Annotated in this window: 55 protein-coding genes and 1 riboswitch (1 of these 56 running past the window's edge); of the genes, 17 read left to right on the top strand and 38 right to left on the bottom strand. The window is 55.9% G+C overall.

The genetic code is table 11. From position 1 onward, the window contains the following. Nucleotides 1-170 precede the first annotated feature (170 nt). From AC3G2T_RS20890 to AC3G2T_RS20910, 5 genes are all read left to right on the top strand, one after another. On the top strand, nt 171-860 hold the full coding sequence (locus AC3G2T_RS20890) for a GntR family transcriptional regulator (protein ID WP_488436749.1): 690 nt from the start codon (nt 171-173) through the stop codon (nt 858-860). A gap of 110 nt (nt 861-970) precedes the next feature. Continuing rightward, nucleotides 971-1,714 (top strand): ABC transporter ATP-binding protein, encoded by a 744-nt coding sequence (locus AC3G2T_RS20895; protein WP_488436750.1) that lies wholly within the window; start codon nt 971-973, stop codon nt 1,712-1,714. After that, nucleotides 1,714-2,598 carry an ABC transporter permease gene (locus AC3G2T_RS20900; RefSeq protein WP_488436751.1) on the top strand — a complete coding sequence of 295 codons (885 nt, stop codon included), beginning with the start codon at nt 1,714-1,716 and terminating at the stop codon, nt 2,596-2,598. Before AC3G2T_RS20895 ends, AC3G2T_RS20900 begins: the two co-directional genes overlap by 1 nt. Before the next feature lie 50 nt (nt 2,599-2,648). Next, on the top strand, nt 2,649-3,791 hold the full coding sequence (locus tag AC3G2T_RS20905; RefSeq protein ID WP_488436752.1) for an ABC transporter substrate-binding protein: 1,143 nt from the start codon (nt 2,649-2,651) through the stop codon (nt 3,789-3,791). Nucleotides 3,792-3,924: 133 nt separating this feature from the next. Beyond that, nucleotides 3,925-4,149, top strand: coding sequence for a spore germination protein (locus tag AC3G2T_RS20910; protein WP_474681065.1), 225 nt, complete (start codon nt 3,925-3,927; stop codon nt 4,147-4,149). Nucleotides 4,150-4,293: 144 nt separating this feature from the next. Here AC3G2T_RS20910 and AC3G2T_RS20915 read toward each other — a convergent pair whose 3' ends face one another. The 13 genes from AC3G2T_RS20915 to AC3G2T_RS20975 form a co-directional block, all read right to left on the bottom strand. Then, nucleotides 4,294-4,578 carry a DUF6171 family protein gene (locus tag AC3G2T_RS20915; RefSeq protein ID WP_474681066.1) on the bottom strand — a complete coding sequence of 95 codons (285 nt, stop codon included), beginning with the start codon at nt 4,576-4,578 and terminating at the stop codon, nt 4,294-4,296. A gap of 3 nt (nt 4,579-4,581) precedes the next feature. Further along, a complete protein-coding gene (locus AC3G2T_RS20920; protein ID WP_488436753.1) occupies nt 4,582-6,066 on the bottom strand; it encodes an alpha-N-arabinofuranosidase in 1,485 nt (494 codons plus the stop codon). Nucleotides 6,067-6,977: 911 nt separating this feature from the next. Then, nucleotides 6,978-7,793, bottom strand: coding sequence for a hypothetical protein (locus AC3G2T_RS20925; RefSeq protein WP_488436754.1), 816 nt, complete (start codon nt 7,791-7,793; stop codon nt 6,978-6,980). A 165-nt stretch (nt 7,794-7,958) separates the two neighbouring features. Further along, nucleotides 7,959-8,792, bottom strand: coding sequence for a helix-turn-helix domain-containing protein (locus tag AC3G2T_RS20930; RefSeq protein WP_488436755.1), 834 nt, complete (start codon nt 8,790-8,792; stop codon nt 7,959-7,961). A gap of 10 nt (nt 8,793-8,802) precedes the next feature. Further along, nucleotides 8,803-9,327: a GNAT family N-acetyltransferase gene (locus tag AC3G2T_RS20935; RefSeq protein ID WP_488436756.1), complete on the bottom strand. Its 525-nt coding sequence runs from the start codon at nt 9,325-9,327 to the stop codon at nt 8,803-8,805. A gap of 40 nt (nt 9,328-9,367) precedes the next feature. Further along, complete coding sequence (locus tag AC3G2T_RS20940; protein ID WP_488436805.1) at nt 9,368-10,147, bottom strand: carbohydrate ABC transporter permease; 780 nt, start codon at nt 10,145-10,147, stop codon at nt 9,368-9,370. A gap of 170 nt (nt 10,148-10,317) precedes the next feature. Continuing rightward, the gene (locus AC3G2T_RS20945; protein ID WP_488436806.1) at nt 10,318-11,184 is read right to left on the bottom strand and encodes a carbohydrate ABC transporter permease; all 867 of its coding nucleotides are present in this window, start codon (nt 11,182-11,184) and stop codon (nt 10,318-10,320) included. A gap of 116 nt (nt 11,185-11,300) precedes the next feature. Continuing rightward, the gene (locus AC3G2T_RS20950; RefSeq protein ID WP_474681071.1) at nt 11,301-12,671 is read right to left on the bottom strand and encodes an ABC transporter substrate-binding protein; all 1,371 of its coding nucleotides are present in this window, start codon (nt 12,669-12,671) and stop codon (nt 11,301-11,303) included. Between the two features lie 226 nt (nt 12,672-12,897). After that, entirely contained in the window at nt 12,898-14,442 is a 1,545-nt protein-coding gene (locus AC3G2T_RS20955; protein WP_488436757.1) for a response regulator transcription factor, read from the bottom strand. Next, complete coding sequence (locus AC3G2T_RS20960; RefSeq protein ID WP_488436758.1) at nt 14,439-16,292, bottom strand: cache domain-containing sensor histidine kinase; 1,854 nt, start codon at nt 16,290-16,292, stop codon at nt 14,439-14,441. Before AC3G2T_RS20960 ends, AC3G2T_RS20955 begins: the two co-directional genes overlap by 4 nt. A 104-nt stretch (nt 16,293-16,396) precedes the next feature. Then, nucleotides 16,397-17,623 carry an MFS transporter gene (locus AC3G2T_RS20965; RefSeq protein WP_488436759.1) on the bottom strand — a complete coding sequence of 409 codons (1,227 nt, stop codon included), beginning with the start codon at nt 17,621-17,623 and terminating at the stop codon, nt 16,397-16,399. Nucleotides 17,624-18,545: 922 nt separating this feature from the next. Next, nucleotides 18,546-19,133 carry a DJ-1/PfpI family protein gene (locus AC3G2T_RS20970; RefSeq protein ID WP_488436760.1) on the bottom strand — a complete coding sequence of 196 codons (588 nt, stop codon included), beginning with the start codon at nt 19,131-19,133 and terminating at the stop codon, nt 18,546-18,548. Between the two features lie 50 nt (nt 19,134-19,183). Further along, a riboswitch (ZMP/ZTP riboswitch) is annotated at nt 19,184-19,264 on the bottom strand. A 37-nt stretch (nt 19,265-19,301) separates the two neighbouring features. Beyond that, on the bottom strand, nt 19,302-20,228 hold the full coding sequence (locus tag AC3G2T_RS20975; protein WP_488436761.1) for a LysR family transcriptional regulator: 927 nt from the start codon (nt 20,226-20,228) through the stop codon (nt 19,302-19,304). Between the two features lie 158 nt (nt 20,229-20,386). Between AC3G2T_RS20975 and mdcA the strand changes: the two genes are divergently transcribed. From mdcA to mdcH, 6 genes are read left to right on the top strand one after another with little or no spacing between them, the layout of a single operon-like run. Continuing rightward, complete coding sequence (mdcA, locus tag AC3G2T_RS20980; protein ID WP_488436762.1) at nt 20,387-22,045, top strand: malonate decarboxylase subunit alpha; 1,659 nt, start codon at nt 20,387-20,389, stop codon at nt 22,043-22,045. Nucleotides 22,046-22,048: 3 nt separating this feature from the next. After that, complete coding sequence (locus tag AC3G2T_RS20985) at nt 22,049-22,957, top strand: triphosphoribosyl-dephospho-CoA synthase (protein WP_488436807.1); 909 nt, start codon at nt 22,049-22,051, stop codon at nt 22,955-22,957. Nucleotides 22,958-22,973: 16 nt separating this feature from the next. Then, on the top strand, nt 22,974-23,267 hold the full coding sequence (locus tag AC3G2T_RS20990; protein WP_474681079.1) for a malonate decarboxylase subunit delta: 294 nt from the start codon (nt 22,974-22,976) through the stop codon (nt 23,265-23,267). Further along, complete coding sequence (locus AC3G2T_RS20995; protein ID WP_488436763.1) at nt 23,264-24,973, top strand: biotin-independent malonate decarboxylase subunit beta; 1,710 nt, start codon at nt 23,264-23,266, stop codon at nt 24,971-24,973. The genes AC3G2T_RS20990 and AC3G2T_RS20995 overlap by 4 nt, the downstream gene beginning before the upstream one ends. Then, nucleotides 24,964-25,611, top strand: coding sequence for a malonate decarboxylase holo-ACP synthase (locus AC3G2T_RS21000; protein ID WP_488436764.1), 648 nt, complete (start codon nt 24,964-24,966; stop codon nt 25,609-25,611). The genes AC3G2T_RS20995 and AC3G2T_RS21000 overlap by 10 nt, the downstream gene beginning before the upstream one ends. Then, the gene (gene mdcH, locus AC3G2T_RS21005) at nt 25,608-26,531 is read left to right on the top strand and encodes a malonate decarboxylase subunit epsilon (protein WP_488436765.1); all 924 of its coding nucleotides are present in this window, start codon (nt 25,608-25,610) and stop codon (nt 26,529-26,531) included. The genes AC3G2T_RS21000 and mdcH overlap by 4 nt, the downstream gene beginning before the upstream one ends. 28 nt (nt 26,532-26,559) lie before the next feature. Here the strand turns inward: mdcH and AC3G2T_RS21010 are convergent, their stop codons facing one another. The 4 genes from AC3G2T_RS21010 to AC3G2T_RS21025 all read right to left on the bottom strand — a co-directional run bounded on the left by AC3G2T_RS21010 (nt 26,560) and on the right by AC3G2T_RS21025 (nt 30,129). Beyond that, a complete protein-coding gene (locus tag AC3G2T_RS21010) occupies nt 26,560-27,405 on the bottom strand; it encodes an RnfABCDGE type electron transport complex subunit D (protein ID WP_488436766.1) in 846 nt (281 codons plus the stop codon). A 20-nt stretch (nt 27,406-27,425) separates the two neighbouring features. Next, nucleotides 27,426-28,061: an FMN-binding protein gene (locus tag AC3G2T_RS21015; protein WP_488436767.1), complete on the bottom strand. Its 636-nt coding sequence runs from the start codon at nt 28,059-28,061 to the stop codon at nt 27,426-27,428. Nucleotides 28,062-28,135: 74 nt separating this feature from the next. Further along, entirely contained in the window at nt 28,136-29,437 is a 1,302-nt protein-coding gene (locus AC3G2T_RS21020; protein WP_488436768.1) for a sensor histidine kinase, read from the bottom strand. Next, the gene (locus tag AC3G2T_RS21025; protein ID WP_488436769.1) at nt 29,410-30,129 is read right to left on the bottom strand and encodes a response regulator transcription factor; all 720 of its coding nucleotides are present in this window, start codon (nt 30,127-30,129) and stop codon (nt 29,410-29,412) included. Before AC3G2T_RS21025 ends, AC3G2T_RS21020 begins: the two co-directional genes overlap by 28 nt. A gap of 469 nt (nt 30,130-30,598) precedes the next feature. Here AC3G2T_RS21025 and AC3G2T_RS21030 point away from each other — a divergent pair, with 469 nt between their 5' ends. Then, on the top strand, nt 30,599-31,513 hold the full coding sequence (locus AC3G2T_RS21030; protein WP_488436770.1) for an FAD:protein FMN transferase: 915 nt from the start codon (nt 30,599-30,601) through the stop codon (nt 31,511-31,513). Nucleotides 31,514-31,572: 59 nt separating this feature from the next. On the opposite strand, the gene AC3G2T_RS21035 is transcribed toward AC3G2T_RS21030, so the two are convergent. Continuing rightward, nucleotides 31,573-32,124: a hypothetical protein gene (locus AC3G2T_RS21035; RefSeq protein WP_474681087.1), complete on the bottom strand. Its 552-nt coding sequence runs from the start codon at nt 32,122-32,124 to the stop codon at nt 31,573-31,575. A 198-nt stretch (nt 32,125-32,322) separates the two neighbouring features. On the opposite strand from AC3G2T_RS21035, the gene AC3G2T_RS21040 reads away from it, so the two are divergent. Both AC3G2T_RS21040 and AC3G2T_RS21045 read left to right on the top strand, forming a co-directional pair. Further along, nucleotides 32,323-33,171, top strand: a complete 849-nt coding sequence (locus AC3G2T_RS21040; RefSeq protein ID WP_488436771.1) for a YheC/YheD family protein — start codon at nt 32,323-32,325, stop codon at nt 33,169-33,171. 164 nt (nt 33,172-33,335) lie between these two features. Beyond that, nucleotides 33,336-34,139, top strand: a complete 804-nt coding sequence (locus tag AC3G2T_RS21045; protein ID WP_474681089.1) for a polysaccharide deacetylase family protein — start codon at nt 33,336-33,338, stop codon at nt 34,137-34,139. 224 nt (nt 34,140-34,363) lie between these two features. Here AC3G2T_RS21045 and AC3G2T_RS21050 read toward each other — a convergent pair whose 3' ends face one another. From AC3G2T_RS21050 to AC3G2T_RS21085, 8 genes are read right to left on the bottom strand one after another with little or no spacing between them, the layout of a single operon-like run. Continuing rightward, entirely contained in the window at nt 34,364-34,534 is a 171-nt protein-coding gene (locus tag AC3G2T_RS21050; RefSeq protein WP_474681090.1) for a hypothetical protein, read from the bottom strand. A 5-nt stretch (nt 34,535-34,539) separates the two neighbouring features. Continuing rightward, the gene (locus tag AC3G2T_RS21055) at nt 34,540-35,931 is read right to left on the bottom strand and encodes a sulfatase family protein (RefSeq protein ID WP_488436772.1); all 1,392 of its coding nucleotides are present in this window, start codon (nt 35,929-35,931) and stop codon (nt 34,540-34,542) included. Beyond that, nucleotides 35,928-36,473, bottom strand: coding sequence for an adenylyl-sulfate kinase (cysC, locus tag AC3G2T_RS21060; protein ID WP_488436773.1), 546 nt, complete (start codon nt 36,471-36,473; stop codon nt 35,928-35,930). Before cysC ends, AC3G2T_RS21055 begins: the two co-directional genes overlap by 4 nt. After that, a complete protein-coding gene (locus AC3G2T_RS21065) occupies nt 36,470-37,507 on the bottom strand; it encodes a Gfo/Idh/MocA family protein (RefSeq protein WP_488436774.1) in 1,038 nt (345 codons plus the stop codon). The genes cysC and AC3G2T_RS21065 overlap by 4 nt, the downstream gene beginning before the upstream one ends. 6 nt (nt 37,508-37,513) lie before the next feature. Beyond that, the gene (locus tag AC3G2T_RS21070) at nt 37,514-38,962 is read right to left on the bottom strand and encodes a sulfatase family protein (protein WP_488436775.1); all 1,449 of its coding nucleotides are present in this window, start codon (nt 38,960-38,962) and stop codon (nt 37,514-37,516) included. 56 nt (nt 38,963-39,018) lie between these two features. Beyond that, a complete protein-coding gene (locus AC3G2T_RS21075; RefSeq protein ID WP_488436776.1) occupies nt 39,019-39,819 on the bottom strand; it encodes a sugar phosphate isomerase/epimerase family protein in 801 nt (266 codons plus the stop codon). 31 nt (nt 39,820-39,850) lie between these two features. Then, nucleotides 39,851-40,840: a Gfo/Idh/MocA family protein gene (locus AC3G2T_RS21080; protein ID WP_488436777.1), complete on the bottom strand. Its 990-nt coding sequence runs from the start codon at nt 40,838-40,840 to the stop codon at nt 39,851-39,853. 16 nt (nt 40,841-40,856) lie between these two features. Then, on the bottom strand, nt 40,857-41,768 hold the full coding sequence (locus AC3G2T_RS21085; protein WP_474681097.1) for an AraC family transcriptional regulator: 912 nt from the start codon (nt 41,766-41,768) through the stop codon (nt 40,857-40,859). 27 nt (nt 41,769-41,795) lie between these two features. Between AC3G2T_RS21085 and AC3G2T_RS21090 the strand changes: the two genes are divergently transcribed. The 3 genes from AC3G2T_RS21090 to AC3G2T_RS21100 all read left to right on the top strand — a co-directional run bounded on the left by AC3G2T_RS21090 (nt 41,796) and on the right by AC3G2T_RS21100 (nt 45,229). Then, nucleotides 41,796-41,984 (top strand): hypothetical protein, encoded by a 189-nt coding sequence (locus AC3G2T_RS21090; protein WP_488436778.1) that lies wholly within the window; start codon nt 41,796-41,798, stop codon nt 41,982-41,984. A 125-nt stretch (nt 41,985-42,109) separates the two neighbouring features. Beyond that, nucleotides 42,110-42,316: a YwbE family protein gene (locus AC3G2T_RS21095; protein WP_488436779.1), complete on the top strand. Its 207-nt coding sequence runs from the start codon at nt 42,110-42,112 to the stop codon at nt 42,314-42,316. Between the two features lie 768 nt (nt 42,317-43,084). Then, the gene (locus AC3G2T_RS21100) at nt 43,085-45,229 is read left to right on the top strand and encodes a glycosyltransferase family 39 protein (RefSeq protein WP_488436780.1); all 2,145 of its coding nucleotides are present in this window, start codon (nt 43,085-43,087) and stop codon (nt 45,227-45,229) included. A 513-nt stretch (nt 45,230-45,742) separates the two neighbouring features. On the opposite strand, the gene AC3G2T_RS21105 is transcribed toward AC3G2T_RS21100, so the two are convergent. From AC3G2T_RS21105 to AC3G2T_RS21160, 12 genes are all read right to left on the bottom strand, one after another. After that, nucleotides 45,743-46,027: a hypothetical protein gene (locus AC3G2T_RS21105; protein WP_474681101.1), complete on the bottom strand. Its 285-nt coding sequence runs from the start codon at nt 46,025-46,027 to the stop codon at nt 45,743-45,745. Nucleotides 46,028-46,465: 438 nt separating this feature from the next. Continuing rightward, nucleotides 46,466-46,621, bottom strand: a complete 156-nt coding sequence (locus tag AC3G2T_RS21110; protein ID WP_474681102.1) for a hypothetical protein — start codon at nt 46,619-46,621, stop codon at nt 46,466-46,468. A 175-nt stretch (nt 46,622-46,796) separates the two neighbouring features. Continuing rightward, nucleotides 46,797-47,882 (bottom strand): lactonase family protein, encoded by a 1,086-nt coding sequence (locus AC3G2T_RS21115; protein ID WP_474681103.1) that lies wholly within the window; start codon nt 47,880-47,882, stop codon nt 46,797-46,799. A gap of 27 nt (nt 47,883-47,909) precedes the next feature. Continuing rightward, nucleotides 47,910-48,605, bottom strand: coding sequence for a TVP38/TMEM64 family protein (locus AC3G2T_RS21120; RefSeq protein WP_488436781.1), 696 nt, complete (start codon nt 48,603-48,605; stop codon nt 47,910-47,912). A gap of 105 nt (nt 48,606-48,710) precedes the next feature. Next, the gene (locus AC3G2T_RS21125; RefSeq protein ID WP_474681105.1) at nt 48,711-49,949 is read right to left on the bottom strand and encodes an MGDG synthase family glycosyltransferase; all 1,239 of its coding nucleotides are present in this window, start codon (nt 49,947-49,949) and stop codon (nt 48,711-48,713) included. A gap of 192 nt (nt 49,950-50,141) precedes the next feature. Continuing rightward, entirely contained in the window at nt 50,142-50,948 is an 807-nt protein-coding gene (locus AC3G2T_RS21130) for a carbohydrate ABC transporter permease (protein WP_488436782.1), read from the bottom strand. 2 nt (nt 50,949-50,950) lie between these two features. Beyond that, a complete protein-coding gene (locus tag AC3G2T_RS21135; RefSeq protein ID WP_488436783.1) occupies nt 50,951-51,811 on the bottom strand; it encodes a carbohydrate ABC transporter permease in 861 nt (286 codons plus the stop codon). Next, complete coding sequence (locus tag AC3G2T_RS21140; RefSeq protein ID WP_488436784.1) at nt 51,811-53,160, bottom strand: sugar ABC transporter substrate-binding protein; 1,350 nt, start codon at nt 53,158-53,160, stop codon at nt 51,811-51,813. The genes AC3G2T_RS21135 and AC3G2T_RS21140 overlap by 1 nt, the downstream gene beginning before the upstream one ends. Then, on the bottom strand, nt 53,161-54,096 hold the full coding sequence (locus AC3G2T_RS21145) for an amidohydrolase family protein (RefSeq protein WP_488436785.1): 936 nt from the start codon (nt 54,094-54,096) through the stop codon (nt 53,161-53,163). A gap of 12 nt (nt 54,097-54,108) precedes the next feature. Next, nucleotides 54,109-55,623, bottom strand: a complete 1,515-nt coding sequence (gene argH, locus AC3G2T_RS21150) for an argininosuccinate lyase (RefSeq protein ID WP_488436786.1) — start codon at nt 55,621-55,623, stop codon at nt 54,109-54,111. Nucleotides 55,624-55,657: 34 nt separating this feature from the next. Next, a complete protein-coding gene (locus tag AC3G2T_RS21155; RefSeq protein WP_474681111.1) occupies nt 55,658-55,873 on the bottom strand; it encodes a hypothetical protein in 216 nt (71 codons plus the stop codon). Between the two features lie 214 nt (nt 55,874-56,087). Then, nucleotides 56,088-57,066, bottom strand: partial view of a zinc-binding alcohol dehydrogenase family protein gene (locus AC3G2T_RS21160; RefSeq protein ID WP_488436787.1) — the 3' portion only. The gene runs 38 nt beyond the window's last position; only the last 979 of its 1,017 coding nucleotides appear in the window; the start codon falls outside the window, past its right edge; the stop codon is at nt 56,088-56,090.

Consider the following 57,066-nt stretch of genomic DNA (forward strand, 5'->3'; position numbering starts at 1 on the left):
AAGTGAATTTCATGGCTTTCATTTATATTTTTCAACAAAATTTTAAGTGATTTCTTGTTGTCTGCGCTAAAACGAGTGAATTTTATGTCAATTATATTGACCTTAAAAGTTATTTTATATTACCATCACGGTGAACGGCCAACAAATAATGACTAGGAGAACATGTTCTCATGTTACAAGCGATTGAAGCAGACATGTATAAGGCAATCAAGGACGCCATCTTCAAGCAAAAGCTTCGCCCTAATATGCAGCTCGTCGAAGAGGTTTTGGCTGAATCGTTCGGAGTCAGCCGAACGCCGGTACGCAATGTGCTGCGGCGTTTGGCAAGCGAGAAACTGGTGACGGTCATCCCTTACAAAGGAACGTTCGTCTCATGCCCTTCGATCCACGAAGCTAAAGAAGTATTCGAAATGCGCAGAGTGCTTGAGGCTGCAGCCATTAAGAAAGTTTGCAGAACGCTGACGGAAGCGCAATTTCAACAGCTTGGGAAGCTGCTGAAAGAAGAGCATGAAGCACACCGGCAGGGCGACCCGCTTGGGGCGCTGCGGATCGCCGGCGACTTTCACCTGCGAATCGGCGAGCTGGCCCGCAATTACTACTATTTTCGATACTTGGAAGAACTCATCTCTCTCACGTATGTCATTATTGCTTTTTATGGCATGAGGAAAAATGTGTACTGCCGCGATCATGAGCAGATCCTGCAAGCGATGAAATCGGGAAACGAGGAACTCGCCGGGCGGCTCATCATTGAACACCTGAAGGACATCGAGTCCTATCTCGATTTTGAAGAGAAAGGCGCGCCGGCCAATACGTTAGCTGAAATTTTCAAGTCCAGGGAGCATCTGGCAGCCAAAAAGTGACCGGGGAGAACCACATTTTTTTGCTCACGGTTGTATACAATCTCGTATTGGAAATACGGCCTAAATCGCATACAACGCAGCAGACACAATGCGCATAGAGAGGTGAAGGAATGAAACTGACGGTACAGCAAGCAGGTAAAAGGTACGAAGATCGCATCGTTTTGAAAAATATCGACCTGACCGTGTATGCCCATGAATTTATTTGCATCTTGGGGCACAGCGGCTGCGGCAAATCGACGCTCCTCAATATGGTAGCCGGGTACTTGCTCCCGGACGAGGGAACGATCATGGTCGACGGGGAACGCATTCAGGGGCCGTCGAAGTCTCGCGGGATGGTGTTTCAGGACCACGCTTTATTTCCCTGGTACACGGTGCTCGAAAATATTTCGTTCGGTCCTGAGGTGCAAGGAGCCGGCAAGGCCAAAGCCCGGGAAATCGGCCTGGAGTTTCTAACTCTGGTGGGGCTTGAGAAGTACGCCAACCATTATCCTGCCGAGCTTTCCGGAGGGATGAAACAGCGTGTCGGCATTGCGAGAGCGCTGGCAAGCTCGCCTGAAATTTTGCTGATGGATGAGCCGTTCGGCGCACTCGACATTTTGACCCGGGATATGATGCGCAGAGAACTGCGAAGGATTTGCGCAAAGCTGAAGCCGACGATTCTTTTCGTCACGCATAGCATCAGCGAAGCCGTCTATTTGGCCGACAGGATCGTCGTGATGAAGGACGGCGAAATTACCGATACGTTCCCGGTCCGAATCGAGCATCCAAGGACGTTCGAATCCCCCGGATTTCGCGAAGCGATGCACAGAATCGAACGGATTCTGATGGAAGACGATGCGGAGGAGGCCGTTTGATGAACGATACCACTACATCGGCAGTCGCGGACAGCGGCGAGCAGTTCAAGGCCATAGCCAAAAAGACGGCGTCGCCCAAAAAACGCAAAGCCGCCCGGAACGGTTATTTGGAAAAGTGGAATGCGCTGCCGTTCTTGACCTTTTTCGCCGTCTGGGAAGCTTTTGCCCGAGTGAACGAAACGTTTGCCTGGTTTAATCCGCTTTTCCTGCCCCCTCCCTCTCTTGTGCTGTCCGACGCCTGGTTGTTGGCCAAAACGGGGCTTATTGCGCAAAGTCTGATCTCCAGCTCGATCCGGATCGCCGTCGGCTTTGCCGCAGGCTGCCTGTTGGCCGTAGCCGTCGGCGTCCTCATGAGCAAATTCCGGGCCGTGGAACGATGGATGTCCCCCATACTCAATCTCGTAAGCCCAATTCCGGCTTTAGCCTTGCTTCCGCTGTTTATCATCTGGTTCGGCATTGGCGAGTTCCCTAAAATGTTGCTTATTGCGTGGACTACATTTGTTCCCGTGCTTGTCTACACCGTCGACGGATTTAAATCGGTTCCCTCGACTTTGATTCGTTCAGCCCTCAGCCTGGGCGCATCCGAAAGGCAAATTTTCACGCGCGTCATGATTCCTTCGGCTATTCCCAATTTTATCGTCGGCGCCCGCGTCAGCCTGGGATTATCGTTCTCGGCCTTGATCGTTTCCGAAATGATGGGCGCCAAATCCGGATTAGGTTACATTATCGTCGATGCCAGAAATTATTTTAAAATTTCCAATATGTTTGTCGCGATTATTTTGATCGGTCTCGCATACAGCTTGTTTTCCTATCTGGTGAAACTGCTGGAAAGGAGGGTCTTGGCTTGGCGCAAGGGAGGCATGCGCGATGCGGTTGAGAAATAGCATCAATCAGGCGGCAATTTAAAAAAGAGACGATAGGCGGAGGGAAAACAATGAAAAACAAAGGAAAATGTGTTCAAATTTTAGCTTTAATCGCAACAGCGGCTGTAGTTCTGGCAGCATGCGGTACCAAAGAAGCGGCAACGGGCACCCCGGCCCCGGAAGCGACTGCGGCGGCGACTCCGGCGTCATCAGCACTGCCGGCAGCAACTGCAGCTGCAACGGCGGCGACTCCGGCGGCAGCCATAATCCCGGAGACGAAAGACGTTACGTTAGTCGGCGTGCGCGATGCGCAAATCTCCTCCCAGCAAATTATTGCGGATAAGCTGGGTTATTTCAAGGAATCTGGACTGAACGTTACGAGCCAATTAATCGAAAGCGGACCGGATATCGGACCGATGGTTGCCGGTGGCAGCGCGCCTGTCAGCATTCAAACGAATTTCATGGATATCATCCTTAAATCCTCGAACGTTCCTGTCAAAATTGTCGCCCCGCTGGCGCAAATCGCCGGTACGCAAGCGGTTGTCGGCTCGAAAAAGCTGGATCTGAAAAGCTCCAAAGATCTGGAAGGCAAAACAATCGGCATTCCGAACGGCGCCGATGTGAAGATCGCGATTGACAATATGGGCAAAGAGCTTGGCGTCGATGTCAGCAAAATCAAATATGTCAACCTCGCGCCAAGCGATGCCGTCGTCGCACTGCAAAAAGGCGATATCGATGCCATGGCCTGTTGGGAGCCGTTCATCACCAAAGCGATTCAAGGCGGAGGCAAGTTTCTTTTCAGCGGTACCCAGAGCGAGCTTCCTGACAAAAAAGGCAGCGTCGACTGGATGAGCGTACATACAACCATACAGGTTTCGGATGAATATGCAAAGAAAAATCCGAACACGATTAAAGCCATTCTCGTTGCTTTGAAAAAAGCGACCGACTACATCAACATGAATCGCAAAGAGGCCATTAAAATTCTTGCGCCTGAGCTGCACCTGAGCGTTGAAGAGCTTACGCAAATTATGGATCGGAACGTGTACGCCATGGTTGTGGACGATACCTATGTGAATGGCAGCAACGGCGCAGCCGTAGGCGAGTACCTCAAGAGCGTAGGCAATATCAAAACCATACCTAAAGCCGATACTTATCATGATCTTAGCTTGCTGAAAGCCGTAGACCCAAACCTGATCAAAGCTGAATTTAAATAAAGCACATATCATGGGCCGGGACGCACTTGTCTCGGCTCTTGGTATGGACGCGCAATATTGGCAGTGACATTTGGGCAAACATTTACATACGATGGTTTATTGGATGCACGCATAGCTGGAGGGGGAGCGCCGGGTGAATTCCATTGTCGGAAGCATCAAAATCAATAACGTTTCAAACAGTTCCAGTGTGCAAATCGGAGACACCGGTTTTATCGTGCTGTCAAGCAGCAACAAGATGCATGCGGGAGCCAACTCGTTTTCACCGGGGGACAGCTTCGGCACGATTACGAACAATCCGAACAGCGTCACGAATACGAGCGATCCCGATCTGTTCGATGGCACAAGTACGATTGTGTAGTTGACTCCCCCTCTGCCCGGGAATTGCAAAAAGACGCCCCCGAACCGCGCAGCAAGCGGGATGAGGCGTCTTTTGGCATTTCTGCATAGCGCGGCAGTACGGTGGCGGCGATACATTGCTGCAAAACGCGATAGCAGCCTCCCCTTACTCCGCCCAGCGCGTGCCAAGCGGTTCGGGGCAGTGGGCGTCTTTCATCCGCGCCCGGACGGCGACAAAGCAGCCGCAGTGCCTGCACGTGTGGTTCCCCAGCAAGGAAGCGCAGGACGAGCAGGCGGCAAGCCGCCTGTCGTATACGTCCGCAGTCGCGAAGGGGACTTTTCCCTCAAGCCTGGCCAGCAGCTTGGATACTTCTGCCGCGGCATACCCGTCGTCCGGCTGTGCCATGCACCCTCTGCACGGCTTGCCGGTTTTGACATTTCCCGCTTCCATGCGCTATGCCAGCGTCAGCACAACGACGGACATCGGCGGCAAGCTTACGCTTAGCGTCCCGTCCTTCAAGCTGGCGCCCTCGAATGCAGCCGGTTGAACGTAGTCCGGGCGTTCGAACGTATTATGCGCGTTCATTTCGGACGAGGCCAGAATGCGTCCCGCAACTTTGCGGTTTGCCGGCAGTCCTTCCAACCGCGTTTCAATCGCCGCCGTCTCGTTGTGGTGCAAATTGCACAGGCTGATGTGGATCCGCCCGTCTTTGTCCCGGGTAGCCGAGGCGCTGATTTGCGGAATCATTTCTCCGTCCAGCTCGTAAGAATCGCTGGCCAGATGAATGTCCAACGCTTCCGCATCCTGATGCACCTTGTACATTTCAAAAACATGATATGTAGGCGTCAGCAGCATTTGCTTGCCTTCCGTCAGCACCATCGCCTGCAGCACGTTGACGGTTTGGGCGATATTCGCCATGCGCACCCGGTCGCTATGCTTGTGGAACAAGTTTAAATTAATGCCGGCGACCAGCGCGTCGCGCATCGTATTTTGCTGGTACAGGAAGCCCGGATTCGTTCCCGGTTCGGTATCGTGCCACGTCCCCCACTCATCGACGATCAGATCGACTTTTTTCTCCGGATCGTAGCGGTCCATAATTTGCGAATGCTTCGTAATCAATTCATCCATGACGAGCGTTTTCTGAAGCGTTCTGAACCACTCCTGCTCGTTGAAATCGGTGGACGAGCCTTTGTCCTGCCAAGTAGGGCCCGGCACCGTGTAGTAATGAAGCGTTAATCCGCGCATATGCCGCGACGCTTCCCTCATCAGCACCTCGGTCCAGTGGTAGTCGCCGGAGTTCGGTCCGCAAGCGATTTTGAACACTTCGTTTCCGCCGAAGTTGCGGACATAAGTCTGGTAGCGGCGATATTCGTCCGCGTAATATTCCGGGCGCATATTGCCGCCGCAGCCCCAGTTCTCATTGCCAACGCCGAAATACTGCAGCTTCCACGGCTTTTCCCGGCCGTTCTCCCGCCGCAAATTGGCCATCGGCGACTCGCCGTCGAACGTGATGTATTCGACCCACTCCTGCATTTCCTGCACGGAGCCGCTGCCGACGTTGCCGTTAATATACGGCTCGCAGCCGATCAGCTCGCACAGCAGCATAAATTCGTGCGTGCCGAAGTGATTGTTTTCGACGACCCCGCCCCAATGGGTGTTCACCATTCTTTTGCGCGTCTCGCGCGGGCCGATGCCGTCGCGCCAATGGTATTCGTCCGCGAAACAGCCCCCGGGCCAGCGGAGCACGGGAACTTGCAGCTTTTGCAGCGCTTCCAAAACGTCGTTGCGAATTCCTTGCGTATTCGGGATCGGCGAATCCTCTCCCACCCAGATGCCTTCGTAAATACAGCGCCCGAGATGCTCGGCAAAATGACCGTAGATGTTTTTGTTAATCGTTCCTGTAACCACATCCGTATGAATCGTCAACCGGTTAGCCATAGCTTGCTTCATCCTCTCCGCAAAATAATGATTAATAAAAATATTAATTATAAAATATATATATTAACTATATACTTTGCCGGAGACTATTGTCAACGATTGTTTGTTCCGCCCACCTCAGGTACCGGAGTACCCTAATAGCGTCTCGCGGCCCGCCGGAGCCGACGCATCTGGCGGGCTGCACGGAAAAAACCTGCAAAAGTACATCCTTTTGCGCCAAGATGCGCTTGCCGAGCAAAATTCCTGCAAATCTGCAGGTTTTTCAGCGAATTCACGCGCTCAGCCTCTACTTCGAAAGGAATTCCTGCACTTTTGCAGGATTTTCCTCCAAACGGGCCGATTCCTGCAAAAAAGCCTGCACTTTTGCAGGCTTTCTTTGCGCAGATAGGCATATGGGCTATCTGCGCTGGGCGTCGGGCATCTCAACAGCCTGCACTTTCGCAGGCTTTTCCCTGCCTGGCCCGCCTGGCCTCACCCAACCCGAGTCCGGTCTCGGCCAGCACTCACGGTCTTGCCTAACCCTCACTGCCTCACCTAATCCGTCCGGTCTCGCCCAACCCTCACGGCCCCGCCCAGCCCCCATGGCACGCCTAGCCCGCCAGGGCCTCGCCCAACCTCGCCTAGCCGCCCGGAATCGCCTAGCACGTCCGGTCTTGCCTAGCCCTCACGGCCTCGCCCAACCCAACGGCCCTCCTTGCCCGTCCGGCCTCGCCCAACCCAACGGCCCCCCTTGCCCGTCCGGTCTCGCCCAACCCTCCCGGCACGCCTAGCCCGTCCGGTCTCACCCAACCCTCCCGGCACGCCTAGCCCGCCTGGCCTCACCCAACCCGCCCGCCCCAGCCCGCGGGCGGCGGCCAAAACAAAAACGCCTCCCGGTTTTGGAGGCGTTCGTTCATTGCGGCCTGCCGCAATTATGGTGCGTAGTGGCGGAAGTTCACGTCCACGCGGGAGGAGCCTACATCCAGGATGTGCAGCACAGCGCCGCCTGATGTCGGGAGTACGGCTATGCCTTGCGCTTCGGTGTTGCTGCCCAGGTTGCGGTCGAAAGCAAGCTCGACTTTGCCGCTGTCGGGGTCGATCGTATAGACAGACTTCGCGGCGCCGTTGTCGGTTGAAGCGTACAGCAGCCCGTTGTACACTTCCGCTCCCTGGATGCGGTCCAGCGTTTGGCTGAGCGGAACGGTTTTGACCAGGCTCATATCCGCAAGGCTGAATACATTGAGCACAGGGGCGTTGCTCCATTGGGCCGTGTACACTTGGCCGCGCCCGGCATCGACCGCTACCCAAGGAACACCGCCCGGATGCAGGTTCAACGGAAGCGCGTATTTTGTGCCGGTGTACTGAAGCGTTTGTGCGTCAAAAAGTGCGATGTACGGGTGCTGGTAGCTGCTGCTGTCCTCGATGGGGGCGTATATTTTACCGTTGTAGTAACTGATGTCGCCGATGTGGTTTCCGCCTTCTGCAGAAATGTCGCTCGGGATCGCCAGCACATTTCTGGCTTGAACCGTTTTGCCGTCAAGAGCGGTGCGCAGCAAGCCGTAATTGGAGTTGAAAATCCAGCTGCTTCCGTCGGAAGTGACGCCTTGTCCCCGCTCGAATGCGTCGAGCAACCAATAGGACTGGCTGCTGACCTGATGCCATGCCGCTGCCGAAGCTGCGCCGACGAGGGATGCGGCCAGCATAAACCCGGCCGTCAGCGTGGAAATTTTCTTGATCATTTTCATCATTCATTCCTCCCGAATTTGAATGGGCTGCGAAGGGCTCCGGCATCGGCCTAACGCGGATCGGCCGGCACCCCTTTGCGCTTATCTTCATCGTAAAGCTTTTCGGAAATTTGCTATTGAACAAAACGCGTCGTTCGTTGAACAAAATTTTCTTGTTTTGTATGGATTTTATGAACCGACTCGTTCTCCGTTTTGCTTGGAAACGACTTCGCCTGCATACTGCAGGGGGGTAATTCCGGTCAACCGTTTGAAAATTCTCGTAAAATGCCCCTGATCGGCAAATCCCGTCCGGCTGGCAATCGCTTTCAAGCTCTCTCTTCCGTGCCGGATCAACGCTTTGGAACGTTCCACGCGCATGCGGATAAAATATTGATGCGGCGTATAGCCCGTCTGTTTTTTAAAAAGGCGGATCAAATGCGGCAAGCTGATATGGGCTACGGATGCCAACTGCGAGAGCGGAATATCGGAATCCAGATTTTCGCGCATATATTGGATCACATCGGAAATTTGCCGTTGGGCCGAACGGCTGGGAGCAGGGGCTGAACGGGTATGGCTCGCGTAATTTTGGAGCAAATGAAGCACGGTCATTTTGGCCAAAGCATCCCGGTAGGCAGGGCCGTTCGTTCCTTCGTTCTTCACTTCCTCCAGCATCCAACGGCCAAGCTGCCACAGCTTCTCATCCTGGAGCTGAACCTTATGCCTGATTTCAACGCTCCCGGTCAATCCGAACCCGGATTCGTAGGCAATTTCATCCACAAGAGCATGCGCGATTTCGATCACCAGCAAAGAGCCGCTGTGCTGTACGAACCGATAGCAATGACCCGCAGGAACAATATGAATATCGGCGCGTCCGGATACATCGCAGGAGCAGCAGTATATGGAAACGGCCTGCTTGTCCTCGATTTCCTCATCGTTCATCCCCAGCAGTGGAGCGTTCTCCCAGTAGGAGAGCCGCACCTTGTCCCAGCCCGGCATTCCGCTGGAAATAAAAGGCGTTTTCATATCTATCACCTTATTTCAACTGAATCGCTGTTTGAATGCGGTCCCATCTCTCATATTGACTGTCGTCCATGAATTTGGGGCGAAAACCGAGCTTCCAGTACACTTTGATCGCGGGAAGCCGGAAATCGTCCGTTTTCAGAAGCGCGCTCGTGCGGCCTTCGCTTTTCATTCGATGCAGCGCCGCAAGGGTCGCTCCGTAACCAAGGCCCCTGCCCGCATACTCGGGCAAAGCTCCGACCATATGCAGATAGCCGGTGTGTTCATCGGTCATCTCATTTTGAAACGCTGTCGCCGTAGCTGCCGGCGCGGAGCCGCTGCACACAAACAGCACCTTCTCGGGGCGAAAATGCGGGAACCGGCCGATTTTTTCGTGGAACGTGATCTTCGTCCCGAACGAGGCCTCAATGAGGCGCTCCCAGACCTCTTCTTCGCCCGGCGCAAAATGGCGCAGGCTGAAACCCGCCGGAAGCTCCAGCTCCGGAAGGTCGTCCAGACTGCTTTTGTACATAAATAGTTTGGATAAAGGCTGATCCATCGTTCCGCTGCCCTCCTTCTCTACTTGGGAAGACGTACTTCTAGCCTTTTATTCCCGAGTGCATGAAACTGCTTATAAACTGCCGCTGAAAAACCACGAATCCGATAAAAAGAGGGGCCGCCACGAGCAGCGTAGCCGCACAAACCTCCGTCCACTGGCCGCCGGATTCCGTAGCTTTGGCGAACATCGCCAGGCCGACGGTAAGCGGCCGATTGGCCGGCGTGTTGGTCACGATGAGCGGCCACAGGAAATTGTTCCAATGGTAGCTGGCGGAAACAAGGGCGAACGAAACGTAGACAGGCCGCGATAACGGCACATAAATGTTCCACAGCAGGCGCATCACGGAGATTCCTTCCACCCGGGCCGCCTCCTCCAGCTCATAAGGAACCTGCTTGAAGGACTGTCTCAGCAAAAACACGCCGAACGCGGAAGCAAAATAAGGCAGCATGATGCCCAGCTTCGTATCCAGCAGCCCCAGCTCGCTAAGCACGTGATAGTTGGAAAAAATAAGCACATCCGGCGGTATCATGATCTGCACGAGAAACAGCATCAGCAGCGGGTCCCGGCCGCCGAAACGGACTCTGGCAAAGGCATATGCGGCCATTGTCAGCGTAAACAGCTGCACGCACAAGATCCCGCCGGTAATTAGTATCGTGTTCAAATAATATTGCCCGAACGGAGCTTCGTGCCATACTTTCACAAAATTGTCGAGCGTCCAGTCCCATGACGGGTGAAAGCCCAGGGCGGCGCTTTTGGGGCGAAAAGCGGTCCAGACTACCCAGGCGAAAGGAATCAGCCACAGGATGCCAAGGGCCAGCATGCATATATGCCATACCACCCGAGCCGCCAAACCCCGTTTCCGTTCCAACAAGGACCGTTCGATGAAAGGTTGATGCCGTTTGCTCCGCTCGCGTTCAAACCCCAGCCCGATCTGCCATTCCATGCAATCCCTCCTCTTTCTGCTAGGCGAAACCCGCTTCGCAGAGCGTTTTAATCGTAATGGATTTTGCGGTCCCAGCCGAAAAACTGCAGCGAAGATACGATCAGCAGCAGAACGACCAGCACGACCGTCATCGCCGCCCCCATCCCCTGATCGTAAAAGCTGAACGCCGTATCGTAGATGTAGTACAGGAGCAGGCTGCTTGCATTGTCCGGCCCGCCTTTGGTCATAATCCACAAATGGTCGACAAGCTTGAACGCATTCGTAACGGCCACGACAGCCACGAACAGCGTAGTCGGCATCGTGAGCGGAATCGTAATGCGCCGCAGCACGCTCCAGAAGCCGATGCCGTCCACGGAAGCGGACTCGTACAAATCTTTAGGAATTTGCTGCAAAGCCGCCAAATAAAAAATCATGAAATAGCCGGCTTCTTTCCATATCATCATGACGATCATCGCCCCCATGACTGTGTCCGGCTGACCGAGCAAGCTGACTTCCTTGCGGCTGACCCACGAGGCGAGCTGCGCCAGCAAACCGAACCGGGGCGTGTAAAGGAACAACCAAATGTTCGCTGCGGCAATCATCGGGATCATGTTGGGATAAAAGTAGGCGACGCGAACGAGGCTCCGCCCCATGACCGCCTTGTCGGCGAATAACGCCATCGCAAAGGCGAGCGCCATCGAGGTCGGCACCGTTCCGAGCGCGAACCACAAGTTATTGACGAACACTTTCAGAAAGACGGGATCTTTGAGCAGGGCGGCGTAATTGCCTAACCCGTTAAAGAGCGGCGTCGGCGTCGCCAAATCTTTTTGAAACAGGCTGAGCCACACGGTTTTGCCGATCGGATAATAGGTGAACAAGCCGAGAAACAGCAGAGAAGGAAGCAGCAAGCTCCAGCCCAATCCGTTGCGTCTCATCCTCTCGCTCCAAATTGCGTTCACTTGGGACAATCTCCTTTCATATTGCAGCGCCCATCGGAAGAGCGAGTGTGTCGCGCTATCGATGGGCCGCATGTTTCGCCGAGCTGTGGCGATTATTTATTGAATGGCGCAAGTGCGCGTTCCGCTTCTTCCTGGGCTTTCTTCAGCGCACCCGCCGGATCGATCGTTCCCGACAAGGCAGCCTGAATCTGGTTCGTCAGCGCCGTCGACACTTTACCGTGATTGTGCGTGGACAGTTCCGCATGCGCATATTGCAGCTGATCGCGGGCGACAAGCGCCTGCGGGAAGCCGGCTGCGTACTTTTTCATCAGATCGGTTTCGAAAGCGGATTTGCGCACGCCCACATAACCTGTTCCTACGCTAAACTGCGCTGCTTGCTCCGATTGCGTCATGAACTTGACGAATTCCCAGGCTGCGGCCTGCTTTTTGGCATCGGTATCTTTGAAAATGTACATGTTGCCGCCGCCGGTCGGCGAACCGTACTGCTTTTTCATCGGCGGGAAAGCGACGCCGAATTCAAATTTGGCATTATTTTTCACATTGGTCAAATTGCCGCTCGTATGGATCATCATCGCCGTTTTTCCTTGGATGAAGTCGGTCGGCACCGTCGCCCAATCGATGATTCCTTCGGACATCACCTTGTGTTTGCGGGACAGATCCACCCAGAATTGCAGCGCCTCCTGATTTTCCGGCGTGTCGAACATCACTTTTTTGCCGTCCTGGGACATCAGGTTTTGCTTCGGATCGGTATGGTTTTGGAACGCGAACATTTGCAGCATCCAATAGGAATCGTCATTTCCCGGAATTTCCAGACCCGCATGTCCGTCCCTTTTCAGCTTTTTCGCGTATTCGATCAGATCGTCCCATGTTTTCGGCGGTTGCTCGGGATCGAGTCCGGCTTGCTTGAACATTTCCTTGTTATAGTACAAAACGATCGTGCTCCGCTGGAACGGAATGCTGTACGTTTTGCCCCCTGTCTGGGTATCTTCGACAAACGCCGGGTAAAAATCGCTCATATGGATATCGGGGTCTTTGGCGATGAAATCGTCCAGCGGGATGATCGCATTGGAGTCCAGCATGCTGTAAAGCTCCGTCGACATCATCACGGCTACATCAGGAGGCTGCTTGGCCTGGATGCCGGACTGGATTTTGATCGTATTGTCTCCGTAGTTGCCGGTATAGACCGGCTTCACCTTGATATTCGGGTGAGTTTCCATGAACTTGTTGGTCATTCCGTCGATCACTTTCATGACCGGACCGCCCACATTGACAGGATAATAAAAGGTCAATTCAACAGGATCGTTCTTCGCCTTAGCGCTTGCCTCTGCGGTCGCCGCCGCCGATGGCGTGGGCTCGGATTTGCTTGACGCCGTGCTTGCCGTCGTGCCTGCCGACTGTCCGCAGCCCGCCAGCAGAGTCAAACCGACAGATGGCAGCAGCAGCCATTTCAAGTGCTTTTGCATGGATCATTTCTCTCCTTTTTCGTTATCCGATTAAGAATGGCTCACCTTTCACTTTCAGTATAAAAGCGGAGAGAACGATTGGACATGACAGAGCTTGACCGTTTGTTTATCTATTTCAAAGGAGTCGGCACGCCGGGGGCAGTATGTTGCGAATTTGTAGAGGGGGCGTAAAATAGGGTTCGGCAACCGCGCCGATTTATCATCTTCGGACGAAACGCTTATCAAGTTAATGCTCGTAGCGGGACGGCGAAACGCCGCGCACTTTTTTAAACATCCGGGTAAACGAGCTCAAATTTTGATAGCCCAGCCTCTCGGAAATTTCGGTCAGCGGCAGCCCGTTTCTCATCATCATCATGGCCAGCTCCGTCTTTTCGTGCAGTACGTATTCGGTGAAGCTGGAATTCGTTACTTCCCTGAACATGCGGCTCAAATAGGAATGGTTCATATGAAACGTGTCGGCGACGTCCTGCAGCGAAAATTCCCTGTGCAGATTCGACTTGATATACTGCTTGATTTGCAGCACCATTCCGGCTTTATCGTCCTGAGCATAGCTGTCGGCCAAAGCTTGCTCGATCCGGTCGATTTCTTCCAGGGACAGATGCAGCAAGTCCTCCAGACGGACTGCGGCATTCAGCCGGTCGACCAGCTGATAGTTGGCAATCCTCGAAGCTTCGGCGATCGTCTCGCAGGCAGTCCAAATGCGGAACAGCATTTCGGTGAACATGTTTTTCACCGTATGGGGGTATAGATACGGGGGATGCGTCAACGCTTCGCACAGTTTGCGGGCAAGCCGGCGGATTTCGGCGAATTGCAGAGCGGTCAGGCTCGAGTACAGCTCCGTTTGAACGGCCAGCACAGGCTCTGCGATCGCTTCGCCGATCAAATCGCTGCCGGTCAGCACATCGCCAAGCCGGTCGTAAAATTCGAGCTGGAGCAGCCCGCAAGCCTGGAGATCGTACAGCCGCCATTCGTAAGGGTCCGTAAAAGCGGGGCTAACGGCGACCGTCACCGTCGCTCCCAGCCTGCGCTCCGCGTCTTCTTTCCATCGCCTGATTTCACCGGCGGCCACAGAACCCGCGAAAATAAGATGCAGCCGAAGCTTGTCCCGCTCTGCGACAGCGCCCAGACAGCGGCCCGCAAAATGGCCGGCCGCATGCCGTTCGAGCGCCTCCTCATGATGGAGCCGCTCCTCCTCCGCTGCATCCGCGCCCAGCTGGACAGCCCATGCCTGGAAGCTGACGGCCTGCAGCGCCGAAGCGAACTCCCGCAGCTGCGCGTCCGAGCTGGCCGCTTCCGGCTTCGGCAGCGTGCCGTTCAGCCAGCTTTGGGCGAACCGTTGTCTGCGCAGCGACGGGTCTTCGCCGGCTATGTCCGGCTCGCCGCTTCCAGCCCGCTTGAGGCGCAGCTCCAAAGCCATATTTTGTAAAATTTGGCACAGCTCATTCATATCCAGCGTCGATTTCAGCAAAAAATCCGACACTTGCAACTGAATCGCATTGCGGGCGTATTTGAAATCCTGCTGGCAGGTCAAAATAATGAACTTCGCATCTTCGCGGTGCTTTTTGGCAAATTGAATAAACCGCAAGCCGTCCATTTTCGGCAGTTCGATATCGACCAGCACAATATCCGGCATGTGCCTGACGAACATTTCGTACGCTTCGGCCCCGTCGGCGGCTTCGCAGACCAGCTCCATGCCGAGCGTGACCCAGGGGATGGACTTTTTCAAACCGAGCCTCACCAGCACTTCATCCTCGACAATCATGACCTTCATAGCCGTCCGCCTTCTTTCTCCTCGCTTATGATTAAGGGCAGCCTTATCTCGACCCGGGTACCTTCGCCCGGCCGGCTGTACACTTGAATGCCGTAACCATTCCCGTATTCCAGGCGAATCCGTTCCTGCAAGTTCAGCAGGGTGATCCCCTTGGTCCTTGTCCTGCGCTCCTCGCCGCTCGCCGGAAGCAATAAAGACGGAAGTGTCTCTCCGCCGATGCCGTTGCCGTTATCCTCGATCCGGATCGTCAGCGTGCCGTCAGACGCATGCACCGCGATGCCAAGGCACGGCTGCCCTTTAAACGGCGCGGAAAAGCCGTGAATAATCGCATTTTCCAGCAAGGGCTGAAGCGTAAATTTGGGGATTTGCGCAGCAGCCGCCCCCTCATCCATATCCAGCCGGACTTCAATCCGCTGCATCGAGCGCATTTCTTGAAATTTGACGTATTGCAGCGCATAGTCCGTCTCTTCCTCTACTTTGCTGAACAGATCGTACGACCTTTTCAACGTGTAATCGACCATTCGCGTCAGCGCCATGATCGCGTCGGCCATCTTGGCATTGCCGTGCAGCACAGCCATAAAACGCAAGGAATTCAGAGAATTGTGCCAAAAATGCGGCCGCATTTGCTCCTGAAGCACATGCACCTCCAGCCTTCTTTTCTCGCTTTCGCCCGTTTTGATCATTTGAATTTGCGTCTGAATCTGGTTGAAAAATTGGTAAATCCCCTGATTCAGCGTTTCAAGCTCCTTGAATCCTTCGTATTCGTAGCGCGCCGGAGTATCGCCTTTTCCCGCAATGCGTATGATGCCTGACATCCGTTTGACAGGTAGCAAAAGCTTCGCGTACAAAAAATAACCGAACGTTGCCAGCAGCAGCACGGAAAAAGCCGTCGTAATGACGGTCGTCTGCCATACGCTGCTGCTTTCGGCCTGCAGGGAACCGAGAGGTATGATCGAGAGCGTCTGCCATGCCGTCGAAGGAATTTGCTTGTAAATATAGTAGTAGTCCTGACCCTCTATGCGGATTGTGCCGGAGCCCGATTCCTCGCCGTTTTTGCGGATCAATTCGTCGATGCTTTTCCTGTCGAGCGATTTCAGATAGCCGGAAATTTCCGCCGCCGACCGGTTATTTTCAAACAGCACCTTGCCGTCCGACGAAATAATCAACACCGCGTTGAGCGGGTTGATGCGCACGGTATCGAGCAGCGTTTCGATGGCCGAACCGTTCAGCTTGACGGTTAAAGTTCCGAGCGAACGGTCGTCCTGGAGCAAATTTTTGCTGATGTACAAAGCATGCGGAAAGGCGCTGTAATGAAAATCGGCGGTTACGTCGGCATTGATAAAGCTGTTGTTCAAATAAGCGCGCGACCCGTACCACGGAAACGAAGCGATCGTTTGCTTGAATTTCTCCTCTTCTTCCGGATCGATAGGCGGATACGCGAACACGCGATTCCGGTCGGTCAAAATTTGAATATACAAAGGAAGGCGCAGGCGAAAAAAATTCAAATATCCCTCGATTTCTTCTTTGGGCACATCCTGGTCCTGCCGGATTTTGCCGATCAGGTCCTGTTTGAGCGACAAGGTGCGGGCAAAATCGTCGATATAGTTCAAGTAATTAATAATATTTACGGATAGCCCGTCCATTTTGTCGAAAATAATTTGGTTGTATTGTTTTTCGATCGTCGTTGTCGATTGTTTGCCAATAATGTAGCCCTGCGAGGCAATCAGAAACAGAACCGTGTAGGAGACCGTAACGAAGACGAGCATTTTCCATCCGCTGAAAAGACTTTTGAATCGATGCTTCCGCCGCATGTTCCATACCCCTTGAGCAATCAGGCTTTTTATGAACATTATAATGGATTCCCGTCGCGATTCGGCGAATATGCATTGTATAGATTATGTAAATACAAATGCAAAAGAGACCCGGGCATGACTGCCGGATCTCCGCTGCTTTGTTACATATTTTTGGCGATTCCGGATTCGACGGACGCCTTGTCCCCTTTTTGCAGCAAAAAAATGATGGTGCCGATACATCCGCAAACCGATGACGCTATCAACAGCCCGGCGACGGGCACCTGGCTCGACAGCCCCGTGCTGAGTAACGGAGCGATCGTCCCGCGAATGCCGAAAAGCATCAAATGCATGCCGAACACGACCGCCTCCCGCCCCGGCGTGACCCGAAATACGTAAGCGAGAATGCCGATATCCCAGATCGCGTCGCCGATCCCCTGGATGCCGCTGCCGATAATGACCGCAGGATAGTTGCCGAAAATCCCGTACAGCAGCGGCACGACCGTGTAAGCTCCGAGCCCGTAAACGAGCGTCTGCTTGGGGCTGAACCGGTCGATCGCCCACCCGACGATAAAATAAGCCAGCAGCAGGCATGTATAGTACGAAATCCGCGCAATGCCGATCTCCGTATTGTTCAAATGCAGCGTCTTGACCTGGATGATCTGGTACAGCGGGCTGGCCAAAATATTGCCGAAACCGGCAAGCATCGTCGCCCCGAAAAAATAAAGCAGCTCCCGGTGTTCCTTCACCAGCTTGAACTGCTCCCGGATGGACGAGCTGCGCGGCGGGCGCTTCTTGACCGGGCCTATTTCCTTGACCCGGGCCAGGGAAAGAATGGACAGCACCCCGGTTACGGCGGAAACGATCAGCGGCCCGCTCGGCCCCGACTTGTCCGTCCAGAAGCCGATAAAATAAGCGAGCGGAATCATCAGCGCCCCCATCGCGACGCGAACGTAGCCCATCAGCCTGCCCCGCAAATCCGGCTGGTACATGCGCGTCACCAGCGCAGCGTAAGCCGGCGCCTGTATGCCCATTAAAAGCTGAAAGACGATGGCGGTCACCACATACACTGTCGGATGTCCGAAAAAAGCCGGAAACAACAGAAGCAGCCTCCCGATCAAACTCGGAAGGACGACAAACGGCTTGGGGCTCGACTGCTCGATCCGCGACGCCCAAATCGGCGAAAACAGCAGGCCGATCGCCGGAGCTGCAGCCAAAATGCCGACCTCCAGGTTGGTCGCCCCTTGCCGGATCGCAATCGGAATATAAAACTGATTGAAAACGACATTAAAGAGACTGAATAAAGTGCCGGCGCCGAAATCGCAGTAAAAGTTGTATTTCGTCTCCGGGGTCATGTGCAAGCCTAATTTTTGAAGCACGCTGTTAGCCATCGTTAGCCAGTCTCTCCTCCGCTTGAGAGCGAATATTTCGATATGTTGTTGCCATGCCATCTATTATAGCCTATAAAGCGGAAAATTTGTTTAGCGTTTTCAAAATAAAAAAACCACCCCGCGGGTGGTGAGGGAAGCCTCCGTGCCGCTGGGCGGCGCAAAAGCGCAAGGCCGGAGCCGGCGGCATATCCTGCCTGGTTGCGCTGGATATACCTGTAAGAGCCTCCGTGCTGCTGGGTGGCGCAAAAGCGCAAAGCCGGAGTCGGCGGCATATCCTGCCTGGTTGCGCAGGATATGCCTGTAAGAGCCTCCGTGCTGCTGGGCGGCACCCATGATGATAAAAGGCATAAACGCACACGGCCGGAGCCGGCAGTCATCTTGTCTGGCAGCGTAGGGGGAAATTAGTGAAAGTGCTGTGCCGGTAAAGGAACATTTCTGCAAATGTCAGGCTTTTCATCGGATACAGGGGCTCTGACTCGGTTTTACTGAAATTGCCGCACTATCCAGGCTGTCCAGAAACCCACACGTCAGCGCCGACCGCACAATCTGCCTCGTTGCCCGAAGAAAACCTGCAAAAGTGCAGTTTTTGCTCAACGAATGCGCCGTCCACGAAAAATTCCTGCAATTGTGCAGGCTTTTCGCCGCGAACATGAGCCCAGGCCCGTTTCAATCGAAAATTCCTGCACAATCGCAGGCTTTTCTCCAAAATGTACCACTTTTGCAGAAAAAGCCTGCACTTTTGCAGGCTTTCTACTTGCGGAGTCGCCATGCCACCCGCTCCAGATCCTCAACCAGAACAGAAGAGGCGTGTCCACTTCAGCGCCACAACCCGTGCAGGGGAGGCGCGGATTGTGGAAGATCGGCTGTACCACCTCCGGTTCCTCTAACCTGCCACTTTATCCACAAGCTGATTTTCGGGGGTTTACTGCCACTCCATGATGTTTGCCGTTTCCCGGCGTCTTTCTTCTCCAAGCAGCTTGCTTACAACGTACAAAGACATATCGATCCCCGCAGATACACCGGCGGACAAAATTATTTTTCCGTTATCCACATACCGGACATCTTCCAATATTTGCGACGATTTCGGGGCCGCTTCCTGCAATTCGTCCATTGCCAGACGGTGCGTCGTAAGCTTCAATCCTTCCAATAGGTTCGCTTTGGCTAAAATTAAAGCCCCGGTGCACACCGACAAAACAAGCTCCGCTTGACGCGACGCCTCGCGAATCCAATCGGTAAGCGTCTCGTTATGCATTTCTTTTCGCGCCCCCCGGCCGCCGGGTACGAGCAAAATATCAGGAGGCGGACAATTGCGGATCGTATACCCCGGGGTAACGCTCAAGCCGCCCGATGCGGCAACGGGTCCCTCCTGTTCGGCCACCGTATAGACCCGGAAGTCTTTCCCTCTGCCGCTTCCTGTTGTAAACACTTCGAACGGGCCCGCAAAATCCAGCACTTCAACCCCCTCAAAAATCAATATCGCTACGTTTCTTGCCTGCCGTACCTGCTCCATAGGCTCATCTCCCCTGAAAATAATAAAAAAAGCATCCGGTCAATGACCGAATACTTTGCCCAGGCGTACGGCTTTATAAAAGCTGTGCTCCCTCGTGGTACTCCACGTTTACGCCAGTAACACGCCCAAAAATTTCGATGAACTATTTATATCAGAAATTTCAGATAATTACAACCTATTTTCAAAATCCGCTCTCGTCCCCTGCCGGCCAGCCGGTTCTCTCTGCGCCATCTGTCTGAAATAGTCCGCTGTAAATTCGCGGAATCTCGCCGCAGCTTCGGTGAGATACTTGTCTTTGGACCACGACAGCCAAATCGTGCGTTCGCATCTCGGCTCTTCGATCCGAAGCAGCTCGACGGCCGAGCCGGTCGCTCCTCCCCAGGTCACGGAAGGGATGAAGCCGACGCCTTGTCCGGCCCGAATCAACCCGCGGACCGTCGCAGGGTCGTCGCTTTCGAAAATGATGCGGGGCGCAAATCCCGCCTGCCGGCACAGCGCGTCCGCCGTTTCCCGCAAGTTTTTGCCCGGCCGCAGGCTGACGAACCCCTCGTCCGCCGCTTCGCTCAGCCGGATTTTTCCGCGGCTTGCCAGCCGGTGGCCGCAGGGCACCGCAAGAAAAATTTCCTCCGTAAGCAGCGCTCTGCTCTCCACGCCTTGAATGGGCACGGGCGAAGAGGACAGGCACAGATCGAAATCGGAGCGCATCGCCGCGAGGGAAGCATGCTGCAGCAAGTGAAAGCTGATTTGCGGATGCTTTAGCCGGAAGGAAGCGAGTAAATCCGGCAGCAGGTGCGAGCCGACCAGAACGGCAAGCTCGATGCTGCCGCCGGTCTCCCCCGACATATCCCGAATCTCCCTCTTCCCGTCCTCCAAAGCCGCGATGGCGGTGTCCACTTTTCGGAGGAACGCTTTGCCATATGCGTTCAAACGAATATATTTTCCGGTGCGGTAGAACAGTTTGACATCCAAATCTTTCTCCAGCGCGGAAATCATTTTGCTCAGCGCAGGCTGCGGAATGCGAAGCTCCGCCGCCGCCTTCGTCATATGCTCCAGCCTGGCGACGGTTTGAAAATATTTTAGCTGCAGCAGCTCCATGGCAACCCCTCATCTATTCGATATTGAATATAATTCTTATACATAATTATATATTATCCGATATGTATAGACTACCTGTATACTATTTTCAAAAGGATACACATACAGGAGTCTGTCCGATGTCGGACTCCTAGTACCCCGAACGAGGAGGATGCGGTATGAATCAAACGATACATGCGCAAGCGGCGCGCTCCTGGACGACGCGGCGCGACGAAAAAGCGCGGAGGCTGCGGCAGGCAAGCCGGCTGATGGAAGGGCGTCTGCTGCCGACAGGCAGCATCGTGGAAGCGCTCGAAGCGCTGATTTTACCCGGCGACAGGGTCGTGTTGGAAGGAAACAATCAGAAGCAAGCCGCTTTTTTGTCCGAATCGCTTGCCAAAGTCGATCCCGGCAAAATCCACGGCCTGCATATGCTCATATCCAGCATCTCGCGGCGCGAGCACCTCGATATTTTCGAATACGGCATTGCCCGGAAAGTCGATTTTTCCTTTTCGGGGCCGCAGAGCCTGCGCATGTCCCAAATGGTCGAGGACGGCAAGTTGGAAATCGGCGCGATCCATACTTATTTGGAGCTGTACGCCCGCATGTTCGTCGACCTCATTCCCGACGTTGCGCTGGTCGCTGCGGACAAGGCGGACCGGCACGGAAACCTGTACACGGGGCCGAATACGGAAGAGACGCCGGCGATAGTCGAAGCGGCGGCCTTCCGCAACGGGATCGTGATCGTGCAGGTCAACGAGATCGTCGACGAGCTGCCGCGCGTCGATATTCCGGCTTCCTGGGTCGACGTCGTCGTCCCCGCCGACAAGCCTTATCCGCTGGAGGCATTGTTTACGCGCGATCCGCGGCAAATTACGGACATTCAAATTTTGATGGGCATGCTGGCCATTCGCGGCGTCTACGAACGCCATCAGGTGCAATCCCTGAATCACGGCATCGGCTTCAACACGGCGGCGATCGAACTGCTGCTCCCCACCTACGGCGAATCGCTCGGACTGCGCGGCCGCATATGCCGGCATTGGGCGCTCAACCCGCATCCGACGCTCATTCCGGCGATCGAAAGTGGCTGGGTCGAGAGCGTGCACTGCTTCGGCGGCGAGGTCGGCATGGAGGCGTACGTCGCGGCGCGGCCGGACGTGTTCTTCACCGGCCCCGACGGCAGTCTCCGCTCCAACCGCGCCTACTGCCAGATGGCCGGACAATATGCCGTCGATCTGTTCATCGGCTCCACGCTGCAAATGGATGCGGAAGGCCATTCTTCCACCGTGACGTCGGGCCGGCTGTCCGGTTTCGGGGGCGCCCCTAACATGGGGCACGACCCGCGGGGGCGGAGGCACCCGACGCCCGCCTGGCTCGACATGAAAACGGCGGACCATCCGCTCGTGCGCGGCCGCAAGCTTGTCGTCCAGATGGTCGAAACGTTCCAGCGCGGGGGCATCCCCACTTTCGTCGAATCGCTCGACGCGATCGAAGTCGGCCGGAGCGCCGGCTTGCCGCTTGCGCCGGTCATGATCTACGGCGACGACGTGACGCATGTCGTCACCGAAGAAGGCGTCGCTTATGTGTACAAAGCACGGAACCTGGAGGAACGCAAGCTTGCCATCGCCGCCGTCGCCGGCGTTACTCCGCTCGGCAGAAGCCACGATTACGCGCTTAACGATCAGCTGCGTGCGGACGGGCTTGTCGCGTTCCCGGAAGATCTGGGCGTCCGCCGCACCGATGCCAAACGGTCGCTGCTAGCCGCACGAAGCGCCGAGGAACTGGTCGACTGGTCCGGAGGCTTGTATGAGCCGCCGGCTAAATTCAGGAGCTGGTAAATGATGAAACTCACCTGCACCTGTCATTTACCGCAGCCGGCGCCGGCGGAAGCCGATGAGCTTGCCGGGCTGGCCGTCGCCGCGCTCATCGAGGAAGCGGAGCTGACGCCGAAGCCGGGCCTCGTCGACCGCAGCGGCCCGGGCGCCCACGCCGATCTGCACATCGGCTTGATGATCCGCTCCGCGCATTCGCTCCGCGAAGGCTTCGCGCTGATGGCCCGCGCCGCTTGCGGGCAAGCTCCCGGCCAGCCGCTTCGCGAACGGCTGGCGCAGCTCGGGCGCGACGCGGAAGCGCGGATGATGGCCGCCACCGGCGGCATCAACACCCACCGCGGCGCGATCTGGGCGCTCGGCCTGCTGACGGCGGGAGCGGCCATCGCCGGGCGGCGCGCCGCGCCGGAGCGAATCGCCGCCATCGCCGGCGAAATCGCCAAATACCCGGACTGCTTCCATCCCCCGCGCGAATCGAACGGAAGCAGAGTCCGGCAGCGGTTCGGGGCGGCGGGGGCCCGCGGAGAAGCCGAGCAGGCTTTTCCGCATGTTATCGGGGCCGCCTTGCCGGCGCTGCGGGAAGCGCGCAAGCGGGGCGTGCCGGAAACTTTGGCCCGCCTGGACGCGCTGCTGGCCGTCATGAGCCGGCTCGACGATACGTGCCTGCTGCACCGGGGCGGCATGGAAGCGCTCCGGGAGGCGCAGCAGGGCGCGCAAAACATCCTCGCTGCGGGCGGAACGTCCGCCCCCGAAGGGTGGTTCCTCTTGCAGAGGCTGGCCGAAACGTGTGTCCGGCTGCGCATATCCCCCGGAGGCAGCGCGGATCTGCTTGCCGCCGCTTTGTTTTTGGACAGTCTGGAGCGGATGGCTTCCGCTCCGGCCGACGGACTGCGGCCCACGGCTGTGCCGCTCAATCACTAACGGAGGTGTACGAAACTTGGAGACGCTGAACTTTCAATATGATGCTGCGCGGAAGCTTGCCGCGCGGGCCCACGTGGGAGCCGTCGGATCAGGAGATTTGGAAATATTGGTAGAGCCTTCCGCCGGCTTGCATGCGCACGTACGGATCCGTACGTCGGTGCAAGGGTTTGAAGAAACGTGGAGAGCCGTGCTCGATAAATTTTTTTATATGCATCCGATTGCGGCGTCCATACAGATTAACGATTACGGCGCAACGCCCGGCGTGGTCTCGCTGCGGCTGGCCCAAGCAATCGAGGTGTTGGAACGATGAATGTGCGCACGCAAAAAGAGACAAGCTTTATCGAGCTGAATGCCCGCGAACGCGCTCAAGCGCTGCTTGACGAAGGGACGTTCAGGGAACTGCTCGACCCGTTCGAACGTTTCGAATCGCCCCATCTCGCGGCGCAGGGCATCGTTCCGCAAAGCGATGACGGGGTTGTCGTCGCCCGCGGAAGTTTTGGCGGCAAGCCTGCCGTCGTCATTTCCATGGACGGCGCGTTTCAGGGCGGCGGCGTTGGTGAAGTGGCCGGAGCCAAAATGGCCGGAGCGCTGGAGCTCGCGCTGCGGGATTGCCGGGACGGCAAGCCTGTGCTGCCCGTGCTGCTGCTGAATACCGGGGGCGTGCGCCTGCAGGAAGGCAACTACGGGCTGCTGGCGATCGCCGAGATCGGTGCCGCCATTGTCGCGCTGCGCGGGTTCGTGCCGGTCGTCGGCGTCATTCCCGGTTTGATCGGCTGCTTCGGCGGGATGTCGATCTGCGCTGCGCTGTGCAGCCGGCTCGTGATGACGAAGCAGGGCCGGCTCGGGCTGAACGGGCCTGAAGTGATCGAGCAGGAAGCGGGGATCGCCGAGCTGGATGCAAGCGACCGCCGCCTGATCTGGCGAACGACGGGCGGCGAGCAGCGGCAAGGGACGGCGCTTGCCGATATGCTCGCCGACGATACGGCGGAAGCGGTCCGCAGGGCCGTCGGGGAATCGTTCGGCCGCGGCATTCCGCCCGTACACCGAAGCGCGGATGTGGAGCGCTTTCTGGGCAAGCTTGCCGCAATCGATCCCGCCGTAAAAATCGGCGGAGAAACGCTGCGCACGCTGTGGGGAACGGAAAGTACGGCAGCTTCCGGCGGCTCCGTCGCGTGGTTGGAGCAAAGATGGAGCGAAACCGCGGGCAGTTCGGACAGCCGCGGACGAACGTGGTTCGAGCGGTTGTCCGGCGCTTCGCGAAGCCCGCTCCCCGGCGCTCCGGCGGTGCTTTGCGCGGATGCGGCGCTCGGCAAGGAACGCGTCCGCTACATAGCGGTCGCGCCGAATCCGAACAGCCGGTTTCCGCGGGCCCGCAAAGGCGAAGTCGGCATCGACGAAGGCTGGACGCTAGCGCGGCATATTCGCGACGCCATCGAGCAGGACGCCGGCGGGCATAAGCGCGCCATCGTCGCCATCGTCGATGTGCCGAGCCAAGCCTACGGCTACATGGAGGAGCTGCTCGGCATCCATCTGGCCTGCGCGGCGGCCGTCGACGCCTATGCATCGGCACGGCTAGCCGGGCATCCGGTGATTGCGCTGCTCGTCGGCAATGCCATTTCCGGCGCTTTTCTGGCGCATGGCCTGCAGGCGAGCCGGATTCTCGCTCTGGACGACCCGGGCGTCGTCGTGCAGGTCATGTCCAAAACATCGGCGGCGCGCGTCACCCGCAGAACGGTCGCGGAGTTGGAGGAAGCCGCCCGAAAAGTGCCGGCGACCGCCTACGACATCAAGTCGTTCGCTTCGCTCGGTGCCGTGGACGAACTGATCGGCGGCATTCGCGCAGACGCTCCGGAAGCGGACGATGTGGAGCGCGTCCGCGGCCTGCTGGCGGACGCTATCGCGATCGTCCGCACCGGGGACGGCGGTCTGGGCGGCCGCCTTGCTTCCGACGCAGCCCGCACCGGCCGGGCCGCTTCGATCCGCGTGCGCGAACGCATGGCTGCGCTGTGGAACTGACGCCGCATGACATTGTGCGCATCCGTCCCGGCGCACTCGCCCGCGGCGCAGCGGAACCGGAGCTTGCCTGGGTCGAAGCATCGCTGGCAAGAGCGCCCTTTGTCGTCGTCCGCCGGGCCGCCTGGCTGCAGGGGGCGGCTCCGGTCGGCGTGCGGGGGCGCAGGCGGAACGAGCGTTATGCCGCCTTTTTGCCCCTTGGCGACGCCATCGAAAGGATAACGCCGCAGCAGCTTGCGGCAAGCAAAGCATGGCGGAGCGCTCCCCGCTCCGGGCTCGTGCCGGCCATCGCCGCGCTGGAGGAGGCGGACGTTTTTTTCACGGGGCTGGGCGCCGCATGGGGACCGGCGGGCAGCGTCGGCTTCGAGCTGGCGAGCGGCACGGAAACCGCCGGACCAGGAAGCGACCTGGACGTGACGATTCGGGCGGACGCCCCGTTATCGGTCGAGGAAGCACGCGGCTTGCTCCGGCTGCAGGATGTGCTGCCGGTTCGCCTCGACGTGCAGATCGAGACCTCTTGCGGCGCTGTGTCGCTGATCGAGTACGCCCGCGGAGAGCGCCAGGTGCTGCTGCGGACTTCCGAGGGGCCGCGGTTAACGGCCGATCCCTGGTCGCCGCAAGCGGATAGGAGGATACGATGAGCATCGTTTTTTTGTTTCCCGGACAAGGCTCGCAGCACGCGGACATGCTGCATTGTTTGCCGGATCATCCGGCTGTCAAGGCTGTATTGGAAGAAGCAAGCGAGGTGCTGGGGCTGGACGTGCTGTCCGTAGACGATGACCGGCATCTTCGCTCCACGGTTTGGGTGCAAATCTGTTTGCTCGCGGCCGGGGTCGGAGCCGCCGCCGCGCTGCAAGCGGAAGGCATCGTGCCGGACATGGTCGCCGGGCATTCGGTCGGGGCCTTCGCAGCCGCCGTCGCCTCCGGAGCGCTGGCTTTTGACGATGCGCTGACTCTCGTCAAACTGCGGGGGGAATGCATGGAGAGCGCATATCCCGGGGGCTACGGGATGGGCGTTATTACCGGCCTGACGGAGCGCAGGCTGCTCGCTTTGATCGGGCAAGTTTCTACGCCCGAAGCGCCGGTCCATATCGCGAATTTGAATGCCCCTTCCCAAATCGCCGTCTCCGGCAAATTCGCAGGCATTCAAGCCCTTTTCCAAGCGGCCGGATCGGCCGGCGCGCGCAAAGGCGTCATGCTGCCGGTAAGCGTCCCTTCGCACTGCGGGCTGCTTGACTCCACCGCCGCCCGGTTGGCCGAAGCGCTGGACCGGATCAGCCTGCGCCGCCCTAGCGTGCCGTATGCCGGAGCCCGCCGCGCGCGGTTGTTGACGGATGCCGCCGCAATCCGGGACGATTTGGCTTTCGGCGTCGCCCATCCGGTGCGCTGGCATGACACCGTCTCCCTGATGTTCGAACTGGGAGCCCGGCTGTTTGTGGAAATGCCTCCCGGCCATGTGCTCTCCGACCTTGCCAATCAGGCCTTCCCCGAAGCGCGAAGCGTCGCCTTGGGCGAATCCGGACTTGAGACGGTCAAGCTTTTGGCCGGCAGGATTTTATAGGGAACCGCGAGCTTCGATTGGAAAATTTTTACTGTACACTTCGTATCGGCTCTTTATTCAACGATTTCGTTTTAACCGCATGCGTCGCGGCATGAACCAGGTTGGAGGCGATCAATCCGACCAGGAGAAATGAAATGCCGCCGTATGTCAGATTCCATGCGATGCTGACGATCGCCGCGAACACGCCGAACCAGATTTGTCCCGCATATTTGCCGGGAGAGGTAGGCGGATCTGTAACCATCAAAAAGCTTAAAAACAAAACGGCGTTAATGAATGGAGACTGGTACAGTTCCGCGACTTCGCCGATATGAAATATGCCGAGCGCCAGCAAAATCGTAAAGTATGCGCCTAAAAAAGAAAACGCCTGCGGAAATTTGTTCGCCCTCCCGGCAACCGCAAATCCGATTGCAAGCATGATGCCCACAGCCCAGACGGGCAGATCCGTCAAACTTCCCCACCAATCCTCGCCGCTTGAAAATACGAAGACGGACAACAGCAATCCGAATGCCGCCGGGTTAAAAACAGGCTTGCGCTTCACCCGCAATATATGCTTGGATACGATCGCGAACAGCGAAGTTGCCAAAGCGATATACCAAGGCTCCTTTACGCTCAGGACCAGAGCTACGATCAGCCCGGTGACGATAGCTCCGTCCGGAAACAGGCGTTTCCTTTTTTGCAGCAAGCCGACCCACACGTCGACAAGCGCGGCGGCAAAAATTGCGACGCCTGCATGGAGCAGCCCTTGGTACTCTCGCGTATAAGCTATCTCCAGGCCAAGCAGGAGGCACAGCATGAGCATGACAAATCCTTTGGGCGTGTTCCATATGCGTACTGCTTTTTTGCCGGTATCCCGGGCAGATTCGGTCTTCTTCATAACCGTTCATCCTCCACTCTCTATACTTGCGCTTGCTTCAGCGCTACTTGTACGGCTTCGATAAAATCTTCCGAACTCCGGGTGGCCCCGCTGACCGTATCGACAGCGGCGCTTTGCAGTTCAACGACTTGACTGGGCAGCGAATCGATATAGCGCTGAGGATAACGGGTTTTGGATTCCGTGATGACGACGGATGAGATTTTACCTTTAACAATCGAAAGGCTCACCGCAACTGTGCCAAAACGGTTCGTACCCGAACCGGTATAAGTTCCGTCCTTATATTTGGATGCCGCTTTGGCCGGAGCTGTCGGTTTGGGCGGTTCGGCGGACGCTCTCGGTACCGGCTTTGTGGTTGGAGTCGAAATCGGGGTCGAAGTCGGGGCCGGAACCGAACTCACAGTCGAAGTCGAGGCCGGAGCCGAAGCCGAAGTCGGGACCGGAACGGTAGAGGGCTGCATCGTTTTGGAAGGCTCCGTCGTTAAGCCTGGAGTCTCTTCGGCGGTCAGCCCCTGCGCAAACGCAGATGCTGAGTAAGAGTCAGACGTTGACGGCAGGACCGTTTGCGCCGGCGGCTGGTTGATCATGTAACCGGCGGAGTAGACGATGCCGATTGCGGTCGAACAAAGAGCGACCAGTTTTTTTCCCATTCGTGCCATATCAACAACACTTCCTTTGCTTTCTTGTCTACCGCATACTTTACGGCACGAAAGTGAAAACAAAGTGAAAAAAGCTAAGATCCAAACACGAATTCGAAGCGGCTCCCTTTTCCAGCTTCACTCTCGACATGGACTGACGCCCGGTGCTGCCGCAATATTTCCGCTGCAATGGACAACCCTAATCCCGCTCCGCCAAATTCCCGGGACCGCGCTTTATCCACCCGGTAAAACCGTTCAAAAATGTGCGGCAGCTCCTCCCTGGACATCCCGATCCCCGTATCCGTGACCTGCAGAACCGCTCCGGCATGTTTGCCTCTATGACACGCGACTGTAACCTCTCCCCCTGCGGAGGTGTATTTAATGGCATTGTCCAGCACGATCAAAACCAATTGCCGCAATTGGTCCTCGTTTCCTTCGATTTGAACGGCCGCTTCTTCCTTATGGGAGAGGTCCATATGCAAATAAATCTCTTTTTTTCGCGCCAATGTCTGTATCGCTTGAACCGCCTGGGCCGCTATTCGGGCCAAATCGACCGGCTCCTGCCTGTAGACCGACACTTTCGCATCGCTGCGGGCCAAAGTCAGCAAAGATTCCACCAGCCGAATCATGCGCTTCACTTCATCCTTCAAGCCTGTCAGAACGCGCTGTTCAAAATCGGGGAGAGCTTCTTTGCACTCTTCCAGCAGCTCTACCGAAGAATGGATGACGCTAAGCGGCGTTCTCAGTTCATGCGAGGCGTTAGTCGTAAACTCGACTTGCCGAAAAAACGAATTTTTTATCGGCACTATCGCTTTTCCGGCAAAAAAATAACCTACAACGCTGGCAACCGTCAGCAGCACTATCGAAAAAACGGACAATAACAGCTTCATTTGCCCGATCAATAGGAGATCGTCGGAAATGTTCACGGCTACCCAATAAGTTCCGCCGGAAAGGCTCAACGTGTTCGTGCTTGCTAAAAAAGTTTCTTTAGCCCCTCCGTCGTCGAGCTGAAAAACGTCTCCTTGCACCCCCAAGTACTGCCGGTTCTGGGCCCATTGCAGCAGTTGAGCTCCCATGGCCGTAAAAGCGGTGGGCGAAGCCGACGTCTTTCCATCGGGAGCTACCAATACGGCAAGCTCATCCGATTGCAGGAACGCCCATTCCATGTTTTTCGTTTCGTGCCCGTCCGCCTTGTCGCCGCGTGTTTTTCGCTGCTCTTCCACCCGGTGCTCCCATTGACGGTTCATTTTATCGTGCACGTTGGCCAAGTGAATCCGCTCGTTCTTTTGCAGCGTCTGCTGCAGGATGAGGTAATAAATAACGGTAACGACGATCAAGATTACGGCCAAAATGCCGCCGAACAGCAAAGTCAATCGCTTTCTCGTTCGCTCGAACACGGGTCCCCTTCTCCCCCTTTCGCCAGCAGGCGGTACCCGAGTCCCCGCACATTGTGAATGAGCTTGTCCGGGAACGGATCGTCCAATTTTTTGCGCAGCAGCTTGATTGTCGCATCGACAGCGTTCAAAGTGATGTCCGCATCCATTCCCCATACCCGGTCGAGCAGCTGCTCCCTGCTTAATATTTGTCCGTGATGGTTCGCCATGAACGAGAGCAATTGAAATTCGCGCCGCGAAAGCATGACGGGAACACCGTTTCTATACACTTCATGGGTTGTCAAATGGACGGCAAGCGTATCGCCGAAAGCTTTGACTTCCCCTTCCCAGGCCGTTTCCTTCCTCCGGTACAACGCGTTCAGGCGCGCGATCAATTCCTCGAAATCAAATGGCTTGACCAAATAATCGTCCGCTCCCGCATTCAGTCCCTGCACCCGGTCTGTAACGGCATCGCGCGCGGTCAGCATCAGAATCGGCGTCTGATTTTTTTTCATGCGTATTTCCTTGCACAGCTCCACGCCTGATTTCCCAGGAATCATCCAGTCCAAAATGTAAATATCAAACGGATATCTTTCCATAAAATCCGCCGCAGCATCCGCATCCTGGGCCCATTCCACCCGGAACAGCTGTTTTTTCAGCTTATATTGAATCAACTCGCCAAGCTTCCTGTCATCTTCAACGAGCAAAATATTCATGTCTATCCCCCCATTTGCAACGTTAAGCGGAAAACCTGCAAAAGTGCAGGATACGGAGAAACCCAGACGCCCGAGCCAGTCGCATAACCTGCCTGGTGTCGCGAAGAAAACCTGCAAAAATACATGAATTTGCGTTCTTAATCGCTGCCCGCGAAGAATTCCTGCAATTGTACAGGCTTTTCGCCGCGAACATGAGCTCAGACCCGCTGTAATCGAAAATTCCTGCACTTTCGCAGGCTTTTCGCCAAAACGGACCCTTTTCGCAAAAAATTCCTGCACTTTCGCAGGCTTTTCCTGCAAAGCCGCCTCGCCCCCCCCACTTCAGTTTCGTAACCCATACAGGAGAGACATGTGTTGCGGAAGGATGCGCTGTCTCCCGGCGCGGCGAGCCTGTTCCGGTAATTTCAGTTTGATTTCATTATTTTAACGTAAGATAAAAAAATCAAACCATTTCAAGGGGGACATCGCCATGGCGGATAGAAAAACAGTGGCCAGAAAGGCTCTTTCGATGGGAACGACGGTGCACATCGAAGTGATTACATCGCAGCCCGAGGAAGAGGCACTGCGCAAAATCGAACGCGTCCTGCAATCGTTTCATCTCGTCGAGAGCGTGTGCAGCCGGTTTTCGGACGATAGCGAAGTCCGGCAGCTGTTCAAGCAGCCCGGCAGTCCGGTCCGGGTCAGCGATATGTTGTTTGAGCTGGTCCGGTTTGCACTGACGGTCGCTTCCTTGACGAACGGAAGCTTCGATCCGGCGGTCGGCAGCCGTATGACTGCGCTCGGCTTCAAGCATCACTACCTGACCGGACAGCCCGTAACGGATGAGTTAGAAGAACATGCGTCCGTTTCCTTTCGGGATGTGCAGCTCGACGAAAAAAATCGTACTCTTTTATTGAAAAAACCGCTCCTTCTGGATTTGGGAGCACTGGCAAAAGGGTTCGCCATCGATCTGGCCGTCAAGGAGCTTCAGCCGTTCGAAGGCTTTCTCGTCGAGGCCGGCGGAGATTTGTACGTCGGGGGATTGAATGCCAGGGACGAGCCTTGGCAAGTAGGCATCCGGCACCCGCTTCGGCATGACGAGAATATCGGATTGCTGCGGCTTTTCGATACGGCCGTTTGTACATCCGGGGGCTATGAAAGAAAAAATCCGCAACTGCCCGGCGAACATCACCTGATTGTTCCGCAAACCGGACGAAGCCGGACAGACGTACTGAGCTGTACGGTCATTGCACCTTACGCCATGCTCGCCGACGCTTTTTCTACAGCCGCCTTTATTTTGGGGCCTGATCCCGGTCTCGGGCTGCTGCAATCGGGCGGCCTGGAAGGGCTGTTCATACTCCCCTCCATGGCGCTCAAGATGACCCCCGGGTTCGTCATGGGATAAAAACGGCCTGCTTGCCGGGCAAGCCGGCTTTGGACGTGTAGGGCAAGCGCGGCGGTCGGCTACAGAAAAGCATGGATCAAAAACAACACGGCGAACGCCAGACCCAGCCGCAAATGCCATTTCCGGTCCAATCTCTTGTATCTGAACAGCCCGGACACCGGCACCGGCAGCAGAACCAACAGCGCAAGCAAGCCGCTGATGTTGTTGAAATCAAAGGCAAAACCGTGCATAAACACGGCGACTGCATGAAGAACGATGAAGCCGATAGCTATAATTGCAGCAGGGACATGCCATGTACGGACGAACCGCAAAAGCGCGGCAAGCCCTTTTTTCACGCTGCGAAAGCTGTCAAAAACGCGCTGTTTGACGATCAGGAGGAGAACGTAGTTCGCCAGCACGACAAATAACGCCAGCCTCGCATCGGAACCGTAATTTTTAAACGTATGTTCGAATCGTTTGCTTTGCACGACCGCCGGGGACAGATGCAGCAAGTTCCACATTTCCCAACATACTAATACGACGGACACAACGAGCGCCGCATATACCCATTTCCGCTCATGAGCAGGTATCCAATTCGAAGCGGATGCCGATTTTCTTCCAATTTGCTCCAAAAATTTCCCTCCTATTATGTTTGTCTATCAGCTCAACTATACTTTAGTTTTCTGAAAAATAAATGAAAAAATTCCCTCGCCCATTCTTGCTCCCCGCCTGAAACAAACCGGCCGAACGCCATACGATATAACAACACTGTTTCAGACAGGAGTCAAGGGGCGGCCGCAGACAGCGGGCGGTTCCGGCGGAGGGATCATATGGTACGGTATGACAACAACAAATGGGGCAAAACCCGGCTATTGAACCGCAGCAAGGAGTTGGCTCGCTTTGTCCCCGAGACGAGAAAAGCGTCTAAAGAAGCGCTGGATTCGATGCTGAAAACATACGGGATGGTGTATGTCAAACCTAGTCTCGGCACCGGAGGATTCGGAATTATGAAGGCTGAAATGGTGAAAAACGGGAAATTGACCAACTACGTCTACACGCACAATACGCGGACCTACCGGTTCGGCAAGTTCGACGCTTTCGTCAAATCGATGCAAGGAAAATTCGGCAGGCGCACTTATTTGGTGCAAAAAGGCATCCGCATGCTCCGCTACAACAATCGCCCGTTCGATATCCGCATCATGGTGCAAAAAAATGAGCAGAACAAATGGGAGCACACCGGGACGATCGGGCGTGTCGCCCATCCGCGGCGAATTGTGACCAATTATCATAACGGCGGCACTCCTTTGCCGCTTCCTGTTTTGCTCAAGCCCCACTTGAATGCGAACGAAAGCAAAACGCTCCAAAAAGAGCTTTCCGATCTGGGGCTGAAGGTTGCTGCACATATGCAAACCGCCTTTCCCCGATTGAAGGAAATCGGCGTGGACGTGGGGCTCGACCGCAACTGTTTTCCGTGGATTTTCGAAGTGAATTCGAGACCCGATCCGTTCATATTCCTCAAGCTCCGCAATTCCAAAGTGTTCCGCAGAGTGATGCGGCTCACCCGGCTTCACGGCAGATTTTTGCCAAAAAAAACACGCACCCCCCGATCGGCGCACAAGTCGTCCGGCAGGCGTGCGAAGCGAATTCCCACCAAAAAGGGCGCCTCCGGAGCGCCCTGATATTTTGTCGGAAAATATTAATAATTGTCAATTTCCATCGCAATTTAAGATTGCTATAATAGAAGCATGGCCAGGATATAAATCGCTGCGTGAATGAATATTTTTCATAATAGGCAGTTCCCCTCATCCTCCCCAAAAAAGTAAACTGAAAGAAGTGCGAAACCGTGAAACACTACAACAAACTGGCGATTTTGTTATTGGCTGCTACAATTTCCGGGTGCGGCGGCACCCCGCAAACTGCAAAAGTTGATACGGCTGCAGCTGCGACTGCTCCCCCCGACCACGAGAAGGCATCCGTCCCGCAATCTATCGCGGAGCCCGTTTCCAAGGAAACGGTGGATGACCGTGTCATTAACCATGTTCCTTTGGATGCGCGCAAGCAAATTGCTCTTACATTCGACGATGGCCCGGACCACAAATATACGCCTAAAATTCTCGATATTCTGAAAAAGAATCAAATCAAGGCTACGTTTTTCCTGGTCGGCGAGCATGCAGAAAGGTACCCTGATACGGTCAAACGCATCGCGGAAGAAGGTCACATCATCGGCAACCATACTTGGGATCATCAGGATCTGGCCAAGCTGCCATCAGAAAGCATACATAATGAAATTGAAAAAACGGACGAGATGATTAAACAAATAACCGGGCAGTCCCCTTCCCTTTTTCGCGCGCCTTACGGAGCGGTCAATGAACAGGTGAAATCGGATGCCGCGTCGAGCGGCCATCGGCTGATCGGATGGTCCGTAGATACCATGGACTGGGACGGCAAAAGCGTTCAGCAAATCATGGCCGCAGTCAAAAAACAAGCGTCTCCCGGAGCCATCATTTTGCAGCACAGCTCCGGCGGCAAAAAAGGAAACCTCAACAACACGGTCGAAGCTTTGCCGCAAATCATCGCGTATTTGAAAAGCAACGGCTACTCCTTCGTCACGGTGCCCGAGCTGCTAACTTCACTGAAAGCCAACTAGGAGTCCGGCCGATGGACTCCTGCGCCGCTGCGACGGGCCCGCGCGCAGAAAACCTGCGAAAGTCAGCTTGTTGAAAAAATGACGGGTTAGAGGAGCCAGAGGGGCATACCCACTCTTCCCCAACACTCGCCTCTCCTGCTCGGTTTGCGGAGCTGAAGTAGGGGGCAAGGCGGCTTAGCATGGAGAAAACCTGCGAAAGTGCAGGTTTTTTTCGTAAAAATGGTTCATTTTGGCGAAAAGCCTGCAATTGTGCAGGAATTTTCGATAAAAATGAACCAGAGCCCGTGTTCGCGGCAAAAAGCCTGCACATTTGCAGGAATATGCCTCAGCCAGCGCATCGACCGAGTAAAAACTGTACTTTTGCAGGTTTTCTGCGCGCCATTTCGTGCGGCCATACCCATCATCCTCCTCTCCGGCGGGCTTCTGCCGCCCGGTCGAAACGCGAGCGGCGCGGGTCGGCCATCCATGACTCCCAAGTCAGCCCGTACTGCAGTAAAATTTCATGTATCCGGTTGCGAAAAGGCAGTCCGGCCGTAAGCTGCCGCTCCATCGGATCGGCTTTTTCCGCGAGCGTGGCCTGCACCCAATCGGCCAACTGCCGCTCCAGACGGTCCGCTACTTCCGGCAGCCGGCGCTCGGCGTTATCGGTTTCATTCGGGTCAGCACGGAGATCGTACAGTTCCCTCCGCGGACGCGTGAACGGCCCCGAATCCACCGTGCAAATCAGCTTGTAGTCGCGGGTTACGGCTCCGCGGGCGGCCTGCCAGGCGCACTCGCTCAAGTAGACGGTGTCGTGCGTGCCGTCCTGCTCCCCGCGGATGCTCGGCCACAAGCTTTTGCCGTCCGGCGTGCCGGGACATGCCACGCCCGCGGCTTCCAGCACCGTCGGAAACAGATCGGTCTGCTGCACGAGCCCGCTCACCCGCCTGCCCTGCGGGATCACCCCCGGCCACCTCATGATCACGGGAACATGAACGGTCGTCTCGTACAGCCCGCAATGATCCCAATAAATGTCATGTTCAGTCAAGCTTTCCCCATGGTCGCCGAACAGAACAAGCAAAGTCCGCTCGCGGAGTCCTTCAGCAGCGAGTGCTTCATCCAGCTCTTTCAGGCGGTCGTCCAAGTACCGCACTTCCGCGTCATACAGGGCGTTGAGATAAGCGGCGTCCGTCACCGGCCCCAGCATATCGTAGTGGTGGTGCTTGAAAAACGGATAGGCCGCATGATTATACGCCGCTTCCATGCTGCGGTTCGCAGGGTCGAACGGATCGCGTCCGGCCTCGTAAAACCGGGACACATATTCGGCCGGAGGCACATAAGGGGTATGCGTATCCCAGTAATGGAGAAACAGAAAAAAGTTCTCCTCCTTATGCTCGCGAATCCAGGGCAGCGCGAGCGCATTGACCGTTTTTCCGTCGATATGCCGCTTCGCTCCGGCGGAATTGATGTAGTACCGGTAGCCGCGCGCGAACCATTCCTTAAGCTGGTACAAGTTGTCGACGGCAGCCGTCGTAAACCCCGCGTCCCGCAGCAAAGCCGGCAGCCACGACTCGCTTTTGGCCAGCCCGGTCAAGGCGGAGCCGTGCGATACGATGCCGGTGCGGAGCCCGACTTTTCCCGTGAAAATCCCCGTATGGGCCGCTTCGGTCGGAATATCCGCCGCATACGCCCGTTCGAACAAAACGCCCTGCGAGGCGATGGCGTCGAGGTAAGGCGAAGTCGGCTTTTCATACCCGTAGCAGCCGAGACGGGAAGCGCGCAGCGTATCCAGCGAGACGAAGACGATGTTCATCCGGCATCCCTCCTGCCGCCAGGTCGGGATGCCACGTAATCGAGGATCAATGCCGCATTGCTTTCCAGATCCTCCAAATGCGTGCGGATCACGATATCCGGCCGCTCCGGAATTTCATACGGGTCTCCGATGCCGGTAAACCGGCTGAGCCCGGCGCCGCGCGCTTGGGCATAAAGCCCTTTTACGTCGCGCCTTTCGCACTCCTCCAGCGGGCAGTCCACAAAAATTTCCACATAACCCGGAAGCTCCTTCCGCGCAAAATCCCTCATCTCCCGGTAAGGGGTGATGGCCGATACGAGCACAGTCACCCCGTTGCGGGACAGCAGCCTGCTGATGTAGACGATGCGGCGTATATGTTCCATGCGGTCTTCCCGGCTGAAGCCGAGCCCTTTGGAAATGACCGCCCTGAGCTCGTCACCGTCCAGCAGTTCGGCTCTCGTTCCCTGTTCGCGCAGCCGGTCCAGCAAGCAGCGGGCCGTCGTCGTTTTGCCTGCTCCCGAAAGCCCTGTGAACCACAGCACCAACCCGTCCTGTTGACTCATATCCCTCCTCCTTCCTCCGTCAAATGAGGCATGCCTGCGCCCGCTATGTCCACGACCGCGCCGCCGGCAAGCTGAGAGCGGATCGCGGCTTCGATGAGCTCCTGCACGACCAGCGCGTCGGCGCCGGATGCGTCGATCCGTTCGGCGGGAACCCGCTCCTTGACCTGCCTGACGAACGTGCCGATCCGCATCCGAAACGTATCGTCGAAGCCTTGGAAGCCTCCGAGAACCGGGTTGCGGAACACCCGCAGCTCCTCCTGTCCGTGCGTGTAGCAAGTTAGCGATTCGTAGACGTTATCGAGAACGAACCGGCCGCGGTGCCCGGCCGCCTCGCACGCTTCGATCGGATGCTTGTTGGACATGTCGAAGCTGCCCGTCAGATGGCCGACGGCGCCGGATGCGAATTCAAGATTGACGGAAGCGGTAGACCACACCGAACGGCCGGGAGCTTTGGTCATGAACGCTTGCACCCTTTTGACATCTCCGGCAAAATACCGAATGACGTCGAAAGAATGCGGATGAAGCGCTCTCATCTGAACCCACGGGCTCGTTTCGTTCGGGTTGCCGATCGTCAGCTTCATATTGATGAAAAGGAGCCGGCCGAGCTCTCCGCGGTCGACCCATTCTTTCGCTTTGAGCGCCATGGGCGTGAAGCGGTGGTTCAGGTTGCAGCCGAAGCGCACGCCCTTCTCCCGGGCAAAGCGAACCATTTCGCGCGCTTCTTCCAGGCGGTTGGAGATCGGCTTTTCGACCAGGACGTCTTTGCCCGCCGCAATGGCCGCCATCACCGGCCCGTAATGATGCGAACCGTTCTCCATGCCGCCGGTGGCGACGCTGACGATGTCCAGCTCCTCCGCCTCCAGCATCGCAACCACGTCGCGGTAAGCTTTCGTCCCAAACCGGCGCGCTGCCTCGTCAGCCAGGGATTCATTCAAGTCGCAGACGGCGGCAAGCTCCACATCCGGATGCTCCTTGTAACACCGGCAGTGAATACGCCCGATGTGATTGACGCCGACGACAGCAGCTTTCAGCATCTTGAGCTACCTCCTGTCGGAATGCGGCTTTTCCGCATCGTTCGGCGCCTGCTCCTGCTCCGGTTCGGCGTGCGCAGCTTTGGCCTGCAGCCTTTTGGCCACCGTCGACGAGCCGATATGCATGGATTCGTACGCCTGCCGGGAGGAAACGAAAGGCCCGCCTTTTCCTCCATGCCAGTTGAGATTCGTGTCCATCGGGTTCATGCGGCCGATCTGCTTTTCCCTCCGCTCGATATAGGACATCATTCGCGCTTGCAGCAGAGCTGCGATTTGCGGCTCCTCGTCGGCGACATTGCGCAGCTCTTCCGGGTCGCGGATCAAATTGTAAAGCTCCACGGCGGGCTTGAAATGCAGATCCGGCTCCAAAGCCACGATCAGCTTCCACTCCGGCGTGCGCCAGCCGTGCTTGCGCATCCAGGTGCATTCGGTGATGTACGCCTCGCTTTCCGGCTCCCACGCTTCGCCCCGCACGAGCGGCAGCAGGCTGCGCCCGTCGAAGGCGATGCCGCTTTCCACGCCGAGCAGTTCCAGGACGGTCGGCATCACGTCCTTGATCTGCGTTTGGCTGCGCACTCTCAGGCCCGCCGGCAGCGTGCCCGGAAGGCGCAGCATCAGCGGAATGCGCAAATTCGTTTCGTACAAGCCGTGATGGTCGTAATAGCAATCGTGCTCGTTCAAAGTTTCCCCGTGATCGGAGGTGACGATGACCAGCGTTTCCTCTTCCAGCCCCAGCGCCGCCAAAGCCGCAAACAGCGACTGAATGGAAGCATCCATGTAAGCGACGGCGCCGTCATATTGATCGTCGATATAGGTGCTATCCGTGCAGCCTTCGGGAAACCACGAAGCGAAATAGTCTGCGAACGGCTTGAATTGGTATATTTTTTCCAGCGAACGATTGTCCGGGTCCTTCTCGTCGCCGCCATAAAACATCCGCTCAAACGGCTTCGGCGGCAAATACGGCGAATGCGGGTCCATATGCCGCAAAAACAGGAAAAACGGCTTGTCGGCGGCAGCCAGGCGCCTAAGTTCGGGGATCGCCGTTTTGTTCAAATTTTCCGCTTTCGGACATCTGCCGGTTTCGTCCATGCCCCACGCTTCGTAATCCAAATACGTCTGAAATCCCCGGGAGGAAGGATTGCCCGTAAACCCGATGCAGGTCGTCTGGTAGCCTTCCGCTCCCAGCACTTCGGCCAGCGTCGCCACATGGGAGCCCAGCGGGCCTTCGTGACGGAGCGCAACGACATCGGTGCCGAAGCAGTCCATGCCGGTCAGCATCGAAGCGTATCCCGGAGTCGTCGGAATGCTCGGTGAAATATGCTGCTCGAACAGCACGCCCCCTTCGCTGAAGCGGTCCAGGTGCGGCGTCGTCAGCCGATGGTAGCCGTACCCGCTTATATGATCTCTGCGCAAGCTGTCGATGCCGAGCAAAATAAGATTCGTTTTTTTTCGCGTCATCTCGCAAGCTCCTTTTTTCGCAAAATAGGATTGAACCCGCTGCTTTACCGTGCTCTTTACCGTACTCCCAGCGACTTCAGCACACCGTTCAAATACCCGCAGCTTTCCGCCGCTACGATGGAAACCTGTGCAAGCGAGTGGCCGCCGGCGCCAATGACTTCCAGGCAAACGGGACCGCTGTAACCGTTCTCCGCCAGCACTTTGCAGTATTCGGCCAGGCGGATATCTCCTCGCCCGCAAGCTTGCGCCTCGATCGGTCCGGGACCGGCCTGACGGCCTTTGCAGTCGCGGATATGAACGTGCCGGACGCGTCCGATCACTTGCGAGAGCGCCTCTTCCGGGTTCTCGCTCGCCCGAAAAATATGGCTCGGGTCCATATCGATGCCGAACGATCGCGCCTCGATCTGAGCCATCGCTGCAAGCGTCGTCGGCGTGTTGTAGATGGCTTGACCGACGTGCGCTTTCACGCAGAGCGTGACGCCGTGCCGGCCGGCCAGCTCCGACAGCCGCGCCAGTTTGTCGATGGAAGCCGCGAGATCGTCTTCCACGCCCGATTTGCCGCCCGGCCCGACATTGACGATCGGAATGCCTAGCTCCTGCGCCGCCTCGAAAGCAAGCGCCAGCCTGGACTCATCCAGCGCCGCCACTTCCATCGAAAGCAGCTTGAGCCCGTGCTCCTCCGCAATACGCCGGATATCGGGAGCCTGCTCCCGCCAGTGGTCCAGCTCCAGGTGCTCGCACATGTCTTTAATCGCCGACACTTCGACGCCGTCATAGCCGCACAGCCGGATATGTTTGGCCGCGGTTGCGAAATCGAACTCTTTGAACAATACCGAATTAATACCGAGTTGTATCATTGGCTTTTCTCTCCCTTCGAGAAGTCCTGGCTCAAAGTTCAACAATACGCGACGTTTCAAAAGAACGAATGGCCGCTTCAATGATATACTGCGCTTTGAGCGCATCCTCGCCGGAGCCGTGGATTTGGTCGTATGCGGTTTTCGCGTCAAGCTGCTCGATCCAGTCGCTTATGCGGCTTTTGAACGTTTCCGGAAAAGCGCGCATCCCTCCCAAATAACGGTACGATTCCGTTTCGATGCTATTTCTCGGGAAATAAGTCAAGCGCTCGCAAGCGTCTTCCAGCACAAATCGTCCTTTGGACCCGACTACTTCCGCGCACTCCAGGCCGTAGCTCGCCCCGGCGTCATAGCTGCCCACGAGATGGCCGATAGCGCCATTTTCAAATTCCATGATGATCTGGGCATTGGACCAAATGGTTCGACCCTCCCCTTTCATCATGAACGCCCCGACTCTGCGGACATCCCCGCAAAAATACCGGATGACGTCAAAAGAATGAGGATGCAGCGCCCGCAAATGGAACCACGGCGACGTCTCCACCGGATTGTTGATCCACATTTTCATATTGATCATATACAGTTTCCCGAGCCGCCCCTCCTCGATCCACCCTTTGGCCTTCAGAGCGGCGGGGGTGAAGCGGTGATTGAGGTTAACGCCGTAGGGCAGTTGGTTGTCCTTCGCCAGCGCCACCATGCGCTCTCCCTCGTCGATGCGGTTGGAAATCGGCTTTTCGCCAAGCACCGGAATCCCCGCATGCAAAAGCTCCATCGTCGGCCCGTAATGCTCGCCCCCATTTTCCTCCCCTTTGGTCGCCATACTGCAAGCGTCCAGCTCAATCCCGCTTTCCAGCATCTCCCGGACACTGTAAAAAGCTCTGCAGCCGAATTTGGCTCCCGCCGCATCAGCCTTCTCTTTGACAATGTCGCATACCGCCGCAAGCTCCGTTTTCGGGTGCTCCTTGTACACGCCGGCATGAATCGATCCGATATTGCCTACACCGACAACCCCGACTTTTAAAACCAATCCGCATCCCTCCGTGTCATATAAAATCCTGAACCTCCCCATGTGCATCCCGGTATTGCCCGGGCGAGCAGCCGACGATGCGCCGGAACAGCTGCGTGAAAAAGGCAGGGTCTTCATAGCCCACCTTATGCGCAATTTGAATCACCTTATCGTTGCCTTCAACCAAATACTGCTTTGCCCGCTCGATGCGGATTTGATGGATGCATTCCGTTACGGTTTGCCCGCTTTCCTGCTTGAAAATCCGGTTCAGCTGCCGGTTGCTGATATGGAAAAGACCGCATAAATCGGGAACCGCCAGTTTCTTGTCAAAATGCCGCTCCAAAAAGCCTGTGATCCGCCTGACCAAAAGCGTATGCTCGCCCTCGCGGGCCGGCTTCTTGCAAGCCGTCACGCTCTCTGCATAAAAGCGCGAAAGCAAAATGAGCAGTTGAAGCAGCTGCAGCTTGATGACAGTCGAGTATCCAGGCCGGTGCGGCTCCCATTCCGCCATCATCGCTTCCAGCAAACTCAACACCTGCCCCGCCTTCCCTCCGCTCAAATTCAAGCGATGATGAAAGCGCTCTCTAACATCCAGAAAAGGATGCACGTAAAAATAATCCATCGACTGCGAAACGCCCAGCTCGCGCAGCAGAGACTCGTGAATAAGCCCGGGCGTAAACAGGCAGTTGATAATTTCGATTCTTTCCCCCGGCTCCGTCCGGTAAGCGTGAACCTCCCCGGGATTAATAATAAAAACGTCTCCCGACCGGATCGGATAGCTCTCGCCCTCGAACAAGTGCCGGGCGCTGCCGCTTACCAGAAAAACAAGCTCAATAAAATCATGCGAATGATCGACCGGCATATTGTGCTCATCATGGTAGTATCTGGCGATGTTAAAAGGAATTTGGGTGTCGCAAATGTACTGCGCTGTCTTCAGTTGTTTGACCATAGCTCCCCCGATCCGGACGAACATGCCATGTCCGTAAACAACGTCAACGCTTTTATCATTACGATGGCCTCCTTGATAATCATCTTATCGAATGGCGCCGCCGCTTTCATTGCGATTCGCGCCAACTTGCATGGGGATTGCGCCAAAAAGAACCGGGATGCTTGCTTCATGAAAATTATAACTCATCGCAGCTCGTCCTATGTCAACAAGCATTAATAAAACGCCGCCAAGACTCCAACAAAATTCCAACAAAACTCCGGATTTAAAGTGTTTTGCATTGAGCTTGCACTTGCTATATGATAGAGGGCATCCGGCAAGCATAGAAAGGAGCGCGCGCAAGCATGAGCACTGGCGGACAACAGCGGTCGGCCTTACGGCCCGGACTGCTTGTAGATATCGTTTTGAAAAAAGACCAGACCACAGGACAATTGACCCGCGGTGTCGTAAAAGATATTTTGGCCAACTCGCCCTATCACCCGCACGGGGTTAAAGTTAGGCTGCAAAGCGGAGCCGTCGGCCGGGTCAAAGCCATCATCACAGCCGAATAAAGCTGCGGGACACCGACTACAAAAACCTGCCCCCGGGAGGCTCACATCGACGGACCCTGCTGCGGGGTCTTTTCTACGCCGCCGAAGCCGGCCGTTTACGTTCCCGGAGCGATGATTCCCACACGCGTGACCGCGGAAACTCACATCGACAGGCTCTGCTGTGAGGGGACGATGAAAGCGGGCCGTTTGCGCCTGCTGCGCAACGTCGGTTTTCACCGGCTCGGTGGCGCCGGCGGCTTTGTGAAGCTACTTGGCGGCGCGTAAACCTGCAAAAGTACAGGCTTTTTCCAGAGCAGCACCCCGTTCGGCGAAAAAGCCTGCGATTGTGCAGGAATTTTCGACTATACCCGGGCCTGAGCCCCACATTTAGCAGATAAAACTGCACATTTGCAGGAATACTTCGACGTCAGCGTATCAACGCGCAAAAAGCCTGCACTTTCGCAGGCTTTTTGCTTACTGCCGACGTTCCAGACGTTTGCGCCTCAACTACGATGGTTTTCACCGGCTCGATAGCACCGGCGGCTTTGTGAAGCTACTTGGCAACCAGCAAAACCTGCAAAAGTGTCTCGACGCAGCGCTACCGGGAGACCGGGACGGCAAAGTAGACCTCGGACATTTCACCGTACCGCTCACGTAAACGATGATCAACTGCACCGCACGACCGCCGGCCAGACAGAACTTATTTTGTTTTAAGGTTTTTTTCAGCTTTTTGTCATCCGCGGTGGGTATATTGGGGGAAATGAACAAATGCCGAGGAGGAGGCCAGCAATGCCATCAAGACGTTTATTTGGTAACATTCGCCCGAAACATGTGATGCTGTCAGCCATTGTACTGCTTTCCCTTGCCCTGAATACGTATCGGCTGAACCAGGAAGGATACGGAAATCTGTATTATGCGGCAGGCGTGAAAAGCATGCTGGAAAGCTGGCACAATTTCTTTTATTTGGCCTACGATCCCGGCGGTTTCGTGACCGTCGACAAGCCTCCTTTCGGATTTTGGCTGCAGGCTATTAGTGCGGCCGTGTTCGGATTTCACGGCTGGGCCCTAATGCTCCCGCAAATCGCAGCGGCCCTTTTGTCCGTCGTGCTGATCTATCGTTTGGTCGGCAAAGTGTTCGGCACCGCCAGCGGTCTGATCGCGGCGCTGATCCTGGCGGTAACGCCGATTTCCGTCGCCGCGGCGCGCAACAACACGATTGACGGCACGCTCGTGCTCGCCGTTCTGCTCGCGGCCTGGATGCTGTTCAGAGCGGCGGAAACCGGCCGCGTGGTCCGCTGGACCGTCGCTGCCGCGGCGATGATCGGCATCGGCTTCAACATCAAAATGATGGAAGCCTACCTGGTGCTGCCGGCGTTCTTTTTGTTTATGCTGCTCGCTCCGGGATTCAACTGGAAAAGCAAGCTCAAACAGTTCACGTTCGCCGCTGTCACTTTGGCAGTCGTCTCTTTATCCTGGGCGTTCGCCGTCGATCTCACCCCGCAAAATGAGCGCCCGTACGTCGGCAGCACCAAAGGCAACTCCGTCCTTGAGCTCGCCTTGGAGCACAACGCGGCGGACCGCTTTTCGCAAACGTCCCATCTGTTTGCGGGTTCCAAAGGCGGAACCGAGTCCGGGACGAGTGATGGGACAAGGGCAGGAGCCGGGGCTGCGACTATAGGTGAAACAAAGTCGGCGGCTGACGCTGGGATAACGGGTGAAACCAAGGCGCGAGCTAGTGCTGGTACGGCAGGTGATGCCGGAACTGGAAGCAGTGCTGGAACCTGGGCGGGAGCTAATGCCGGTGCAAGGGCTGATGCCTGGACTGCTTCTGCGGAAGGTCCGCGCGCGAATTTTGAAGCCGCGAGCGGGCTTCAGCGGACGGCTTCAACTGCGGCTTCCCATGACGCGGCCGATTCAGGCGCCAGGGACTACAGCCGCGGCGGCGCCGCCAAAGCGGGCCTATTCCGGCTGCTGACGCCCGATCTTGGCGGGCAAGTCGGCTGGCTGCTGCCGCTGGCCTTGCTAGGTGCGGCCGCTCTGCTGTGGAGAGCCCCGCTGCACAGGCCTTCCAGACTTAGCGCGCAGCACAGGCACGTCCTGTTCTGGCTGGCGTGGCTTGTGCCGATGGCGGTATTTTTTAGTATGGCTACTATGTTCCATCGTTATTACACCGTCATGATGGCCCCCTCTATCGCCGCGCTCTCAGGAGCAGGACTCGTACAGCTTTGGCGGTATGCGGCCAACAGCAAGCGGAGCGTCTGGCTGCTTTTTGCGGCGCTGCCCGCCACGGCTGCGCTTGCGGTCACGATAGCGCTCAGCTATAAGGGGCTCGGCCAGCCGCTCGCTTACGTCATCGGCGGGCTGACCGTCGTGTCCCTCGCCGCCCTGGCGGCATTCCTGCTGCTGCGAAAAGAACGCAGCCGCTTCATCGGCTTTATCGCGAAAGGCTCCTGCCTGCTCGCGCTTTTGATCGGTCCGGTCGTCTGGTCGGCGACACCGGCATACTATGGTGCCGGCGGCTCCGACCCGGTCGCCGGCCCGGAACTGGCTAGCCGCCATACGGCGAGCCTGCAGTCGAAGGAGGAAGAAAGTCTGACTTCCTTCCTCCAGGCGCACTACACCAGCGGCGACTACCTGGTGGCGACGCCGTCGGCGCAAACTTCATCGCCGCTCATTCTCAATACCGGCCTGCCCGTTCTCACCTTGGGCGGCTTCAGCGGCTCCGATCCGATATTGACGAAGGATCAGCTCCAGCAGCTCGCCCAGGAAGGGAAAGTCAAATACTTCCTGCTGCCCCAGAACTCCGGCTTCGGCAGAAAAATGCCATATACCGACTGGATTTTGCAGCATTGCACCGTCGTTTCACCCGGCAACCAACCCGCAGGCAAATCCAAATCAGGCGAAGTCTTGTATCAGTACAACACGCTATCCTGAATCAAAAAGACGCCTCCGCAAACGGAGGCGTCCTTTTTGTTGACCAACCGCTCCCCGTATGCTGTCCTAAAACGACCGAAAGCAGTTCCCACAAAAATCCCGGAGCCTTGTACAATCCTTCGCGATGCCCCCACACCACCTATTCAAAAAAGTTCCACCCAAACAAGCTCCGACAAGTAAATTTCGTCTTTCTAGGTCACTGTTACCGCATAATTGGGGATAAGAAGGGGAATTTGTTGGGCGTCGTAGGTTAGTTTACTGGGTATTGCAGATTATTCTGTTGGGGACCGTAGGTTAGTTTGTTAAGTGTCGTAGGCTAACTTGGTGGGCCATTGAAGATTAATTTGTTGGTTATCGCAGGCTCAGTTGTTGAGCATCGTAGGTTAGTTTGTTGGGTATGGTAGAGTATTTTGTTGGTTTCGCAGGTTAATTTGCTGGGCATCGTAGAGTATTTTGTTGGTCGTCGTAAGCTAATTGGGTGGCATGGGAGATTATTTTGTTGGGCGCCGAGGGTTATTTTGTGTTTTTTCCGCTCCAAAGGTTTGAAAGCGCAACCAATTTGGCGCGATAGCGGGAAAACCTGCAATTGTGCAGGAATTTTCTCAAGAAACGGTCCGTTTGTAGGAAAAGCCTGCGATTGTGCAGGAATTTTTGCGCAGGACAGGGCTGGGCACCAGATTTCCGCGAAAAGCCTGCACTTTTGCAGGAATTTTTCTCAGCGAGTGCATCAACGCGCAAAAAGATGTACTTTTGCAGTTTTTTTTGCGCAGGATCGCTCGCTCGAACGATGTTTGCCATCGTTCGAAGCTCCCCCGCGGCTCCAGCAACGATTTTCCCATCGTTCCAGGGGCGACGCGCGAGTCAGGCTCCGCGAAAATCGCCCGCGCGAACGTTGTTTGTCACCACTCTGGAAGGCCCCTCCTCTGGGCCTCCCTTTTCCTCATCCCCCGGGGAGATGGCTCCCGGGGAGATGGCGCCCAGGATGGCGGGGCCAGAGAGGTGGCCCAGGGAAGCGGCTCCCACGAGGCAGCGCCCAAAGAGGTGGCTCCCAGGGAAGTGGCTCCTACAGAGGCGCGGCACCCGGTGAGGTCACAAGGTGGACGTGTCCCGACGCACTTCCACCTTACTCCTACTTCAGCCCACTTGCCCGCCTTCGCCTCACACCTACTTCAGCCCACTTTGCGCCCGCCTTCCGCCTCACTCCTACTTCAGCCCGCTTTGCGCCCGCCTCCCGCCTTACTCCTGATTCTGCCCAGTCTTCGCTTCCTTCCCCGGGGCCTCGTCCGGCTGGCGGGGAGTTTCGTCCTCGCCCATTTTGCAGTCCTCGCAGACCCAATTTGTCCCGATTTCGCCGTGCCCGTTGGTTTTGCCGCATTGCTCGCAAGTAATCATCGCCTCACACACCTCCATCGTATGCTTTTCTCGTACATTAGCTGTCAACGCATGTCTGAAAGATCGTCTTGCGTCCAATATACAAAGAATGGACTTATTTTCATGTGACAAATGTCACAACAGAAACAAAAAAAGCCCCCGGCACAAGGGGCCGAGGGCGTTCAATCGTTCAAGCTCATTCAAACGCGGCGAACTTCAAGCACACCGGCTTCGACACGTGGAACACCGCTCCCGTCGGAACGAGCTTGCCGGTGGCGGCGTCCCTGGCAAACGTCACGATGCTGCCGCCGTCCCGATTTGCCGCCAGCAGGAAACGTCCATCCGGCGAAATCGCGAAATTGCGCGGATGGCCGCCCAGCGTCGACACGTGCTCGACGAAGGCGAGCCGGCCGGAGGCCTGATCGATGGCATATACGACGATGCTGTCATGCCCCCGATTGGATCCGTACAAAAACTTTCCGTCCGGAGAAACGTGAATGTCCGCGCAGGAGTTTTCCCCCTCATACGAGTCCGGCAGCGTAGGTACGGTTTGGATTTCGCGCAATTCGCCCAGTTCTTCGTCATACGAGAACGCCGTTATCGTAGCATTCAGCTCGTTAATGAGGTACCCGTATGCAAACGAAGGGTGAAACGCAAAATGCCGCGGCCCCGAACCCGGCGCAACTGCGACCTCATTGTGAGGGATGAGGCGATGCGCGGCGGCGTCAAGCCGATACATAAAGATGCGATCCAAACCCAGATCGCAAACGCCGGCAAACCGGTTGTTCCGGTCGATGAACACGGAATGCACGCGCGGGCGGTCCTGCACGGGAAGGACGCTGGAGCCATGATGCTGCCGAATGTCCGCGGCCGCACCGATTCGCCCGTCCTCCAGCACAGGCGACAACCCGGCCATGCCGCCGTGATAGCTGGAAACCATCAAGCACTCTCCGGTATGATCCAAAATAATATGACAAGTCGTTGCCGGCACTGTGATCTCTTCGTTCAGCAGCGACAGCGTTCCGGTTGCGGGATCAAAAGCAAAGGCTGCCGCGGCGCCGCAGCGCTGATTGTCCGCACCGATGCCCTCGGAAATGGCGTATAATCTCTTATTAGCCGCATCGATGTCGAGGAAAGTCGGATTTTGCAGCCCTGCCGTTTGGCCGATCAGCTCAAGGCTTCCGGTTTCCGCATCGTACTTGCATGCATATACCCCTGGTGTACTTGAATCTGCATAGGAACCTATGAAAGCTACGATATTTTTTTCCAACATTATGCACATCCCATCTACAATCATGTCCTATGCGCATTATCGCAAATCCATTTCCTTTTGGCAAATAGTTTGACGCTGTTTTCTCCGCCTCGCATACCAGCCGATTCCCGCAAGCAGAACAAAAATCGTTCCGCCCGCAATGCCCCATCCCATCGAGCCCTTCCTGACCCCGGCGTAAATTCCGCTCATGGCGACCGTATATGGCAAAATTCCGACGCCAGCCGTCCACACGAAGCTCCACAGCTTCACTTTCAGCAGCCCTGCGGCGTAATTCGCCAGATGGTAAGGAACAAACGGGGCAAAACGAAGCGCGAGCAGCCCAGCCACTTCCCGCTTGGCGACCAGTTCATCTACTTTATGGAGAATGGGGGACGCCAGTTGGCTGAAGAATGGCCTGGCTACCCACTTCGCGAGATAAAATCCGCCGACGGCGCCTGTCACTCCCCCTATCCATGAATAAATCCCTCCCCATACGGGGCCGTAAATTTCCATCAGGACAAGGGAAGTGAATTCGCCCGGAAGCGGGAACATGTTGACCAGCGTCTGGACCGCAATGCCGATAAGGACGCCGGAGCCGCCCAGGTTTTGAATCGATTTCAGCCAGCTTTGAGCATCTCCCGTATGCAGTACATATCCATACCCGAGGGCGACGACGGCGATGAGAACCAGTCCCGTAATGCTGACGGACCGGTTGAACCGCTTGACTTTTGCCGCATCCGCTTCAACGCTCATTTCGCCCCGTCCAATTCCCGTCGGATTTGCCCGGTACGATCAAAATATGGTCCAAAATGTATTGTTTTTCTTGCTCCGTCAACGTTGTTTTCAAAATCAATTCCGTTATTTTTGCCTCAATTTGATGGACATACTCCAAAAATTGCTCCATCTCAGTTTGAACGAATCGATGCTCGGCCATACGAATCCTCTCCTTCTTGCCTCAGGCACGCGCGGGCGTTTTGCCGAACGCTCAATGGCGCGGAACACATCGCCGGCGATCGTATCGGCCGCTCTTCCCTTGCGCAGAGCCGTCATTTGTTTCCTCATATGCGCTGCCCCCGAACGGTCCGATAAGTATCGGACGATCTGCTCTTCGAGCTCCGGAAGGCTGTTCGAAATTTGCCCGATGCCTTTGTTCATAAAAAATAATGCATTTTCCTTCTCCTGCCCGTCGAACGGTTTATAGACAAACACGGGAAGCCCAAGCGTCAAAGCTTCGGACAGCGTAAGCCCTCCCGCTTTCGTAATGATACAGGAAGCAAGCGCCATAAGCTCATGGACGTTGTCGACAAATCCGAAAACGCGGACGTTCGGATTCCCCGCAAACATCTCCTTTAATTTATATTCAAGTTTCCGGTTTCGACCACAGACGATCGCCAGCGTGCAAGCCGCCTTTTTCAACAGCGAATCCGCCATCTCTTCGATTTGATCGAGCACGCCGTAAGCGCCCGCTGCAATCAGCACCGTTTCTTTGGAAGGGTCCAGCAGTTCGCGAAAGCCGTTATTCGTATCCGCCGCACCGTAAAATGCCGATCTGACCGGTATGCCGCTTACTTCAACCCGCCCGCGCGGGACGCCTTTGGCGGCTAGCTCGGTTCTAAGCTCTTCCGCAGCCACATAGTATTTATCCGTATTGGGATGCATCCAGCGCGAATGCAAGGCATAGTCGGTAAGCACCGTAAACACGGGGATGCCCCAATCGCGGCCGATTTCCGAAGCGGCGCCGTAAGGAAACGCATTGATGATCGCATCGGGACGATGGATTCGGATCAGCTCGCTTAATTTCTTTTTCCCCAATCGGTTCAAGTATCGGGCCCATGGATGGTTGGAATCCGTATCGCGCGTTTTATAGTAGCCCCAGCCGTAGTAATCCGCCCCGTATTGGGACGTTTGCATACTGGCTATGTAGAGGCTGGTCGAGATCGTATTCAGCAGCGGATGCGCAGCTTTCATTAAATCGATGACCTGTACGTCTGCGGCCCCTTGCTGCAACAAGCTTTGCTTCAGCGCGCGAGCCGCCTGTAAATGGCCGTCCCCGTAGCTGGCAGTCAGTATCATGATTCGCGGATTTCTTTTCCCCACAGGACCTTCCTCCTTAACTTCTGTACAGCTCCTTTACAAAACAAATCATAATCATTATAAATAAAACAATTGTGAAACAATTATTAAATTATTATTAAATCCGCCCAAGCCCAGCCGAACAACGCAAAAAAAGCCTGATCCGACAGCATTCCGCTCCCCGGACAAGCTTTTGCGAAAATTCCGGTTTTACCGTCACTTGAACCCTGTGAGGGCAATTCCGCGAATAATTTGCTTTTGAAAAAAGAAAAACAAAACAATAAGCGGGATGACCGATACGGAAGCCCCCGTCATGATCAGCACCCAACTGCTGCTGTCCTTGAGCTCGCTTGAAAAAAACGAGATGCCGACGGGAATCGTCAGTCTTTCCGGCGTTTGGGTCACGATCAGCGGCCATATAAACGCGTTCCAGCTCCCGAGAAACGTTAAAATGCACAATGTGGCAACAGCCGGCCGGACAAGCGGAACCGCGATGCGAAGCAGGATGTTCCATTCGTTCATTCCGTCCATTCTCGCGGCATCGAGCAAATCTTCCGGCAGCGATTCCATGAACTGCTTCATCAGAAAAATGCCGAAAGCCGATATGAGGCCCGGGAACAAAATGCCGGCGTACGAATCCACCCAGCCGAGCTTCACGGTCAGCAAGTACCAGGGAATGATCAGCATTTCAGTAGGCACCATCAGCGTGCTGAGAATCGCGATAAATATGACGTTTTTGCCGCGAAACGAAAATTTGGCCAACACGTACCCGATAACCGTGTCAAAAAAGCAGACGCTGAGCGTTGTCGCAACCGCTACGATGAAGCTGTTCGTCACCCACTGGGAAAACGGGGTTCTGACGAATACTTCGGCATAATTGGCGAACGTCGCTTGCTTCGGAAAAATATCAAGCGAATACGCATCGGCGGGAACTTTGAGCGATGTCGCTATCATCCACACAAACGGAAATACCATCCATATGCTTCCGAGCCCGAGCAGGATCGGCCGAATCGTTCTGCCCAAAGTTACTCCCCCCTCCTCAAAACTTTCATCTGAACGAGAGATAGCGAGAGAATCATCGCAAACAAAACGATCGTCGCAGCGGCGGCCTCTCCCATGTCAAAATGCTTGAAAGCCAAATTGTAAATATACAGCACTAAAGAAACGGTGGAATTCAGCGGGCCGCCATTCGTCATATTCAGCACCTGCGTGAACGATTGCAAAAAGCTGATGCTGGCATTGACGACCGAGAAACGAATGACGGGATTCAGCAGCGGCAGCGTGACGTGCCAAAGCTTTTGCCAGGCGTTCGCGCCGTCAATGGCGGCGGCTTCCTCATAAAACTTCGGGATCGCCTCCAGCCCGGTCAAAAAGATAAGCATTTGAAATCCGGCGCTCTGCCAAATCATCACGCCGATAATGACATAAATGCTCTGGGTAGGGGAGCCGAGAAAAAGCTGCGGCTCGATGCCAAGCTGCAAAAGAACAGCGTTAACGATGCCGTTCTTCATTAATATCCAGCGGAACACCCAGCTAACCGCCACCACGCTTGTAATATAAGGAATAAAATAGAGCGTTCGAAAAAATCCTTTCCACCGGTTCACGCGCTGCAGCAGCAAAGCGATGACCAGCCCCGCGAGCAGCTGCAGCGGCACGCCGGCGAGCACATAAACGAGCGTATTTCGAATGGCAGCGATAAACACTTCGTCCTGGAACAGACGGATAAAATTTTGCAAGCCGACAAATGGCTTCGTCTCCGAAAGCATGTCCCATTCCCGCAGGCTGATGTTAAACGAATACAAAATCGGCACGATCCGAATGCCAAGGAAAAAAAGCAGCGGGAGCAGCAAGCAGCTGTAAACGAATATGTATTTATTCCTGACCATTACTTTTTGTCCTGCTTCGCCCAATAATCGTCATACAGCTTTTGCGTCTTCTTGATCAAATCGGCGAACGCCTGTTCATAAGGAACTTTGTTCAGCACGACTTCGTCGACAGCCTGGGTGAAATAATCCCGCTCCAGCTTCTCATCGACAAAGAAATGCGCGTGCGCATACGATAGCTGCCGAATAAACGGGCCCAGCTTCTCATCCTTCGTATATTTGTCCTGCAGAGCTACGTCTTTTTTGGCCGGCAGCTCCCCGACTTTTTCCGCCCATTGCTCCTGAACTTCTTTGCTCGTTACATACTGCAAAAAGGTGGCGGCCGCCTCCAGCTTTTTCCCCTGCACGTTTTTGGTAATCGCATTGGCCCAGAACGAAACCTGCGTCGCTTTCTCCTTGTAGGACGGCAGCGGCGCAATCGCGTAATTCAGGTTCGGCGCATCCTTCTTCAAGCCGCCGAGCTGGAAGGAGCCGTCGATGTTCATCGCCGCATGCCCGCCTTTGAACGCCGTGATATCGTCGTTGTAAAAATCTTTCGTGCCGAGCTGATGCATAAGCGACAAGTCAATCAAATATTTGAAAGCCTCCAGCCCTGCAGGCGATTCGTTCCATAAAATGCGCCGCCGGTCGTCGCTGATATCTTTGCCCCCGGCCTGATAGACGAGCGCATCGCGGAACCAATGGTGCAGCTGCGCCCCCGGCTGCCAGGCGATGCCTTCGACGACGAACTGGCCCTTGCTGTCTTTTTCCGTCAGCTTTTTGCCGTAGGAGACAAGCTCATCCCACGTTGCAGGGGGCCTCGCCGGGTCGAGACCCGCTTTGACGAACAAATCTTTGTTATAAAAGAGCGCCAGCGTCCGCACCGCCGTCGGAATGGCATAATAGTTTCCGTTCAGCTTGGCCGTTTCGACGAACGGGAAAAACTCCGACTTGATTTTGTCCTCGGGAAAAGCGCTGGCAGGCAGCGGCTGCAAGTAGCCGGAAGCTACGTATTTGGGCAGCCAGCCGTAGTACAGGTTAATGATGTCCGGCCCTTTGCCTGCCGGCACGAGTGTGGCGACTTTTTCATTGTACTGGTCGTAAGGAAAGTTCGTTTGCTTCACTGTAATATGAGGGTACTTCTTTTGAAAATCTTCGATCAGTTGATTGACCAGCTCCACTTTGGCCGGATACTGGTACTGCCAGTATTCGAGCGTCACCTTCTCCTCGCCGCCGCTTGCAGCCGTTTGGGGAGCGGCCGTGCCGTTAGCCGAAGTCGGTTGGCTGCCCCCGGTCGAACAGCCGGAAAGCAGCAAAGCGGCTCCCAGCGAAGTTGCGATCCAATTTGTTGCAATGCGCGCCGCAAACGCCATTTATACCCGCTCCCTTCCGTCTGAAAGCGCGTAAGACCCGATCTGCAGCAGCTTTCGCGCATTATCTCCGAAAATAAGTTCGATATCCGCTTCCGCAAAGCGCAAATCCCGGCATACGCGCACTTGATCCTGCAAATACCGGTACACGAATCCTCGCGGAAACGTGCTGGAATCGGTGCCGAAAATGATGCGTTCCGGCCCGATCAGCTCGTACGTTTTGCGGAACAGCGTCTCCAGCGTCAGCTCATACGGGCTCCAGCGGATCCATTGATTCGAGCCAGACGTATCGATGTAGACGTTCGGGCAGCTCCAGCATAAGTGCAGCAGCTCTTGAAAATATCCGGCCCCGAAATGCGGGATGATGAAAGGAATGTCCGGGTATTCCCGGGCAACGTTGAAAATCGACAGCGGGTTAATGTTCAAATGCTGAACGATGCCCCCTGTATGGCCCAATATGCCGAAATGGATCAGCACCGGGAGCTTGCGCTCCGCCAGGAAGCGCCACACGGGCGTGAGCTTCGGATCGTGGAACGGGAGCTCGACGAGCGGACCGAAGAGCTTGTAGCCTTTCAATCCGAGCGTATCGACGGCCCGTTTCAGCTCTTCAGCGGCGTTCGGCTCCTCGATCGAATGATGGGCAAATCCCGTAAACCGGTCCGGGTATTTGCGGATTTGCCGGGCCAAATCATCGTTGCCCCAGGCCGTCAAAAAGTTGATGCCGCCGATCGAGTACTTATCAAGCTCCTCGATCCAGCGGTCGATCAGCGGCCGCTGATCCTGCACTTCGTCGGCCGGAAAATCCCAGGACAGCCTCATCCGTTCGGACCGCCGGGTTCTTTCCCGGTCGAACACCTCACTCTTCGTGCCGATCGGAAGCGGATAAGGCAAATGCGCATGAATATCGAATACGCGAAAGCTATTTTTAAACAGGGCCATGCTGCTCCTCCTTTAATTTTGATTGACCAGTTGATCGATCGCGCGATCCACCTTTTCCCGGCTTTCGCGAATCGCCGCCCGCCTCGTATGGAGCCACTTCGTCTGCGACTCCAGTCTGCGGGCGTGACCGTCCAAAGCCCGCCGCACCTCCTGCGGGTTCGGTCCCCCGACGACCCTCCTCACGGCAACGAAATGCCTGGGGTCGAGCGCAAGGGACAGACTGCTTTCCGTCAGGGTCAGTTTCCTGCCGATCGTTTCCTCCGCCGCCTCATGGAGCAGCTCCAGGGAGAGGCTGCGCTTCGAAGTTCCGCGATTGAGCGCCTTGCTCACGGCATGGCTGACAATCGCGTGCGACGTTCGGAACGAAAGCTTCTCCTCCCGCACCAGCGTATCCGCCAGCTCGGTAACGGTGGAGAAGCTGTCCTCCGCTCTCGCCAGCAGCGCCTCCCCGTTAATCTCAAGCGTGGCGATGACGTTCGCCAGCAGGCGGTATACCGAGGAAAGCACGGCAAGGCTTTTCCATGCATAAGGCTGCATATCGTCCTCCGTATCGACAATATCGCCGAACGGGGTATTGTGCAGCATGGACAGCACCGTTTGCGCCAGCCCCGCAGCGCTGGAAAGGAGCGAGCGCATATGCTCGATGGAAACGGGATTCCGTTTCTGCGGCATGATCGAGCTGACCTGCACATAAGGGGCCGCGACTTTCAAAACGGCGAATTCCTGCGTGCTCCACAGCAGCAATTCCTGGACAAATCGACCGAGATTCAGGGCGGCCAGCTGCACGCCGGCGGCGATCTCGCCGATATAGTCGGCCCCGCTGACCGCATCGTAAGCATTCTCGATCAGCCCGTCAAAGGCGAGCAGCTCGGCGATGCGCTCCCTGTTCACCGGGAAGCCCGATGTGGTCAGGGCCGCGGCCCCCATGCTGCTGCGGTTGCAGTTCGCGTATGCGGCCTGCAGCCTGTGGATGTCCCGGCCAAGCGAGTCGGACACCGCCGCCGCATAATGCCCCAGCGTAGTCGGCTGTGCCTGCTGCGTGTGCGTGTAGCCGATCATGACCGTATCGGCGTGAGAGGCCGCGAACTTCAGCAAATGTTCGCCGAGAAATACGGCGGACGTCAACGTGTCCAGCAGCTTTTCGCGCAATGCGATGCGGTAAATCGCGATTCCCATATCGTTGCGGCTGCGCCCCAGGTGCAAATTGCCCGCCGCTTCCCCGGCCCCGTTCAGCAGCTCATGTTCGACTGCAAAAAACAGATCCTCGAACTGCCCGGTGTACGTAGATTCGCGCAAACGATTTAAGTCGACGGCTTGCAAGGAAAGCGCGATTTGCCGGGCTTCCGTTTCCTCCAAAATATGCTCCTCCCGCAGCATAACGAGATGGGCTTTATGAATGTGCATCATGGGACCGAGCAATTCTGTCTTGGCATGGTCGTAAGCGGGAGCCAAAACTGCTTCAGCGTACGTTTTTCCCGGGAATGCTTGCTCCTGATCCAGCGATGGCGTCGATCCTCGATTAGGCATGACGAACCCGCTCCTCACATGAAAAAAGTCGGTTTTAAAATATAGGAATTCTGTATGTGTTGCCTTCTTCCGAATAAAGAAAAGCTTCAGAGCTGAACAGATCGATCCGGACAGGCGGTTTGCCGCTGCTGGCCAGCGTCAGCTTGTTCGTGTTCAACGCATGGATCAGGGAAGGCAGCAGCTTTTGGTCCGTACCGATCAAATTGACGTTAATTTGAGACTGATTAAACTGAATGCTCGTTTGGATCATCCTCATCCCTCCGCAGTTCGCTGATTAGACCCATTCGCCGACCGGTCCGGCAAAAAACGCAAAAAGGCATGGATACGTGATCCATGCCTCCGGGTTTCCAGTCAGCTTTATTCTTAGTATATGAATGGGAATAATTGTATTTACAAATTAACATGACTTTTCTAAAATGTCAACACTTTGAGTGTCCCCTTGCCCCTGAATGTGCGGTATGCATTTAAAACTCAAGGATAACTTTTCTCACTTCGTTCGGCTGCTTCTCAATAAGTTCGATTGCCTGGCCTATTTCTTCCATCGGAAAACGATGCGTGATAAAAGAACGCGGCCGAATCGTCCCATCGTTAAAATGCCCGATGACTTGAGCGAATTGATTCGTTTGCAGCCTGGAACCGACGATAGTCAACTCTTTCTTTGTAATCGGGAGCTGCGGGATTTGTGACGGCGAATCGCCGAAACCTAGCACGACTACGCGGCCTGCAACCGAAGTGTACGCCACTGCCTCTTCAAACGTCCGAACCGTACATACGGCATCGATCGTCACATTCGGACCCGATCCGCCGGAAATCCGCATAATCGTTTCGCGGACATCGTCTTTATTCGCTTGAATGATATGATCTGCGCCCAATTCGGCGGCATAAGCCAGCTTGGATTCGCTTAAATCCGAAACGATGCAAACCGCTCCCCGAAGCTTAGCCATCTGCAAAGCGCATAAGCCGATAGGCCCCGCGCCCATAATAAATACGAGATCGCCTTCGCGCACGTCTCCGCGCCATACCGCCTGCGCCCCGATCGTAAACGGTTCGATCAGAACTCCCGTATCCCAATCCAGATGATCGGCAATCTTGTGAACGTTCTTTTCCGGCACAACCAAATACTCCTGATAACCGCCGTCCAAATGAACGCCGTAGACCTGCAAGCGCTCGCATACATTGGGCCGTCCCGAATGGCATGCGTAGCAGCCGCCGCATGACTGAATCGGCTCCAGAACAACTTTATCGCCGACGCGAATGCGTTCCACTCCCGTTCCGACCTCTACGATTTCACCGACGACCTCGTGCCCGATAATGCGCGGATACGCAGCGACAGGCGAGGTTCCGTGATAAATGTGCATATCGGAGCCGCAAATGCCGGCGGCTTTGACCCGCAATAAAACTTCGTCGGCGTGCCGGATTTCCGGCTTATCCTTCTCGATCACC

Source organism: Paenibacillus sp. sgz302191, assembly GCF_057749925.1.

Bases quoted from the DNA above. Each gene is read 5' to 3' on its own strand.
- AC3G2T_RS21010 (WP_488436766.1), bottom strand. From the start codon at position 27,405: ATGAAGAAGACCGAATCTGCCCGGGATACCGGCAAAAAAGCAGTACGC.
- cysC (WP_488436773.1), bottom strand. From the start codon at position 36,473: ATGAGTCAACAGGACGGGTTGGTGCTGTGGTTCACAGGGCTTTCGGGA.
- AC3G2T_RS20940 (WP_488436805.1), bottom strand. From the start codon at position 10,147: ATGCTGGCCCTTGGCATCCTGTGGCTGATTCCTTTCGCCTGGGTAGTC.
- AC3G2T_RS20955 (WP_488436757.1), bottom strand. From the start codon at position 14,442: ATGAAGGTCATGATTGTCGAGGATGAAGTGCTGGTGAGGCTCGGTTTG.
- AC3G2T_RS21145 (WP_488436785.1), bottom strand. From the start codon at position 54,096: ATGGCCCTGTTTAAAAATAGCTTTCGCGTATTCGATATTCATGCGCAT.
- AC3G2T_RS20925 (WP_488436754.1), bottom strand. From the start codon at position 7,793: ATGATGAAAATGATCAAGAAAATTTCCACGCTGACGGCCGGGTTTATG.
- AC3G2T_RS21135 (WP_488436783.1), bottom strand. From the start codon at position 51,811: ATGGTCAGGAATAAATACATATTCGTTTACAGCTGCTTGCTGCTCCCG.
- AC3G2T_RS21105 (WP_474681101.1), bottom strand. From the start codon at position 46,027: ATGGCAAACATCGTTCGAGCGAGCGATCCTGCGCAAAAAAAACTGCAA.
- AC3G2T_RS20960 (WP_488436758.1), bottom strand. From the start codon at position 16,292: ATGTTCATAAAAAGCCTGATTGCTCAAGGGGTATGGAACATGCGGCGG.
- AC3G2T_RS20890 (WP_488436749.1), top strand. From the start codon at position 171: ATGTTACAAGCGATTGAAGCAGACATGTATAAGGCAATCAAGGACGCC.
- AC3G2T_RS20900 (WP_488436751.1), top strand. From the start codon at position 1,714: ATGAACGATACCACTACATCGGCAGTCGCGGACAGCGGCGAGCAGTTC.
- AC3G2T_RS20905 (WP_488436752.1), top strand. From the start codon at position 2,649: ATGAAAAACAAAGGAAAATGTGTTCAAATTTTAGCTTTAATCGCAACA.
- AC3G2T_RS21055 (WP_488436772.1), bottom strand. From the start codon at position 35,931: ATGAACATCGTCTTCGTCTCGCTGGATACGCTGCGCGCTTCCCGTCTC.
- AC3G2T_RS21090 (WP_488436778.1), top strand. From the start codon at position 41,796: ATGTCCGTAAACAACGTCAACGCTTTTATCATTACGATGGCCTCCTTG.
- AC3G2T_RS20945 (WP_488436806.1), bottom strand. From the start codon at position 11,184: ATGAGACGCAACGGATTGGGCTGGAGCTTGCTGCTTCCTTCTCTGCTG.
- AC3G2T_RS20920 (WP_488436753.1), bottom strand. From the start codon at position 6,066: ATGGCTAACCGGTTGACGATTCATACGGATGTGGTTACAGGAACGATT.
- AC3G2T_RS20930 (WP_488436755.1), bottom strand. From the start codon at position 8,792: ATGAAAACGCCTTTTATTTCCAGCGGAATGCCGGGCTGGGACAAGGTG.
- AC3G2T_RS21070 (WP_488436775.1), bottom strand. From the start codon at position 38,962: ATGACGCGAAAAAAAACGAATCTTATTTTGCTCGGCATCGACAGCTTG.
- AC3G2T_RS20950 (WP_474681071.1), bottom strand. From the start codon at position 12,671: ATGCAAAAGCACTTGAAATGGCTGCTGCTGCCATCTGTCGGTTTGACT.
- AC3G2T_RS21095 (WP_488436779.1), top strand. From the start codon at position 42,110: ATGAGCACTGGCGGACAACAGCGGTCGGCCTTACGGCCCGGACTGCTT.
- AC3G2T_RS21075 (WP_488436776.1), bottom strand. From the start codon at position 39,819: ATGATACAACTCGGTATTAATTCGGTATTGTTCAAAGAGTTCGATTTC.
- AC3G2T_RS21030 (WP_488436770.1), top strand. From the start codon at position 30,599: ATGGCGGATAGAAAAACAGTGGCCAGAAAGGCTCTTTCGATGGGAACG.
- AC3G2T_RS21120 (WP_488436781.1), bottom strand. From the start codon at position 48,605: ATGAGCGTTGAAGCGGATGCGGCAAAAGTCAAGCGGTTCAACCGGTCC.
- AC3G2T_RS21115 (WP_474681103.1), bottom strand. From the start codon at position 47,882: ATGTGCATAATGTTGGAAAAAAATATCGTAGCTTTCATAGGTTCCTAT.
- AC3G2T_RS21065 (WP_488436774.1), bottom strand. From the start codon at position 37,507: ATGCTGAAAGCTGCTGTCGTCGGCGTCAATCACATCGGGCGTATTCAC.
- argH (WP_488436786.1), bottom strand. From the start codon at position 55,623: ATGCCTAATCGAGGATCGACGCCATCGCTGGATCAGGAGCAAGCATTC.
- AC3G2T_RS20995 (WP_488436763.1), top strand. From the start codon at position 23,264: ATGAATGTGCGCACGCAAAAAGAGACAAGCTTTATCGAGCTGAATGCC.
- AC3G2T_RS21155 (WP_474681111.1), bottom strand. From the start codon at position 55,873: ATGATCCAAACGAGCATTCAGTTTAATCAGTCTCAAATTAACGTCAAT.
- AC3G2T_RS21140 (WP_488436784.1), bottom strand. From the start codon at position 53,160: ATGGCGTTTGCGGCGCGCATTGCAACAAATTGGATCGCAACTTCGCTG.
- AC3G2T_RS21040 (WP_488436771.1), top strand. From the start codon at position 32,323: ATGGTACGGTATGACAACAACAAATGGGGCAAAACCCGGCTATTGAAC.
- AC3G2T_RS21025 (WP_488436769.1), bottom strand. From the start codon at position 30,129: ATGAATATTTTGCTCGTTGAAGATGACAGGAAGCTTGGCGAGTTGATT.
- AC3G2T_RS20975 (WP_488436761.1), bottom strand. From the start codon at position 20,228: ATGGAGCTGCTGCAGCTAAAATATTTTCAAACCGTCGCCAGGCTGGAG.
- AC3G2T_RS21015 (WP_488436767.1), bottom strand. From the start codon at position 28,061: ATGGCACGAATGGGAAAAAAACTGGTCGCTCTTTGTTCGACCGCAATC.
- AC3G2T_RS21085 (WP_474681097.1), bottom strand. From the start codon at position 41,768: ATGGTCAAACAACTGAAGACAGCGCAGTACATTTGCGACACCCAAATT.
- mdcH (WP_488436765.1), top strand. From the start codon at position 25,608: ATGAGCATCGTTTTTTTGTTTCCCGGACAAGGCTCGCAGCACGCGGAC.
- AC3G2T_RS20935 (WP_488436756.1), bottom strand. From the start codon at position 9,327: ATGGATCAGCCTTTATCCAAACTATTTATGTACAAAAGCAGTCTGGAC.
- AC3G2T_RS20970 (WP_488436760.1), bottom strand. From the start codon at position 19,133: ATGGAGCAGGTACGGCAGGCAAGAAACGTAGCGATATTGATTTTTGAG.
- AC3G2T_RS20915 (WP_474681066.1), bottom strand. From the start codon at position 4,578: ATGGAAGCGGGAAATGTCAAAACCGGCAAGCCGTGCAGAGGGTGCATG.
- AC3G2T_RS21110 (WP_474681102.1), bottom strand. From the start codon at position 46,621: ATGATTACTTGCGAGCAATGCGGCAAAACCAACGGGCACGGCGAAATC.
- AC3G2T_RS21050 (WP_474681090.1), bottom strand. From the start codon at position 34,534: ATGGCCGCACGAAATGGCGCGCAGAAAACCTGCAAAAGTACAGTTTTT.
- AC3G2T_RS20985 (WP_488436807.1), top strand. From the start codon at position 22,049: ATGAAACTCACCTGCACCTGTCATTTACCGCAGCCGGCGCCGGCGGAA.
- mdcA (WP_488436762.1), top strand. From the start codon at position 20,387: ATGAATCAAACGATACATGCGCAAGCGGCGCGCTCCTGGACGACGCGG.
- AC3G2T_RS20965 (WP_488436759.1), bottom strand. From the start codon at position 17,623: ATGGCTAACAGCGTGCTTCAAAAATTAGGCTTGCACATGACCCCGGAG.
- AC3G2T_RS20895 (WP_488436750.1), top strand. From the start codon at position 971: ATGAAACTGACGGTACAGCAAGCAGGTAAAAGGTACGAAGATCGCATC.
- AC3G2T_RS21100 (WP_488436780.1), top strand. From the start codon at position 43,085: ATGCCATCAAGACGTTTATTTGGTAACATTCGCCCGAAACATGTGATG.